General features: G+C 41.5%; 61 protein-coding genes (2 of these 61 only partly in view). 34 read left to right on the top strand and 27 right to left on the bottom strand.

Translation table 11 applies throughout. The features are described from left to right. The 8 genes from ACH3Z1_RS06095 to ACH3Z1_RS06060 form a co-directional block, all read right to left on the bottom strand. Positions 1-396, bottom strand: the 5' end (the start) of a protein-coding gene (locus ACH3Z1_RS06095; protein WP_490820974.1) for a cbb3-type cytochrome c oxidase N-terminal domain-containing protein. Its footprint begins 768 nt before the window's first position; 396 of the gene's 1,164 nt are visible here — the first part of the coding sequence; it begins with the start codon at positions 394-396; its stop codon lies beyond the left edge, outside the window. A gap of 25 nt (positions 397-421) precedes the next feature. Then, positions 422-583, bottom strand: a complete 162-nt coding sequence (locus ACH3Z1_RS06090) for a CcoQ/FixQ family Cbb3-type cytochrome c oxidase assembly chaperone (RefSeq protein ID WP_133474280.1) — start codon at positions 581-583, stop codon at positions 422-424. A gap of 11 nt (positions 584-594) precedes the next feature. Continuing rightward, on the bottom strand, positions 595-2,724 hold the full coding sequence (gene ccoN, locus ACH3Z1_RS06085) for a cytochrome-c oxidase, cbb3-type subunit I (protein ID WP_490820973.1): 2,130 nt from the start codon (positions 2,722-2,724) through the stop codon (positions 595-597). A gap of 31 nt (positions 2,725-2,755) precedes the next feature. After that, positions 2,756-2,908 carry a cbb3-type cytochrome oxidase assembly protein CcoS gene (gene ccoS / locus ACH3Z1_RS06080; protein ID WP_490820972.1) on the bottom strand — a complete coding sequence of 51 codons (153 nt, stop codon included), beginning with the start codon at positions 2,906-2,908 and terminating at the stop codon, positions 2,756-2,758. Between the two features lie 92 nt (positions 2,909-3,000). After that, positions 3,001-5,400, bottom strand: coding sequence for a heavy metal translocating P-type ATPase (locus ACH3Z1_RS06075; protein ID WP_490820971.1), 2,400 nt, complete (start codon positions 5,398-5,400; stop codon positions 3,001-3,003). Next, positions 5,397-5,918 carry a hemerythrin domain-containing protein gene (locus tag ACH3Z1_RS06070; RefSeq protein WP_490820970.1) on the bottom strand — a complete coding sequence of 174 codons (522 nt, stop codon included), beginning with the start codon at positions 5,916-5,918 and terminating at the stop codon, positions 5,397-5,399. The genes ACH3Z1_RS06075 and ACH3Z1_RS06070 overlap by 4 nt, the downstream gene beginning before the upstream one ends. 86 nt (positions 5,919-6,004) lie before the next feature. Further along, positions 6,005-6,715 carry a Crp/Fnr family transcriptional regulator gene (locus ACH3Z1_RS06065; protein WP_490820969.1) on the bottom strand — a complete coding sequence of 237 codons (711 nt, stop codon included), beginning with the start codon at positions 6,713-6,715 and terminating at the stop codon, positions 6,005-6,007. Positions 6,716-6,781: 66 nt separating this feature from the next. After that, positions 6,782-7,570 carry a glycoside hydrolase family 25 protein gene (locus ACH3Z1_RS06060; protein WP_490820968.1) on the bottom strand — a complete coding sequence of 263 codons (789 nt, stop codon included), beginning with the start codon at positions 7,568-7,570 and terminating at the stop codon, positions 6,782-6,784. Positions 7,571-7,663: 93 nt separating this feature from the next. On the opposite strand from ACH3Z1_RS06060, the gene ACH3Z1_RS06055 reads away from it, so the two are divergent. The 3 genes from ACH3Z1_RS06055 (at position 7,664) to ACH3Z1_RS06045 (ending at position 10,845) form a co-directional block, all read left to right on the top strand. Beyond that, complete coding sequence (locus ACH3Z1_RS06055) at positions 7,664-8,695, top strand: radical SAM/SPASM domain-containing protein (protein ID WP_490820967.1); 1,032 nt, start codon at positions 7,664-7,666, stop codon at positions 8,693-8,695. 141 nt (positions 8,696-8,836) lie between these two features. Further along, positions 8,837-9,292 carry a MarR family winged helix-turn-helix transcriptional regulator gene (locus tag ACH3Z1_RS06050; protein WP_490820966.1) on the top strand — a complete coding sequence of 152 codons (456 nt, stop codon included), beginning with the start codon at positions 8,837-8,839 and terminating at the stop codon, positions 9,290-9,292. Between the two features lie 77 nt (positions 9,293-9,369). Next, complete coding sequence (locus ACH3Z1_RS06045; RefSeq protein ID WP_490820965.1) at positions 9,370-10,845, top strand: glycoside hydrolase family 10-like protein; 1,476 nt, start codon at positions 9,370-9,372, stop codon at positions 10,843-10,845. Here ACH3Z1_RS06045 and ACH3Z1_RS06040 read toward each other — a convergent pair whose 3' ends face one another. Then, positions 10,846-11,346: an SRPBCC family protein gene (locus tag ACH3Z1_RS06040; protein WP_490820964.1), complete on the bottom strand. Its 501-nt coding sequence runs from the start codon at positions 11,344-11,346 to the stop codon at positions 10,846-10,848. 36 nt (positions 11,347-11,382) lie between these two features. On the opposite strand from ACH3Z1_RS06040, the gene ACH3Z1_RS06035 reads away from it, so the two are divergent. The 8 genes from ACH3Z1_RS06035 (at position 11,383) to metH (ending at position 23,031) form a co-directional block, all read left to right on the top strand. Beyond that, positions 11,383-14,568 (top strand): ATP-dependent helicase, encoded by a 3,186-nt coding sequence (locus tag ACH3Z1_RS06035; protein WP_490820963.1) that lies wholly within the window; start codon positions 11,383-11,385, stop codon positions 14,566-14,568. A gap of 60 nt (positions 14,569-14,628) precedes the next feature. After that, entirely contained in the window at positions 14,629-16,047 is a 1,419-nt protein-coding gene (locus ACH3Z1_RS06030) for an Ig-like domain-containing domain (protein WP_490820962.1), read from the top strand. Positions 16,048-16,178: 131 nt separating this feature from the next. After that, on the top strand, positions 16,179-16,793 hold the full coding sequence (gene recR / locus ACH3Z1_RS06025; protein ID WP_490820961.1) for a recombination mediator RecR: 615 nt from the start codon (positions 16,179-16,181) through the stop codon (positions 16,791-16,793). Between the two features lie 167 nt (positions 16,794-16,960). Beyond that, positions 16,961-17,566, top strand: a complete 606-nt coding sequence (locus tag ACH3Z1_RS06020) for an OB-fold protein (RefSeq protein ID WP_490820960.1) — start codon at positions 16,961-16,963, stop codon at positions 17,564-17,566. A 15-nt stretch (positions 17,567-17,581) separates the two neighbouring features. Next, on the top strand, positions 17,582-18,112 hold the full coding sequence (locus ACH3Z1_RS06015; protein WP_490820959.1) for a YceI family protein: 531 nt from the start codon (positions 17,582-17,584) through the stop codon (positions 18,110-18,112). Between the two features lie 26 nt (positions 18,113-18,138). Continuing rightward, positions 18,139-19,047 carry a DUF5777 family beta-barrel protein gene (locus tag ACH3Z1_RS06010; RefSeq protein WP_490820958.1) on the top strand — a complete coding sequence of 303 codons (909 nt, stop codon included), beginning with the start codon at positions 18,139-18,141 and terminating at the stop codon, positions 19,045-19,047. Between the two features lie 234 nt (positions 19,048-19,281). Then, positions 19,282-20,298 carry a homocysteine S-methyltransferase family protein gene (locus ACH3Z1_RS06005; protein WP_490820957.1) on the top strand — a complete coding sequence of 339 codons (1,017 nt, stop codon included), beginning with the start codon at positions 19,282-19,284 and terminating at the stop codon, positions 20,296-20,298. A 15-nt stretch (positions 20,299-20,313) separates the two neighbouring features. Beyond that, positions 20,314-23,031, top strand: a complete 2,718-nt coding sequence (gene metH / locus ACH3Z1_RS06000) for a methionine synthase (protein ID WP_490820956.1) — start codon at positions 20,314-20,316, stop codon at positions 23,029-23,031. 108 nt (positions 23,032-23,139) lie between these two features. Here the strand turns inward: metH and ACH3Z1_RS05995 are convergent, their stop codons facing one another. Then, on the bottom strand, positions 23,140-23,871 hold the full coding sequence (locus ACH3Z1_RS05995; RefSeq protein ID WP_490820955.1) for an LOG family protein: 732 nt from the start codon (positions 23,869-23,871) through the stop codon (positions 23,140-23,142). A 79-nt stretch (positions 23,872-23,950) separates the two neighbouring features. Here ACH3Z1_RS05995 and ACH3Z1_RS05990 point away from each other — a divergent pair, with 79 nt between their 5' ends. From ACH3Z1_RS05990 to ACH3Z1_RS05970, 5 genes are all read left to right on the top strand, one after another. Further along, positions 23,951-25,306 carry a hypothetical protein gene (locus tag ACH3Z1_RS05990; RefSeq protein ID WP_490820954.1) on the top strand — a complete coding sequence of 452 codons (1,356 nt, stop codon included), beginning with the start codon at positions 23,951-23,953 and terminating at the stop codon, positions 25,304-25,306. A gap of 13 nt (positions 25,307-25,319) precedes the next feature. Further along, positions 25,320-26,087, top strand: a complete 768-nt coding sequence (locus ACH3Z1_RS05985; RefSeq protein ID WP_490820953.1) for an exodeoxyribonuclease III — start codon at positions 25,320-25,322, stop codon at positions 26,085-26,087. Between the two features lie 24 nt (positions 26,088-26,111). Further along, positions 26,112-26,417: a DUF4286 family protein gene (locus tag ACH3Z1_RS05980; protein ID WP_490820952.1), complete on the top strand. Its 306-nt coding sequence runs from the start codon at positions 26,112-26,114 to the stop codon at positions 26,415-26,417. A gap of 258 nt (positions 26,418-26,675) precedes the next feature. After that, complete coding sequence (locus ACH3Z1_RS05975; RefSeq protein ID WP_295206254.1) at positions 26,676-26,984, top strand: HU family DNA-binding protein; 309 nt, start codon at positions 26,676-26,678, stop codon at positions 26,982-26,984. Between the two features lie 88 nt (positions 26,985-27,072). Next, on the top strand, positions 27,073-27,198 hold the full coding sequence (locus ACH3Z1_RS05970) for a 30S ribosomal protein THX (protein WP_294988521.1): 126 nt from the start codon (positions 27,073-27,075) through the stop codon (positions 27,196-27,198). Between the two features lie 80 nt (positions 27,199-27,278). Here the strand turns inward: ACH3Z1_RS05970 and ACH3Z1_RS05965 are convergent, their stop codons facing one another. Further along, the gene (locus tag ACH3Z1_RS05965; RefSeq protein WP_490820951.1) at positions 27,279-28,574 is read right to left on the bottom strand and encodes an aminotransferase class V-fold PLP-dependent enzyme; all 1,296 of its coding nucleotides are present in this window, start codon (positions 28,572-28,574) and stop codon (positions 27,279-27,281) included. Between the two features lie 145 nt (positions 28,575-28,719). Between ACH3Z1_RS05965 and ACH3Z1_RS05960 the strand changes: the two genes are divergently transcribed. Continuing rightward, complete coding sequence (locus ACH3Z1_RS05960) at positions 28,720-28,962, top strand: hypothetical protein (RefSeq protein ID WP_490820950.1); 243 nt, start codon at positions 28,720-28,722, stop codon at positions 28,960-28,962. A 6-nt stretch (positions 28,963-28,968) separates the two neighbouring features. Here the strand turns inward: ACH3Z1_RS05960 and ACH3Z1_RS05955 are convergent, their stop codons facing one another. Together ACH3Z1_RS05955 and ACH3Z1_RS05950 are read right to left on the bottom strand one after the other, a co-directional pair. Then, entirely contained in the window at positions 28,969-29,709 is a 741-nt protein-coding gene (locus ACH3Z1_RS05955; RefSeq protein WP_490820949.1) for an FkbM family methyltransferase, read from the bottom strand. Positions 29,710-29,741: 32 nt separating this feature from the next. Next, positions 29,742-30,647 carry a glycosyltransferase gene (locus tag ACH3Z1_RS05950; protein ID WP_490820948.1) on the bottom strand — a complete coding sequence of 302 codons (906 nt, stop codon included), beginning with the start codon at positions 30,645-30,647 and terminating at the stop codon, positions 29,742-29,744. A gap of 27 nt (positions 30,648-30,674) precedes the next feature. Here ACH3Z1_RS05950 and ACH3Z1_RS05945 point away from each other — a divergent pair, with 27 nt between their 5' ends. Continuing rightward, positions 30,675-31,568 (top strand): glycosyltransferase family 2 protein, encoded by an 894-nt coding sequence (locus ACH3Z1_RS05945; protein WP_490820947.1) that lies wholly within the window; start codon positions 30,675-30,677, stop codon positions 31,566-31,568. On the opposite strand, the gene ACH3Z1_RS05940 is transcribed toward ACH3Z1_RS05945, so the two are convergent. Both ACH3Z1_RS05940 and meaB read right to left on the bottom strand, forming a co-directional pair. Next, complete coding sequence (locus tag ACH3Z1_RS05940; protein ID WP_490820946.1) at positions 31,565-32,491, bottom strand: glycosyltransferase family 2 protein; 927 nt, start codon at positions 32,489-32,491, stop codon at positions 31,565-31,567. The two genes, ACH3Z1_RS05945 and ACH3Z1_RS05940, sit on opposite strands and share 4 nt — an antisense overlap. A gap of 9 nt (positions 32,492-32,500) precedes the next feature. Further along, positions 32,501-33,406: a methylmalonyl Co-A mutase-associated GTPase MeaB gene (meaB, locus tag ACH3Z1_RS05935; RefSeq protein WP_490820945.1), complete on the bottom strand. Its 906-nt coding sequence runs from the start codon at positions 33,404-33,406 to the stop codon at positions 32,501-32,503. A gap of 85 nt (positions 33,407-33,491) precedes the next feature. Between meaB and ACH3Z1_RS05930 the strand changes: the two genes are divergently transcribed. Further along, positions 33,492-34,688 (top strand): O-antigen ligase family protein, encoded by a 1,197-nt coding sequence (locus ACH3Z1_RS05930; protein ID WP_490820944.1) that lies wholly within the window; start codon positions 33,492-33,494, stop codon positions 34,686-34,688. A gap of 32 nt (positions 34,689-34,720) precedes the next feature. Here ACH3Z1_RS05930 and ACH3Z1_RS05925 read toward each other — a convergent pair whose 3' ends face one another. After that, positions 34,721-35,590, bottom strand: coding sequence for a glycosyltransferase family protein (locus ACH3Z1_RS05925; protein WP_490820943.1), 870 nt, complete (start codon positions 35,588-35,590; stop codon positions 34,721-34,723). A gap of 103 nt (positions 35,591-35,693) precedes the next feature. Between ACH3Z1_RS05925 and ACH3Z1_RS05920 the strand changes: the two genes are divergently transcribed. The 6 genes from ACH3Z1_RS05920 to ACH3Z1_RS05895 all read left to right on the top strand — a co-directional run bounded on the left by ACH3Z1_RS05920 (position 35,694) and on the right by ACH3Z1_RS05895 (position 41,232). Beyond that, positions 35,694-36,335 (top strand): LON peptidase substrate-binding domain-containing protein, encoded by a 642-nt coding sequence (locus ACH3Z1_RS05920; RefSeq protein WP_490820942.1) that lies wholly within the window; start codon positions 35,694-35,696, stop codon positions 36,333-36,335. 8 nt (positions 36,336-36,343) lie between these two features. Then, entirely contained in the window at positions 36,344-37,078 is a 735-nt protein-coding gene (locus tag ACH3Z1_RS05915; protein ID WP_490820941.1) for a type III pantothenate kinase, read from the top strand. Continuing rightward, positions 37,044-38,417, top strand: a complete 1,374-nt coding sequence (gene bamG / locus ACH3Z1_RS05910; RefSeq protein WP_490820940.1) for a BamG family beta-barrel-assembly machinery protein — start codon at positions 37,044-37,046, stop codon at positions 38,415-38,417. Before ACH3Z1_RS05915 ends, bamG begins: the two co-directional genes overlap by 35 nt. Continuing rightward, positions 38,410-39,000 (top strand): LPS export ABC transporter periplasmic protein LptC, encoded by a 591-nt coding sequence (gene lptC, locus ACH3Z1_RS05905; RefSeq protein ID WP_490820939.1) that lies wholly within the window; start codon positions 38,410-38,412, stop codon positions 38,998-39,000. Before bamG ends, lptC begins: the two co-directional genes overlap by 8 nt. A gap of 131 nt (positions 39,001-39,131) precedes the next feature. Then, positions 39,132-39,581: a hypothetical protein gene (locus tag ACH3Z1_RS05900; RefSeq protein ID WP_490820938.1), complete on the top strand. Its 450-nt coding sequence runs from the start codon at positions 39,132-39,134 to the stop codon at positions 39,579-39,581. A 172-nt stretch (positions 39,582-39,753) separates the two neighbouring features. Next, a complete protein-coding gene (locus tag ACH3Z1_RS05895) occupies positions 39,754-41,232 on the top strand; it encodes a Gfo/Idh/MocA family protein (protein ID WP_490820937.1) in 1,479 nt (492 codons plus the stop codon). 102 nt (positions 41,233-41,334) lie between these two features. Here the strand turns inward: ACH3Z1_RS05895 and ACH3Z1_RS05890 are convergent, their stop codons facing one another. From ACH3Z1_RS05890 to ACH3Z1_RS05870, 5 genes are all read right to left on the bottom strand, one after another. Beyond that, the gene (locus ACH3Z1_RS05890; protein ID WP_490820936.1) at positions 41,335-42,201 is read right to left on the bottom strand and encodes a sugar phosphate isomerase/epimerase family protein; all 867 of its coding nucleotides are present in this window, start codon (positions 42,199-42,201) and stop codon (positions 41,335-41,337) included. 124 nt (positions 42,202-42,325) lie between these two features. After that, on the bottom strand, positions 42,326-42,889 hold the full coding sequence (locus ACH3Z1_RS05885; protein WP_490820935.1) for a gluconate 2-dehydrogenase subunit 3 family protein: 564 nt from the start codon (positions 42,887-42,889) through the stop codon (positions 42,326-42,328). Positions 42,890-42,980: 91 nt separating this feature from the next. Further along, on the bottom strand, positions 42,981-44,660 hold the full coding sequence (locus tag ACH3Z1_RS05880; RefSeq protein ID WP_490820934.1) for a GMC oxidoreductase: 1,680 nt from the start codon (positions 44,658-44,660) through the stop codon (positions 42,981-42,983). A 110-nt stretch (positions 44,661-44,770) separates the two neighbouring features. Next, on the bottom strand, positions 44,771-45,661 hold the full coding sequence (locus tag ACH3Z1_RS05875; RefSeq protein WP_490820933.1) for a hydroxypyruvate isomerase family protein: 891 nt from the start codon (positions 45,659-45,661) through the stop codon (positions 44,771-44,773). Positions 45,662-45,715: 54 nt separating this feature from the next. Further along, positions 45,716-46,984: an MFS transporter gene (locus tag ACH3Z1_RS05870; protein WP_490820932.1), complete on the bottom strand. Its 1,269-nt coding sequence runs from the start codon at positions 46,982-46,984 to the stop codon at positions 45,716-45,718. Between the two features lie 229 nt (positions 46,985-47,213). Between ACH3Z1_RS05870 and ACH3Z1_RS05865 the strand changes: the two genes are divergently transcribed. The 9 genes from ACH3Z1_RS05865 (at position 47,214) to ACH3Z1_RS05825 (ending at position 54,184) form a co-directional block, all read left to right on the top strand. Continuing rightward, positions 47,214-48,380, top strand: coding sequence for a Gfo/Idh/MocA family protein (locus tag ACH3Z1_RS05865; RefSeq protein WP_490820931.1), 1,167 nt, complete (start codon positions 47,214-47,216; stop codon positions 48,378-48,380). A gap of 104 nt (positions 48,381-48,484) precedes the next feature. Then, positions 48,485-49,543 carry a sugar phosphate isomerase/epimerase family protein gene (locus ACH3Z1_RS05860; protein WP_490820930.1) on the top strand — a complete coding sequence of 353 codons (1,059 nt, stop codon included), beginning with the start codon at positions 48,485-48,487 and terminating at the stop codon, positions 49,541-49,543. 96 nt (positions 49,544-49,639) lie between these two features. Then, positions 49,640-50,029, top strand: coding sequence for a c-type cytochrome (locus ACH3Z1_RS05855; RefSeq protein WP_490820929.1), 390 nt, complete (start codon positions 49,640-49,642; stop codon positions 50,027-50,029). A gap of 2 nt (positions 50,030-50,031) precedes the next feature. Beyond that, positions 50,032-50,751 (top strand): 3-keto-disaccharide hydrolase, encoded by a 720-nt coding sequence (locus ACH3Z1_RS05850; protein ID WP_490820928.1) that lies wholly within the window; start codon positions 50,032-50,034, stop codon positions 50,749-50,751. 243 nt (positions 50,752-50,994) lie between these two features. Further along, complete coding sequence (locus ACH3Z1_RS05845) at positions 50,995-51,423, top strand: hypothetical protein (RefSeq protein WP_490820927.1); 429 nt, start codon at positions 50,995-50,997, stop codon at positions 51,421-51,423. Positions 51,424-51,538: 115 nt separating this feature from the next. Further along, positions 51,539-52,144 (top strand): YdeI/OmpD-associated family protein, encoded by a 606-nt coding sequence (locus tag ACH3Z1_RS05840; protein WP_490820926.1) that lies wholly within the window; start codon positions 51,539-51,541, stop codon positions 52,142-52,144. Positions 52,145-52,233: 89 nt separating this feature from the next. Beyond that, on the top strand, positions 52,234-52,683 hold the full coding sequence (locus tag ACH3Z1_RS05835) for a nucleoside deaminase (protein ID WP_490820925.1): 450 nt from the start codon (positions 52,234-52,236) through the stop codon (positions 52,681-52,683). 184 nt (positions 52,684-52,867) lie between these two features. Then, on the top strand, positions 52,868-53,467 hold the full coding sequence (locus ACH3Z1_RS05830; RefSeq protein ID WP_490820924.1) for a superoxide dismutase: 600 nt from the start codon (positions 52,868-52,870) through the stop codon (positions 53,465-53,467). Between the two features lie 111 nt (positions 53,468-53,578). Next, positions 53,579-54,184 carry a hypothetical protein gene (locus ACH3Z1_RS05825; RefSeq protein WP_490820923.1) on the top strand — a complete coding sequence of 202 codons (606 nt, stop codon included), beginning with the start codon at positions 53,579-53,581 and terminating at the stop codon, positions 54,182-54,184. Positions 54,185-54,247: 63 nt separating this feature from the next. Here the strand turns inward: ACH3Z1_RS05825 and yidD are convergent, their stop codons facing one another. The 6 genes from yidD to ACH3Z1_RS05795 form a co-directional block, all read right to left on the bottom strand. Beyond that, complete coding sequence (yidD, locus tag ACH3Z1_RS05820) at positions 54,248-54,478, bottom strand: membrane protein insertion efficiency factor YidD (protein WP_490820922.1); 231 nt, start codon at positions 54,476-54,478, stop codon at positions 54,248-54,250. A 22-nt stretch (positions 54,479-54,500) separates the two neighbouring features. After that, on the bottom strand, positions 54,501-54,893 hold the full coding sequence (rnpA, locus tag ACH3Z1_RS05815) for a ribonuclease P protein component (RefSeq protein ID WP_490820921.1): 393 nt from the start codon (positions 54,891-54,893) through the stop codon (positions 54,501-54,503). Between the two features lie 94 nt (positions 54,894-54,987). Then, positions 54,988-55,143, bottom strand: coding sequence for a 50S ribosomal protein L34 (rpmH, locus tag ACH3Z1_RS05810; RefSeq protein WP_161835648.1), 156 nt, complete (start codon positions 55,141-55,143; stop codon positions 54,988-54,990). Positions 55,144-55,306: 163 nt separating this feature from the next. After that, the gene (gene murI / locus ACH3Z1_RS05805; protein WP_490820920.1) at positions 55,307-56,137 is read right to left on the bottom strand and encodes a glutamate racemase; all 831 of its coding nucleotides are present in this window, start codon (positions 56,135-56,137) and stop codon (positions 55,307-55,309) included. 156 nt (positions 56,138-56,293) lie between these two features. Beyond that, positions 56,294-56,911, bottom strand: a complete 618-nt coding sequence (locus ACH3Z1_RS05800) for an OmpH/Skp family outer membrane protein (protein WP_490820919.1) — start codon at positions 56,909-56,911, stop codon at positions 56,294-56,296. A 42-nt stretch (positions 56,912-56,953) separates the two neighbouring features. Further along, on the bottom strand, positions 56,954-57,076 hold the final stretch of the coding sequence (locus tag ACH3Z1_RS05795) for an OmpH/Skp family outer membrane protein (protein ID WP_490820918.1). Its footprint extends 393 nt past the window's final position; 123 of the gene's 516 nt are visible here — the last part of the coding sequence; its start codon lies beyond the right edge, outside the window; it ends in the stop codon at positions 56,954-56,956.

Below are 57,076 nucleotides of genomic sequence, written 5' to 3'. Positions count from 1 at the left end.
ACCCACCACAGTAATCAGTGAATAAAATGCAGTGGGTGATAGTCCACTGATTGTTTGATCCACTGCTGCAGCTATCGGCTCGTCTGCTGCAAATACTGCTGAACTGAACAGTAAAAAAGCAATTACGCTGAGTATTTTCTGTTGTGTGGCAGCTATTTTTTTTGCCCGGAATTCTTTCATCTTCATTTCTGCCGCTCCTAATACCACATGTGCCAGTAAAGCAATAGCCAGTAATAAAGCTGCAATAACCACCACCAATACTTGTGCAAGCGGGTTGGCCATGGCAGAGGGTTTGGGTGGACCTTCGGCCCATACGCTAGATGGAACCAGTGTACAAAAAAGGCCGATCATCCATACACTCATGTATTTGATCCGTTGAAAATTACGCTGTTGCATTGCGATTCGTTTATTAGTCAGAAGGTTAGTTGTCTAAGGGTAAATGACTGATTTCTTCTATCATCTTTTTATCTGCTTTCCAGGCCCAGAGGGTCATCAGCAGAAAGAAAGTAAAGAAGATGGAAAAAGAACTGAGCGCATAGATATCTACACCAATAATCTTTTCCAGGTAGTTAATGAATTTCATGTCTGTTGCTTTTATTGTTTTTGGGCTATTGGTTGTGACCCTTTAATATCTACCCCAATTCTTTGCAGATAGGCAATCATTGCAATGATTTCCTTATTAGCAGAGGTTTCTATTTTATCAGCTTTCAGGTTTTTACTGATTTTTTCTGCCTGTGTCATCAGTTCTTTGTTGGCTATCTGATCGTATCCTTTTTCATAAGGCACACCAAGTGTCTGCATGGCTCTTATTCTTGAAGCGGTTGTAGCCGTATCAATGGCATCATCCAATAACCATGGATAGGATGGCATGATAGAACCCGGACTCATACTCTGTGGTTCGAGCATATGGTTGTAATGCCAGCTATCGGGATATTTTCCACCAATACGTGCCAGGTCGGGCCCTGTACGTTTACTGCCCCACTGGAATGGATGATCGTAAACAAACTCTCCGGCTTTGCTATACTCTCCATAACGGGCCACTTCATCGCGGAAAGGGCGGATCATTTGTGAGTGACAGGTATAACAGCCTTCACGTATATAAATATCACGACCATGTAATTCAAGTGGCGTATAAGGTTTTACTGCCGCGATGGTAGGTACATTGCTCTTCACCAGGAATGTAGGAACGATTTCAAGTATACCACCAATGGCTACTGCAACCAGGCTAAGTACCAGCATCTGGATAGGTCTTGCTTCAATCCAGCGGTGCCAGTATTGCTTACCATGTGTAACAATTTTTGCTGGCAATGGCGGTGCTTCGGCAGCTTCATTGGCTACCAGTTTACCGGCTTTTACTGTTTTCACAATATTATACACCATGATGAATACACCTACGAGGTATAACAGACCACCAATACTTCTAGCCACATATAATGGGATGATATGGGTAACTGTTTCCAGGAACTGGAACTTGAGTGTGCCATCTTCGGTAAACTGTTTCCACATCATGGCCTGTGTAAAACCAGCCCAGTACATGGGAATGGCATAAAGTACAATACCAATGGTACCAATCCAGAAATGTGTGCTCGCCAGTTTGGTTGAATACAGCGGGGTATTGAAAATTTTAGGAATGATCCAATAGAGAATGCCGAAAGTGAGGAATCCATTCCAGCCCAATGCACCTACGTGAACGTGTGCAATGGTCCAGTCGGTAAAGTGAGAAATTGCATTTACATTTTTCAAACTCAACAGTGGTCCTTCGAAAGTAGCCATACCATAACAGGTGATGGCCACTACCATAAATTTCAGGATAGGATCTTCACGCACTTTATCCCATGCACCTCTCAGTGTAAACAAACCGTTTAGCATACCACCCCATGATGGTGCAATCAACATCACACTAAATACCACACCGAGACTCTGTGCCCAGTCGGGTAAAGCCGTATATAATAAGTGGTGCGGACCTGCCCATATATAAATAAAGATCAGCGCCCAGAAGTGAATAATCGACAGTCGATAACTATATACTGGTCTGTTAGCAGCTTTCGGAAGAAAATAATACATGATACCCAGGTAAGGTGTGGTAAGAAAGAATGCCACGGCATTGTGACCATACCACCATTGTACCAGTGCATCTTGCACACCTGCATACCAGCTATAACTTTTAAGGAAAGTAACAGGTATTTCAAATGAATTTACAATATGCAGCATCGCCACTGTAACCCAGGTAGCGATATAAAACCAGATGGCTACATATAAATGGCTTTCTCTGCGTTTGAGGATTGTACCAAACATATTGATACCAAATACCACCCAGATCAATGTAATGGCGATATCGATGGGCCATTCCAGTTCTGCATACTCTTTACCGGTGGTATAACCCGCCAGCAGTGTTACTGCTGCCGCCACAATGATCAACTGCCATCCCCAGAAATGTATTTTACTGAGTGTATCACTAAACGTACGTGCCTTACACAAACGTTGTAGTGAATAATATACCCCCATGAAAATACCATTACCCACAAAAGCAAAAATCACCGCATTGGTATGCAGTGGTCTTACCCTTCCGAATGTAGTGATAGGCAGATTAAAGTTAGCCGCCGGTAAATAAATCTGAACAGCAGCAAGCAACCCTACCAGCATACCTACCACACCCCATAATATGGTGGCGTATGCAAAAAGCTTTACCGTTTTGTTGTCGTAATAAAATTGTTCTGATTGCATGAATGGTCGTTTTATAGAAGAGAGTTAGTAACTATTTTTTATTGGGCTGTTGATCGAAAAGCATCCGAACAGAAGGAGATTCCTCATCATCATATTGCCCCGTTTTCACACTCCAGATAAAAGCACCCAGGAATAAACCTGCCACACTGATACTTGTGATTAAAAGAAGAATGATTACACTCATAGCTGTTGAATAAACACTGTAAAAGTATTTTCAGTGTATGGGGTAGCCTATGATATTACTCAAGGGAACACATGATTTTAGTCATGTTTTGGTCAGATGAGTTGTAAACGTCTGGAAGCGAGGTTACTCAACCCAAATGTGATCAGCAGGATGCTGATGCTGCTGCAAGGCATTAATATGGCAGCGATCATGGGTGATAATGTACCCTGAATGGCAAAATATAACCCGGTAATATTGTAGAGTATAGATATAACAAATGCAGCCATTACAATGGTGCGGTTGAATTTGCACATCCTGATTAACTGGTACAACTGTGGCAGGCTTCCTGCTTCAATGATGGCATCGCTGGCCGGTGTAAAATTGTTACTGTTGTCTGTAATGGCCACCCCCACATCAGCCTGTTTCAAAGCACCGGAGTCATTTAATCCATCGCCAATCATCATCACTTTTTTCCCTTCCTGCTGCATCGACTTCAGTACTTCCAGTTTGTCTTCCGGTTGCTGATTAAAATACAGTTCCGAACGCTGGCCCAATAATTTTCGCAGATAAGGCAATTCGCCATCGTTATCGCCACTTACCACTGCAACATGAAAACGTGATTGCAGTTGTCGTAATAACATAGGGACCGATTGCCGGTAATGATTTCTGAAGCGGAATCTGCCGAGTAATTTTCCTTCTACCGACAGGTACACTACCGAAGCCTCATCGTTTTGTGTTTTACCGATGATGAAAAGAGCTGAGCCCAATGCTATCAGGTCGCCATCCACCATCCCCTCAATTCCTTTTCCCGGGAACTCTTCAAAAGCCAGAAAAGGATCTTTTAATGGCTGCCCGGCCCAGGCAGCAATACCTTTGCTTAAAGGATGTGTTGATTGTGCCGCCAGTGTAGCTATTTTTTTTCGGATCTGCGGCGTAATGGGTTTTCCATCGTACACCACTTCCATTTCTGTACCCGCAGTGAGTGTTCCTGTTTTATCGAAAACAATGGTATCGATATCGGCCAGTTTTTCAATGACAGTAGCATGACGCAGGTAAAAATGATTTCGTGAAAGGATACGCAGAATATTTCCGTTGGTGAATGTATTACTCAATAACAAGGCACAAGGGCAAGCAATAATGAGTACCGCCGTAATAGCATTCCAGCTCCTGCTTTCATCCTGCCAAAACCAGTATGCACCGGCTGCAATAGCCACAGCAAACACTACCCAGGTAAACCAGCGGCTCAATCCGTGAACAAAAGAATTCTCATTGTTTGTTTCACTCTTGAATACATCTTTATTCCATAGCCTGGTAAGATAACTTTGTGCAACTTCCTTAATCACCAACACTTCAATATTTCCTCCTACCTGTTTACCGCCAGCGTATACAATTTCTCCCATTTCTTTGGCCACGGGTAAACTTTCCCCGGTAACAAAACTATAATCGATCAATGCGCGGCCACGTGTTATAATACCATCAGCAGGAATCAGTTCCTGGTGGTGAATGAGCAGGGTGTCATTCAATCGTATATCGGGCAAGGTTACAGTAGATGATAATTCATCCTGAATTCTGGTTACCGCAACAGGAAAATATGAGGTATAATCACGATCAAAATTTAGTTGCCGGTGTGTTCTGTCCTGTAATACACGGCCAGCGAGCATAAAAAAAACGATCCCCGTCATCGAATCAAAATAACCACTACCTGTACCGGTAAAAACTTCATACAGGCTGCGCGCAAATGTTACCCAGATGGCCAATACAATTGGTGCATCGATATTCAGGAATTTTTGTTTGAGTGCATTCCAGGCGCTGGTATAAAATTCTCCTGCACTGTAAAAGAAGACCGGTAAACTCAAAACAAGGTTTAGGTAACGGAAAAAAATAAGTAACTGACCTTCTTTGTCATCAATACCCAGGTACTCAGGAAAACTCATGAGCATGATATTCGCAAAACAAAAACCTGCCACGCCCAGCCGGAATATTTTTTTTCGGTCTGTTACAGGTTTTTTCTTACCCAGATCATGATAACTGATATAGGGCTCATAACCTATTCCTGTCAACAGTTCAGCCAGTTGGCGCAGACCCATGACACGATGATCAAAAACAATATCAGCTTCCTTTCTTTCAAAATTTACTTTACAACTAACAACGCCATCATTGAGTTTATGTAACTGCTCCAGCAGCCATAAACAACTGCTGCAATGCATTTGCGGGAGATAAAAACTAACATGTGTATGTTCGTCATCTTTAAAACTGATGAGCGACTGCTGTATAGAGACATCTTCGAGGAAAGCAAACTTGTCTGAACGGACAATTATTTTTTGCGACTGTCCCGGGCTCTGGTTGAGGTCGTAATAAGTACACATGCCATGTTCATTCAGTATTTCATAGACCATTTTACAGCCTTCACAACAAAAATGTTTGTCATGTGCCTGGATATCTGTATCCCTGCAGGTTTCACCGCAATGATAGCAGGCTATTTCAGTTGATGGTACCGACATGTTTTTATTCATGTTGTTTTTGTTGTAAGATGCTGATTCAACAAAGGGTATAATGTGCTCTGTTCAAAATGAATCCATCTCAGCACATATGTTTCCAACAGGAACATTTCATTGATACAGGTTTTGAGCGTATCGGGCCAGCCTGGATGTGTTACATAATGGTGCATCAACTGCCTAAGTTTCTGCAATAACTCAATTAGTACCTGGTGTGTATGCAGCATGGCATCCACCACTTTGGGTTGAAGTAAAATTTTCTCTCCCCCCATTTGCTGCTGTAGATATGGAAAAAGAATACCGGTTTCTTTTCTGAACGAATGGGTTAGCTCATCTTCAATTTTCTGAAAGACCAATTGTACAATTTCGGAAACTGATTCGGGTAATTCTGCAATGGATGCATGCTGGTTCAGGTACACACGTATCCTGACACAGGAATCGAGGATCGGTGTATGGTAAGTAGAAGGAATGGTTCTGCAGATTTCTCCGATTGAACCCGAACCCGGAAATAGATGGCCACCTGCCTGCAACAACATGATACGAGTAATTTGATTGCAAGGTAGCGTGGTACTAAAGGCTCAACTATGATGATACTCAACCGCAAACATGATTTTTATCATGTTTAATCCTGGAGATTGGCAGTTCGCAGCAGTAATTTATGCTGGAGGATTTTTATTTTTTTGCCGTCGAGTTCCACCATACCATCTTTTTTGAAATCAGACAGCAAACGGATGGTAGATTCTGTAGCAGTACCCACTAGATTGGCAATTTCTTCTCTAGACAAACGAACATTCAACGTAATACCATCTTCTTCAAAACCATAGGTTTCTTTGATAAAAAGTAATGTTTCTGCAAGACGTTCCCTGATAGGTTTTTGTGCCAGATGGGTAAGCTTTACTTCTGCCTTATGCAACTCATCACTCAGCAATTTCATCATCTCAAAGGCAAGACCTGTATCATTCTTCAAAACGGTTACAAATATGTCTTTGGGAATAAAGCAAACTTTTGTGTCTTCCAACGCTACAGCAGAAGCTCCATATCTGTCGCCACTTAACAGTGCCCTGTAACCTAGTACATCACCGGCTTTCAGCAGTCGAATGATCTGCTCTTTCCCATCATCTCCCTGGTGCGATAGTTTTACTTTTCCTTCATTGATACAGTAAACGCCGAAAGGATAAGCACCTTCATTAAAAAGAAGTTGCCCCTTTTTAAATGTGTTACATATTTTTTGTTCATTGATGGCATTGACATACTCTTCCCTTGCTTTACAAAAAACAGAGTTGAATCGCTGCGCACAGGACTGACAGGTAGAGTAGTCGTGTTGAGATTGCATCTAAAGGTTTGAGGTACAAAATTAAGTTATTTGACCACTGATAATCATTAAAAGATACTAAACTGGTTAAGGAAGCAACATTTGTTTAAATTTCAGTGAATCCCCATTGAACACATTACAATCTACTTTTGATCTGATACCATTGATACTTCCTTGTTCGCTATGTTGCCAGAATTGCCATGAACGATTGATTCTGGGTTTATCCGGTTGAAAATAATGTGCTACCCAGAGAGGATACTGTTTAAATTCATCGCCAAGATGACGTTCATAAAAATCGGCATAGGTATAAATAATAGGTTTTACCCGGTAATATGATTCAACTTCTCTTAACCATTCTTTTAATCGCTCCCGCATCAAAGCCGGCTTCACTCCATATAACTTTTCGATATCTACCACCGGTGGCAGGTCCCCCTTTTTGAGCGTTACCTGTTGAATAAATTGCAATGCCTGTTTTTTCCCGCTTTTTGTTGCCAGAAAAAAATGATAAGCGCCTCTTACCATGCCCGCTTCTTTTGCATCGTTCCAGTTTTTTCGAAAGCGTTTATCAGTGTCATTTAATCCCTCCGTAGCTTTCATAAACACAAAGCCCATCCTTGTTTTTTCTTCTTTCATGCCATACACAGATGGCCAGTGAACAGGTCCCTGGTGTACACTTACATCAATGCCATGAATGGTATAACCAAGAGGAAGCTGTATGCCAAATGCCTCATACTTTACAGACGAGATCGTATCTTCCTGCTGTTCTTGCCACTTGTTCAGTAAAGTGAAATAAAGAATCAGCGCAAAGCCACCCACCAGCAATATCAACCATAATTTCTGCTCCCTGCTTAACCGTTTAGATCTCTTTCTTGACATATCTCTACAAAAATCGGGGAAAACAGTATTGTAACTTCCAATACAACATAGTTTTAGCAGCTTTTCCATCCTGCTTTTTACTAATTTTACACAATGGGTTATTTTAACTGGAACGACAGTGTCAATTTTCTGGGTAAACTCACGGCAAGAAGGGTATGGAATGCTTTAAAAGTATATGGGAGCTATCAGATCAGCCGCTTGCGTAAAAAGCCTGTTCAATGGGGGTTTCCAATCTCCATTTCCTTTGAACCCACCACATCTTGCAATTTACGTTGCCCTGAATGTCCGAGTGGACTTCGAGCTTTCACAAGACCTACAGGCATGTTGCAAAAAGATTTCTTCAGGGAAACCATTGATGATATTCATAAAGACCTGTTATACCTCATTTTTTATTTTCAGGGCGAACCCTACCTGAATCCCGATTTTCTGGAGATGGTGAAATATGCACACGACAAGGGTATTTATACTGCCACCTCCACCAACGCACACTACCTAACAGATGAAAAAGCAAAAAAAACAGTAGAAAGCGGGTTAGACAGGTTGATTATTTCCATTGATGGAACCACACAGGATGTTTACCAGCAATACCGTGTGGGTGGCAAGCTCGACAAAGTACTGGAAGGTGCCCGCAATATTGTAAAATGGAAAAAAGAACTAAAGAGCAAAACACCATTTATCTTTTTTCAGTTTTTAGTGGTAAAACCCAATGAACACCAGATTGAAGAGGTAAAAAAACTGGGTGCTGAAATTGGCGTTGACCAGGTTCGTTTTAAAACGGCACAAGTGTACGATTATGAAAATGACCCGCATAACCTGATTCCCGAAAGCAATAAATACAGCCGGTATAAAAAAGACCGCAATGGAAAGATGCAGGTGAAGAGTGGTTTAACCAATCGATGCTGGAAACTGTGGCATGCCAATGTAATCACTTGGGATGGACTGGTTGTACCCTGCTGTTTCGACAAAGATGCCATGCACCAGCTCGGCAACCTGAAGAACCAAAGTTTCAGGCAGATATGGACTAATGAGAATTACCGGCAATTCAGAAAAGAACTCATGACCAGTCGAAAAAATATTGATATCTGCGCAAATTGCAGTGAGGGATTGAGTGTGTGGCAGGATTAACAGCTATGAGGTGTGAATGGTGAATGGTCAATGATGAATGATATTTTTCAATATTGACCATTCACCATTGATCATTCGCCCCCCCACAATTCACCCAATAGTTTTCATTTCCCTTCTCACATTTTTCCTACATTTACAACTATGGGTATTGAAAAAGATATACAACAACAGCGTTTCAGGAATGAATACCAGAAGGCTTCTGTGAATATCATTTATTCTGCCAACTGGTTGAATGAAAAAATCAAAACCATGCTTGATCCGGATGATATTACACCCCAGCAGTATAATATTCTCCGTATCCTCAGAGGTTGCCAGCAACCGATGAGTACCTTACAGATCCGCTCACGCATGCTTGATAAAATGAGCGATACCAGTCGGATTGTTGAACGATTATTAAAAAAGGGATTGGTAGAAAAAAAAGTGTGTTCAGCCGATAAGCGCCTGGTAGACGTGAGCATTTCCAAAAAAGGATTAGCCCTACTCGAAAAACTTGATAAGAAAAGTGCAGAAATAGACCAGCTAATACAGGGACTTTCTGAAACTGAAGCCGCCACCTTAAACAAGTTGCTCGATAAAATGCGTGAAGAGACTACCTAATTGTTAATTTCTGTAGCGGTTTTCCCAATTCTTCCACATCAATGCCTTTACCATACCTGCTGGTTTATCTTTGAGGTATGAAAGTATTGCTCCCATTTTGTCTTGTACTGGTTCTGTCTGTTATTACTTCTTCTGCCCAGCATTCACCCAATTATGAGTTCCGTGCCGCCTGGGTAGCAACAGTAGAAAATATTGACTGGCCCAGCAAAAGAACGCTTTCGGTAGCAGAGCAGCAGGCCGAATTTATTCGCATGGCTGAGATGCATCGTCGCAATGGCATGAATGCACTGATTGTCCAGATACGCCCGTCAGCAGATGCTTTCTACCCTTCTACACTTGAACCCTGGAGCGAATACCTCACAGGTAAACAGGGACTTCCCCCTACACCCTATTACGATCCGCTCGAGTTTATGATCAGCGAAACGCATAAACGTGGTATGGAATTTCATGCATGGCTTAATCCTTATCGTGCCGTATTCAATATTCTTCGTTCATCCGTGGCCCCCAATCATATTACCAAACAACACCCGGAATGGTTTGTCACTTATGGCGACAAAAAGTATTTCAATCCCGGATTAACAGACGTGCGTAAACATGTGGCCGATGTGGTAAAAGATATTGTAATGAGGTACAGGATAGATGCCATTCATATGGACGACTATTTTTATCCTTACAAAATCCCCGGTCGCGATTTTCCCGACCAGGCAACTTTTTTACAGCTTGGAAAAGGAATGGCAAAAGATGAATGGAGAAGAAGCAACTGCGACAGTATCATCGTATTGCTCCAGCAAACCATCAGAAAAGCAAACCCAAAAGTAAAATTTGGTATCAGTCCTTTTGGCGTATGGCGTAATAAGAGCCAGGACCCTATGGGCAGTGAAACCCGCTCAGGACCTACAAACTACGATGAATTGTATGCCGACGTATTACTTTGGTTACAGAAAGGATGGATAGATTATATAGCACCGCAACTCTACTGGGAAAGAGGACATCCGCTGGCCAGCTACGATATTTTATTACGCTGGTGGAATGACCATAGTTATGGAAGACATTTATACATTGGACATGGCATTTACAGGGCCGGATCGAATACTGCCTGGAAGAACAGGAACGAAATACCTGAACAGATAAAGGCATTGAGAAGCTATGAGAATACACAAGGCAGTATTTATTACAACAGCAGTGTATTCAACAAAAATCCCAATGGTTGGAACGACAGTTTACAACAGAATTATTATCGTTATCCCGCATTGGTACCACCTATGTTCTGGCTCGACAACAGCATTCCTCCGCAGCCGTTGGTAGAAAAAACCAATGAACATACTTTCAGATTGGTGTATAAAGGTGAGGAAAGGATTAAGGGTTTTGCTGTGTTCATGAATGAAGGAAAAGCTGATCCGGATTTTGGCAACAGCCAGTTGATTGAATTTATTGTAGGCGATAAAACTGCTATGGTTGATCTCAATAAACATCCGGAAGCCAAAGGGAAAAAAATACTCGTAGCCTCAGTAGATGCAGACAATAACGTGAGCCCGCTGAGACTGTTATACTGATTAACCGAATTTGATTTTTTTATCCTGCTCAAACGGCCATTTGCCAAAACGTTGTTCAACAGCAGTAAAACGGAATGCAAAAATCTGTTCAAGCTGTCGGCGAACCATCAGTGTATTTGCTATATCCCCTAATATCCAGAGCGGTAATTTATAATGCACAATATCTGTCATTTCAACCCCTCCTTCAATGGCTTTGAAATGATGCTGGTGGTGCCAGAGGCTGTATGGGCCAAAACGCTGTTCATCCACAAAAAACTGCTGATCGGATACATGTGTAATCTCCGTCATCCAGTACAACGGGATACCCAGCAACGGGCTTACTTTATATTCAATTATCTGTCCCTGGTACATACGACTGCCATGGTGTTTACTGATGATATTAAAACCAAGGTTGGTTGGTGTAATTTCTTTCAGGTTTTCGGGGCTGCTGAAAAAGTCCCATGCATCGGCCAATGAAATGGGTATTCGCTGAACAGTTTGTAAAGAATAGACTTTCGACATGGTGCAGTTTTAGCTAATAACAGCATATCAACTAAAATGTTCGACATCCTGCTGTTCTGCTGTTTCCTCTATCTTTATTCCATGATTACCCGTGAACAACAACTGGCGCAATTCAAAAAGATATATGAAGGGCTCAACGAACAGCAACAAAAAGCAGTTGATACACTCGAAGGTCCTGTTATGGTTATTGCCGGTCCGGGTACCGGCAAAACCCAAATTTTGGGAGCGAGGATTGGTAAACTGAGACTGGAGACAGATACACAGCCCGAAAATATTCTTTGTCTTACCTATACCGATGCCGGTGTTGTGGCCATGCGCAAAAGGTTATTGGGTTTTATTGGTCCAGATGCCTACAAAGTAAATATCTGCACTTTCCATGCATTTTGTAATGATGTGATACAGGATAATCTTTCCCTGTTTGAAAAAACATCCATGGATCCCATTTCGGATCTTGAAAGAATAGCGCTGATGAAAGAGCTGATCGATGGTTTCCCCAAAAACCATCCCCTTAAAAGATACAGAGGTGATGTGTATTATGAAATCAATAACCTGCAGCAGTTGTTCAGCACCATGAAAAGAGAAGGATGGACCGCTGAACACATCAGATCACGAATTGATATTTACCTGACAGAATTACCTACCCGCCCAGATTTTATTTACCAACGAACAAGTGGCCCCAATAAAAAAGGAGACCCTAAACAAAACAAGATTGCAGAAGAAACAGAGAAAATGGAAAAACTGCGTGCTGCAGTAGATGAATTTTCCCGTTTTCAGCAGATGATGCGTCAAAGAAATCGCTACGATTTTGATGATATGATTAATTGGGTACTCGACGCATTCAACAATAATAAAAACCTGTTGGCCCGTTACCAGGAACAGTATCAGTATATTTTAGTAGATGAGTTCCAGGATACCAGTGGTACACAAAATGAATTGATTAAACTACTCATCAATTACTGGGAAACACCCAATGTATTCGTCGTAGGTGATGATGACCAGAGTATCTATCGCTTCCAGGGTGCCAATGTGGAGAATATGGAAGCATTTGCCCAACAGTTCAGCCAGTCACTATATACTGTTATTCTAACCAATAATTACCGTTCAACTCAACCCATACTTAATGTTGCTAAAACGTTGATTGAAAGAAACAATGAGCGGTTGGTAAAAAAACTGGATGGCTTAAATAAAGAATTGATTGCCGCAAATCCTCAACTCAATCAGTTAAAAGATTTGCCACAGGTTATTGAATATGAAAATCCCCGACAGGAAATGATTCATATAACCTTGCAGGTAGAATCTTTGATTAAACAGGGTGTACAACCCGGGCATATCAGTATTATTTACCGGGAGAATAAATACGGAGAGGAACTGGCACGTTATTTTCAGCAGAAAAAAATTCCTGTTTATAGCAAGCGTAACGTGAATATTCTCCAGGAGCCACTGGGTAAACAGCTTGTAGAAGTATTGAGGTACCTGGCTGCCGAACATGATATTCCCTTTGGTGGCGATGAAATGTTGTTTGAAATATTGCATTACAACTGGTTTTCCATCCCTCCTATTGAAATCGCCAAACTGACCGCTGAAGTAGCCGACAGAAGATTTGGTGATAAAAAAACTTCACTCCGTCAACTCATCGCTGAAAAACTACAGGGACCATTACCGGATTTATTTAGCCAGGAAATTCCGGGGCTTAAAAAAGCGCAATCTGCAATAGAGCAACTCATAAAAGATGTGCCCAATGTTACTCTTCAGCAATTATTCGAAAACATGATTCGTGAAGCAGGTGTTTTAACATACATCATGCAGAATCCGGATAAACACTGGCTTCTACAATTGCTGACCGGTTTGTTCGATTTCATCAAAGAAGAAACACACCGCAATCCATTACTCAGTCTGCAGCAGCTCATCAATATTTTTGATCTGATGGAAAAAGAAGGTCTGGCGCTGCCACTGGTAAGAGTGGGCGGTACCGATCAGGCCGTAAATCTTTTGACCGCACATGGTTCAAAAGGACTGGAATACGAATATGTATTTGTCGCCGGTTGTAATTCAGTCAACTGGGAAAAGAAAAGAAAACCCGGTGGTGGTTACAGTATGCCCGACACCATTTTTTCTTCCCAGCCTGCTCACAATGAAGAAGAGGAGTTACGAAGATTGTTTTATGTAGCCATCACAAGGGCTGCCAGACAGTTATCTGTTTCTTATGCCAGTAAAAATAAAGATGGGAAAGAAATTGAGCCGTCCATGTTTGTCGCAGAAATAAGAGAAGAACACCAGCTACCTTATTCAGCCATCAGTCTTGATGAAAACACCATTGCCGAATTCAGTATTCTTTCACTTGAAAAAGAACAAAGGCCCGAGATTGAAAGAATTGAAGCTGATTTCATTACACAGATACTCGACAAATTTGTGATGAATGTTACAGCATTAAACAATTACCTGAAGTGTCCATTACAGTTTTATTTCAATAATCTTGTTCGTGTTCCATCGGGTAAATCGGAAGCCACTGAGTTTGGTTCTGCAGTTCACCATGCGTTACAATCACTATTCCAGAAAATGCAGCAGCGTGAACAGGTTTTCCCGGATACACAGGAATTTATGGCTGATTTTAAATGGTATATGAACCGTCATCGTGAAAACTTTACCAAAGAACAGTTTGCACGCAGGGTGGAACAGGGTGAGCAAGTACTAGTGGAATACTATCATCGCTATATCAATGAATGGAACAAAATTGTGGCCATCGAAACCAATATCCGCAATGTAATCATCAAAGGCATTCCATTAAAAGGCAAACTGGATAAACTGGAGTTTGATGGCAGACAGGTGAACGTAGTAGACTATAAAACCGGTGATGCAGAGAAGGGGATCAAAAAATTAAACCCGCCCAATGACAAGGAACCCAATGGTGGCGATTACTGGAGACAGGCCGTTTTCTATAAAATACTGGTTGATCACTACCCGTCAAAAAGCTGGCAGGCTGTAAGTGCTGAATTCGATTTTATTGAACCGGATAAAAAGAAAGGATACTTAAAAGAAAAAAGGGTAATTACTGAAAGTGATATCACTACAGTTACCCATCAGATAGAAACCGTTTGGAGCAAGATACAGGCCAGGGAATTTTATACCGGTTGCGGCAAAGAAGACTGTCGTTGGTGCCGGTTTGTAAAAACCAATGAAATGGCAGTTGCATTACACGAACCTGATGAAGAAGAACATGATTAACAGGATTTTTAAGAAGAACAGCTATTCACTCCGCGGAAAGCCTGTAAGTTTGCAGCATTCATGAAAGCAAAGCAGCAGTTTATAGTATACATTCAGTTACTGGTGATACTTGTATCGGTGATCACACTGGCAAGCTCCTGTGCCAATATTGTTCCACCCAGTGGTGGTGACAGAGACAGTTTACCTCCCCGACTGGTAATGGCTTTACCAAAGGATTCTGCTGTAAATGTAAAAACGAAAAACATCACCCTTACTTTCGATGAGTTTGTAACATTAGACAATGCCATCGAAAATATTATCTATTCGCCCGTACTCAAAACAATGCCATCGGCCGATTATAAATTACGTAATGTTACCATACGCTTCCGCGATTCACTGGAACCCAATACCACATATTCCATCGATTTTGGTAATTCTATACAAGATGTAAACGAAAATAATATTGCACGGAATTTCCGTTATGTCTTCTCCACCGGACCAAGCATAGACGATAATAGTTACTCAGGAAAAGTAATGGTTGCCGAAACGGGCAAAGTGGACAGTACACTATGGGTGGTGCTTCACCGCGACTTATCTGATTCGTCGATTCAAAAACTTCAACCACGATTTTATACGAGGCTGAATGGCAAAGGAGAATTTAGTTTTAAGAATCTTCCTGCCGGTGCTTTTGCTGCGTATGTGGTGAATAAGGGTAGTTACAATAAAATATTCGATAGCACCGAATTGTTTGCATTCAGGAATGGACCTTTAGCTATCAACGGAAATGCAACAGGCGATACATTGTATGCCTTCATACAATCTCCCAAGCCTGTAAAAACAAGCAATGATGCTGGTGCAGCACTACCACCATCCATGCGCGACGACAGGCGTTTACGCTATTTGCCTGTTCTGGATAATGGTCAGCAGGACCTCTTGAGTAACCTGCCTTTATTCTTTAACCGTAAATTATTTGCTGTTGATACCACGAAAATACAGTTACTCGATACTAACTACAGGGCCATCAATGGTTACACTGTTCAGCTTGATACAAGCCGCAAAAAAATAATCATTGATTACCCCTGGAAAGAAAATACTGTTTACAAACTGATTCTGCAGAAAGAAGCATTGGCAGACAGCAATGCGGTTACCTTACCAAAGACAGATACATTAACCATTACTTCCCGTAAAGAAACAGAATACGGAACCATTCGTTTTCGATTTACCAACCTTGATACTTCCAGACATCCCATTATTCAACTGGTAAAGAATGATGAAATTACTGGCTCCTTTCCCATCAGCATCAATGATTTTACCATCAAAAGATTCAAGCCCGGCGCTTATGATGTGAGAATATTGTACGACAGCAATAAAAACGGTAAATGGGATACCGGTCATTTCTCTTCGGGTAAAAAACAACAACCCGAACGCGTAGTCAGCATCTCCCGAACACTCAGTATACGTGCCAACTGGGATAATGAGGTTACGATTGCTTTGCAGTAGGAAGATAGCTATTAGCTACTAGCCATTAGCTTCGAGCTACTGTTCAAATTATTTATTCGCAGGTCATCCCTCGCAGCCAGAAGCTAGCGGCTAGTAGCTAAAAACTCCCTCCGTATTGCTACCTTTGCCCCATGCAGCTTCCCTCCTCCTTACTTGAAAATGCAGTGTCGCAGTTTGCCAAATTACCTGGTATTGGCAAGAAAACAGCTTTACGACTGGTTTTGCATTTACTCAAACAGGATGTGAATGAGGTGCAGCATTTTGGTGAAACCATTGCAAGAATGCGGAGGGATATTAAATTCTGTCAACGTTGTCACAATATCAGTGATGGCGATATCTGTTCCATCTGTGCCAACTCGATGCGTAACCAGAAACTCATTTGTGTAGTAGAGAATATCAGAGATGTGATCGCCATTGAAAGTACGCAGCAATTCAATGGCGCCTATCATGTACTCGGAGGCATCATTTCTCCGCTCGATGGTATTGGTCCGGATCAGTTGAGTATTGAATCATTGGTGTTAAGAATAGAAAAAGAAGAAACTGAAGAGCTGGTATTTGCCCTCAATCCCAATATACAGGGCGATACTACCATTTACTATATCCAGAAAAAACTATCCCACCTCTCCTGCCGGGTAACCACTATTGCCAGGGGCATTGCTTTTGGCGGAGAGCTGGAATATGCCGATGAAATGACCCTTGCAAGGAGTATTGCCAACCGTTTGCCCGTTCAGCAGTACGTGAAATAACAGAATTTTAAAGATTAAGCAACCTTTGAAGCACTTATCCGTAATTGTTGGTATGCGGGGAATGTTTAAATTGCAGTTTAAACATTGAATATGACCCTGTCCATTTACTACCTTTATAAAGTGTAAGACAAGGACGAGGTTTTATTCATCCATCTAAAAGAAATACTATGGAATTTGAATTTGCGGGTATTATTGCTGGATTGATTTGCACAGGCATCATTTGGGTAATCATTTTGATCTTGGCATTAATACAGGTGTTCAGGCGAACAGACCTTGAGAGTAATACAAAAGTCCTGTGGCTGATTGCTATTTTGCTCTTTCCATTTTTGGGTTTACTGGTGTATATACTGGCTAATTTTTCCAAAGCGAAAAATCTTTTATGGCTGGGCTTGATTGGTATTATACTTTCGGCTGCTCTCACAATGTATTTTGTGTATGCAAGAGAACACAGAGATGTAAGCAGTGAGAAAGGAATTCAGGTAACTGCGCAGCAGTTATTTGAAGCATTTGCAACAGATGAAGCAAAGGCCAATACTTTATATCTTGATAAAGCCATTGAAATTACCGGGGAAGTAGTAAACGTATCAACAAACCAGGAAGGTAATATTGTCGTAGATTTTAAAACCAATGATCCGTTTTTTGTGATCAATTGCACATTTAAAAGCAATCCTGGCGCTTTAAAAGCCGGAGAGAGCATAACTTTTAAAGGCATTTGTACAGGTTATATACCTGATGCAAATGTGGTAATTAATGAAGGCGTATTAGTAAAATAAGAAAGGATAATAACTATGAAGCAGATTAAGATTTTAGCAGTCCTCGCAACATTTTTATTCGTTGGATACCAGGCAGAGGCGCAAAAAATATTCGGCACACGTAATGGAAGAATCACATTCGAATCTCCAACAGATGGTGATGTAAAAGCCGTAAACAATGAAGTAACCAGCAGGATAGCCGATAATGGCCAGCTTACTTTCAGCTTGTTAATGAAAGGTTTTAAATTCAAACTGGCAGAAATGCAGGAACATTTCAACGACCAGTATGCCGAAAGCACGAAATTTCCACGTGCCGATTTCAAAGGAAATATTGTGAACCTGAAAGAGGTGAATTTTACAAAAGACGGTAGCTATAAAGTGAGTATAAAAGGCGATCTCACCATGCATGGTGTAACAAAAAATGTAACCGTTAATGGCATCGTAGAGATTAAAGCAGGTAAACCGGTTGCTCGTGGTTCATTTACGATTAACCTCAAAGACTATAAGATCGACGCTTCATCTGTAACCGAAAAAGTGGATGTTGAGGTAAGCTGCCAGTACCAGTAATCATTTCATCAATATAAAACACCTGTATGAAGACCCTGTTAAAAAGGTCAGTGGCATTATTTTGCCTGACCTGTACCACTATTTTTTCTACCGCACAGCAAGTAGACCTGTTTAAAATGCAGGACAGCGCCAGTGCCGTAGAAGATAAAAACAAATCCGAACGCACATTAAACACATTCTATTCTACCAGACTGGTGACCACACAAACCGTTGAAATTACCGGTAAGGGAAGCATGGATTTCCGCATCAACCACCGCTTCGCACCATTAAACCAGGGGTTTTACAACCTTTTCGGATTGGATTTTGTATCTGCCCGTATTGGCTTCGATTTTGGTTTATCAGATAACCTGATGATTGGTATCGGCAGAACAGGAACCAACAAAGAAGGCGACGCCTTTTTAAAATACCGTGTATTACGCCAGCAGGCTGGTGAAAAAAATGTACCGGTGACCATTTCATTACTCGGAGCCATGGCTTATCGCGGTGTTCGCTATGCTGATCCAACACTGAATGTAAAAACAAAAGACAGGATGTATTATACGGCGCAGGTAATGATTGCCCGTAAATTTAATGAACATACTTCTTTACAGGTATCTCCCACTTATACCCGCTATAACAGGAAAATCTTTCTAACCGGAGGTTCACAGGATCTCTTCTCTATTGGTTTTCTGGCCAGACAAAAAATCAGCAAACGGGTAAGTATCAATGCTGAGTACTTCGTTCAAACACAACGTTTTGATGGAACTTACAACCCCTTGTCCATCGGTGTTGATATTCAAACCGGAGGACATGTGTTCCAGCTCCATTTTACCAACTCCATTGGCATGAATGAACATACATTTATTCATGAAACCTTTGGTTCATGGGGTAAAGGTGATATCAGGTATGGCTTCAATATTTCCCGCATTTTTACCTTAGGCGGCAAGAAAAAATAAAAGACTATTTTATGATAAAAAACCCCGGCAGCATTGCCGGGGTTTTTTATTGGTTTTTATCTATCTTTGCGTTCTGCACAGGCGGATTTGTTTATTGTTCGGCCTGGCATCCCGGTTATATCGGGACAAAATCGAACTAATAAACGTACAAGAGACATCTCAACTATTCTCACTACGTTTTTAGTCCGGTAACAACCTGTAATTGACAACTTGTATTGTCTAAATGAAAGTAGTATGAGCATTCGCAAAGAACTGGAAAAAAGGATTTTGGTGATCGACGGGGCCATGGGTACCATGATCCAGCGACACAAACTTACCGAAGAGGATTATCGTGGCGCAAGATTTAAGGACTGGCATTGCGATGTAAAGGGTAATAATGATCTTTTATGCATTACACAACCCGATATCATCAAAGGTATTCATAAACAATACCTGGCTGCTGGTGCCGATATTATTGAAACCAATACTTTCAGCAGCACTACTATTGCCATGGCCGATTATGACATGCAGACGCTTGCATATGAACTGAATGTAGCTGCTGCCAAATGTGCCAAAGATGCCGTCACAGAATTCATGGCTGAAAACCCTGGTACCAATCCAAAATATGTAGCGGGAGCCATCGGACCACTCAATAAAACACTCAGTCTTTCACCCGATGTAAATAACCCTGGTTTCAGGGCCGTTACTTTCGATGAAGTGGTAACAGCCTATAAAGAACAGATCAAAGGTTTGGTAGATGGGGGTGTGGATATACTGCTGATTGAAACCATTTTTGATACCCTCAATGCCAAGGGAGCCATTTTTGCTGCCAAACAATTTTTTCGCGAAACAGGTACACCAGAATTACCCATTATGATCAGCGGTACTATTACCGATGCATCGGGCAGAACATTGAGCGGTCAAACACTCGAAGCTTTTTATACTTCTGTCATGCACGCAGATCCTTTAAGCGTAGGACTGAACTGTGCTTTGGGAGCCGCTGAAATGCGTGCGCATATTGAGGAACTGAGTCAGATTGCCTCCTGTTATACTTCTGCTTATCCCAATGCCGGATTACCAAACGCCATGGGTGAATATGATGAAGCACCACATGAGACTGCTCATTTCATTGAAGAATGGGCCCAGCAGGGGTTCGTAAATATTGTAGGTGGCTGTTGCGGAACAACACCCGACCATATTAAACATATTGCCGATCACGTTAAAACAATTACACCAAGATCACTTCCTGTTGTAGAAACTTCATTGGCTTAATTCAAGACTTATTACATGAGCGATACCGTCACTATCAAGCCTTATCTCAGGTTATCCGGACTGGAACCATTGGTTGTTCGACCCGAAACCAATTTTGTAAATGTGGGTGAACGTACCAACGTAACGGGCTCCAAAAAATTTGCCCGCCTTATCCGCGAAAATAAATACGAGGAAGCATTATCCGTAGCTCGTCAACAAGTTGAAAGTGGAGCCCAGGTACTTGATGTAAACATGGACGACGCCCTGCTCGATGGCGTTAAAGCCATGACCACTTTCCTCAACCTGCTACAGAGTGAACCAGATATTGCACGTATTCCGATCATGATCGATAGTTCAAAATTCGAGATCATTGAAGCTGGATTAAAATGTGTACAGGGTAAATGCATTGTAAACTCTATCTCTATGAAAGAAGGAGAAGAGAAATTTATCGAACAGGCATTTATCTGTAAGGCTTTTGGTGCTGCCGTTATCGTAATGGCTTTTGATGAAGTAGGACAGGCGGATACCAAAGAAAGAAAAATTGAAATCTGCCATCGTGCTTATAAAATTCTCACAGAAAAAGTAGGATTCCCACCACAGGATATCATTTTTGATCCCAACATCTTTGCTGTAGCCACTGGTATTGAAGAGCATAATAATTATGCAGTAGATTTTATTGAAGCAACAAGGGAAATCAAAAGATTAATGCCGCTTACCAAAGTAAGTGGTGGCGTGTCGAATGTATCTTTCTCTTTCCGTGGTAATGATCATGTAAGAGAAGCCATTCACTCTGTATTTTTATTACATGCTATTAAAGCGGGTATGGACATGGGCATTGTAAATGCCGGTCAGCTCGTCGTGTATGATGAAATAGAACCCACCTTGCGTGACCTTTGTGAAGATGTGTTGCTGAATAAAAATAATGACAACAACGAAGCAACAGAGAAGCTGATTGCTTTTGCAGAAACCGTTAAGGCCAAAGGTAAAGTAGAAGTAAAAGATGAAGCATGGCGCAATGAGCCTGTTGAAAAAAGGCTTTCACATTCACTCATCAATGGTATTACTGATTATATTGAAGCCGATACAGAAGAAGCCCGCTTAAAATACCCCAAGCCACTCGATGTAATTGAGGGCCCATTAATGGATGGAATGAATATTGTTGGTGACCTGTTCGGTGCTGGTAAAATGTTTCTTCCCCAGGTGGTAAAGAGTGCGCGTGTTATGAAGAAAAGTGTTGCTGTGCTCACACCATATATTGAAGCCGAAAAAGAACAAAAAAGACTGGCACATCTCGCAGCCGGTACAGCTAATACAGAAACAGCAGGTGCTGCAAAAATTTTACTGGCTACCGTAAAAGGTGATGTGCACGATATTGGAAAGAACATTGTAGGTGTAGTATTGGGTTGTAATGGTTATGACATAGTGGATTTAGGTGTAATGGTACCTGCCGACAAAATTTTAGATGCTGCACAAAAAGAAAATGCAGCTATCATTGGTCTGAGCGGACTCATCACGCCCTCTCTTGATGAAATGGTTCATATTGCCAAAGAAATGAAGCGTAGGAATATGACGCAGCCATTGCTAATTGGCGGCGCTACTACATCACGTATGCATACAGCCGTTAAAATTGCTCCTGAATATCAAAATGGCGTGGTACATGTGCTCGATGCTTCCAGGAGTGTTACTGTTGCCGGCTCTTTATTAAGCAAAGAACAAAAACAACCTTTCCTGCAATCAACCCTGGAAGAATATATAAAACTCAAAGAAGGGTTTGACAACAAGAAAAGTATCAAACAATACCTTTCTTACCAGGAGGCTTTACAACACAAAGCGAATATTGATTGGGCAAATTTCAATGCCACCACTCCACAGTTCACCGGCACCAAAGTATTTGCTGATGTTGACCTGAATGAACTCAGACCATTTATTGACTGGAAACCATTTTTCATTGCATGGGAAATGCATGGCAATTTCCCTGAAATATTGAGTGATACAATAGTTGGCAAAGAAGCTACCAAGCTTTACCACGATGCCAACGCGTTGCTTGATAAAATCATAACCGAAAAATGGCTCACAGCCAAAGGAACTATCGGCTTCTGGGAAGCTGCCAGCCATGATGATGATGTAACAGTGAAACATGAAGGTGTTACCACTACTTTATCATTCCTGCGTCAACAGATCAAAAAAGCACCGGGACAACCTAATTTGTCATTAGCCGATTTTATTGCACCCGAAACAAGTGGTAAAAAAGATTATATAGGTTCTTTTGCTGTAACCATACATGGTATCGATACCCATATCAAGAACTTTGAAGCGAATCATGATGATTATAACAAAATCATGTTACAGGCTTTAGCCGACAGACTCGCAGAAGCTTTTGCCGAATACCTGCACTTGAAAACAAGAAAAGAATACTGGGGATATGATCAAAGCGAAAACCTTAGCAATGAAGAGTTGATCAAAGAAAAATATATGGGCATTCGTCCAGCGCCCGGTTATCCGGCATGCCCCGATCATACAGAAAAATATAAACTCTTTGCACTCTTACAGGCCACAGAAACCATTGGTATTGAACTTACCGAGAGTCTGGCCATGTACCCTGCCTCTTCTGTCTGCGGCTGGTATTTTTCACATCCACAAAGCCAATACTATGGTGTGGGAAAAATACAGCGAGACCAGTTAGAAGATTATGCCAGCAGAAAAAATATGCCCCTGCCAGAAGCTGAAAGATGGCTGAGTCCGGTGTTGGAGTAAAAAATAAGGAATAAGAAATATGAAATAAGGAATCAGAAAGTAAGGCAGTATTTCACTTTCTGATTCCTTATTTCATATTTCTTATTCCTCTGTTCCTTTCCCTGTTCCCTACCTTTTCTCAAACAACCACCACAACCTCTTCCTTGGTTTTACCGTATAATTTTTACGGACATAGGTCTGTATATAATCCATGGCCTCATCGATATCATCGGTCAGGAAGATCAGCTTTTTATCTTCTGGTGAAATGGTTCCATGTTGGGCCATTTCATCAATACTGTTTAAAAGTGGCTGGAAATAATCTTTCCCATACAGTACAATCGGAAAATCGTTGATGACTTTGGTTTGGGCCAGCGTAAGTGTTTCAAAAAACTCATCCATGGTGCCAAATCCACCCGGTAAAATCACAAATGCATAAGAATATTTTACCAGCAACACTTTCCTGATAAAGAAATAATCAAAAGTGATCCATTTGTGCATATATGGATTCGGGTATTGTTCAAAAGGAAGTTTAATATTACAACCCACCGACTGACCTCCGTTTTCAAAAGCACCTTTATTAGCCGCCTCCATAATGCCCGGGCCACCACCGGTCATGGTAGTAAAACCCAGAGCTGCAATTCGTTTCCCAAAGTCTACAGCCGCTTTGTAATAGCGATGGTCTTCCTTAAATCTTGCAGAACCAAATACCGTGATGCAAGGTCCCACAAAATGCAGGGTTCTGAAGCCTTTGATGAATTGCCGGAAAATCTGCCAGGCAAAAGCCAGTTCATTGATCCTCGGTTTGGGTCCATCTAAATACACTGATTCCTTTGCAGGAATGAATCTTTCTGTTTTCTCCATTTCGTCCTATATTGATAAAAATTCAAATTAGCACAAAATTTGCTGTCATAATGAATAGTCAACCATAGTTAACAGTTTTATGAGAAAAATCAACCTGCTCATTGTATTCCTTGCCTGTTCTTTTTTTGCAAATGCACAAAGAAATATTATACTGGAACAGGTACGCACTTTCTCCATGCTTGGCCCTGTTATGCATTATTTTTCATTACCCGATGCCCGATCGGTATTTCTCAAACAGTTGAACGAGCAATTACTATCGAAAAAAAATGCACGCATCAACGATACCAGCTTACGCATTGTTACACTTGATAATTTGAAACAGTTTAACAACACGAACGCACCATTCACCGAGGCCGATACCAGTACACATCATTTGTACATCGACCTGTATGAATACGAACCCAATACATTTTACTATAATCAGCCACAATATCTCCAGGATTCGCTTTTATTCAGACGAACAAAATCTGTTTTTCAATTGGCTGTATTATTTGTGAATCATCAAAAAACTATTATTTCAAATGATGTGCTTACCATTTGTATAAGTCCGGGCAGCAGTAATGGCTTTGGAATTATACCTACCACCCTGGCAGTAACCCCAAAAGGGTTTACGGATATACTCAATCTGGGCATTGGCCGTTTGTTGGATGAGCAGAACAATACCGATATGATTGAGATTAAAGCTCCACCTGCTTTTTATGCAGACAATTTTATTTTACCGGAAATCAGCAAACACCCGGTTTTACAAACAAAATCACAAAAAGATATTTTTGCCTATCAACGAAATGGCGAATCGGAAATGATCAGACTGGGTGATACTTTTTATGAAGAGCTGATCGCAAAAGGGAAAAAGAAAAATATTCCAGATAATTCTGAAATAGCAAATGCCATCAATGCTACAGGCAACCAAAATAGTTCTGATTTTGTTCAGCTAAGACAGGAATGCCGGGATGTTCTTCGTGATAAAAATTATAGTTTAAAACTGGTCACTGAAATAAATCCCAATTTCAGTTTTATTTCTCAGGCCGACGTTTTCACTCAGTTCCTGCCGGGGCTCATACATGTGTTATTAAAAGACAATGATACAGTTGCACGTTTTACCATCCGTAAAAATATAGGCATACCGGATAAGAAAATTTTTTTAAACAAAGTGAGCAATGGCTACGACAGTAGTTCGACGGTAACCATTGCGGGTTCATCTGTGCCCAGGAATGTTCTTTTTGAGTACGAGATAAATGGTTTAATCGGGGAAGAACCTTTTGTTATTCGTTGCGCCGACAGAAACAGTTTAAAAGAGATTCGTTTGAATGATAAAGAAGTTGCGATAGCTAAAGGCATTTATTTACCCGAACGAATTGCAGTTTTTGATGCATCTTTAGATACAGAAAAGCTGAACCAGTTACTGATGATTGCTTTTTCCAAATTTTTACAATAACAAACAATATACCATGCGTATCATATCCTATAATGTTAACGGTATTCGTGCCGCGATGAAAAAGGGATTTACCGACTGGCTTTCCACCAATCCTGCCGATATTATTTGTCTACAGGAAACCAAAGCCACTAAAGATGATGCAGATGTGGCGGCCATTGAAAAACTCGGATACGACACTTTCTGGTTTTCTGCACAGAAAAAAGGATATAGTGGTGTGGCTATTTTTACCAGAATCAAACCCGATAATGTTTTATACGGAAATGGTATTGAACAAAGCGATTTTGAAGGCAGGGTAATACGTGCCGATTTTGGGGATATTACACTGATCAACGCCTATTTTCCATCGGGTACAAGTGGCGATGAAAGACAGACTTATAAATACCAGTGGCTGGATGAATTTTTCGACTACGTACAACAGCTTCGTAAAACACGGAAAAAACTGATCGTCACGGGCGATTACAATATCGCACATACCGAAATAGATATTCACGACCCTAAAGGCAATAAAAAATCGTCGGGTTTTTTACCGGAAGAAAGGGCATGGATGGACAAGTTTCTGTCCAATAAATGGACCGATACATTCAGGCACTTGAACCCTGAGGCTAAGGGAGCATATTCCTGGTGGAGCCAGCGATTCCCGTCGGTAAGATTACAGAATAAAGGCTGGCGTATTGATTATATCAGTATTACGGACACCCTGAACGACCGCCTTAAAGCTGCTGAAATCTATCCTGATATTAAACACAGCGATCATTGTCCTATTTATATGCAGTTATCCTGATTATGCCTAATAAATTTTACAAACATGTATATCTATAATGTTACCATTCAGCTTGCATGGTCTATTCATGACAATTGGGTGGAGTGGATGAAAACCAAGCATATACCTGAAGTAATGCAAACTGGCTGTTTTTCTGATTTCAGGTTTGTAAGGGTTTTGGAAGTAGATGAAACCGATGGGCCTACTTATGCTACGCAATACATGGCGGCAAACAGGGAGGATTATGATCGTTATATCAGCCAGTTTGCTGCAGCACTCCGGCAAGATGCATTTAATCAGTGGGGCGATCGGTTTGCTGGTTTTCGCTCACTCATGCAGGTTGTGAATTGAGTGTGGATAGTTTTGCAAATTCATTTTGGTAATGACAAAACTTCGCTATATTGCTCTGAAACCCGCTACGGGATTGATTTCCAGCGAATATCTTCTGAAAGTGTTGATAATAAAGGGTTTTAGCGAATTACACCGTTGAAACATCGTCCTTTCATTTTATCGCAATCCGCTGAAATCCTTTACGGGGCAGGGTTTTATGAGTTCACAAAATCAAGGTAAAGTTTGAAAAATATTTTGCTGTTTGCCAAAAGCGAATAAATTTGTTTCTCTTATTTAAACACATCTAAAAACACATCTATGAACAAAGCCGAATTAATCGCACAACTCGCAGAAGATGCAGGTATTACAAAAACGCAAGCTAACGCTGCGCTGGATTCTTTTGTTGATACTGTAACCAAAACCCTGAAAAAAGGCGACAAAGTTACCCTGGTAGGTTTCGGTACTTTCTCTGTATCTAAGCGTGCTGCTCGTACAGGTCGTAATCCTCAGACTGGCGAGACTATCAAAATCAAAGCTAAAAAAGTTGCCCGCTTCAAAGCTGGTAAAGAACTGAGCGCTAAGATCTAATCTGGGCGTAAAAAAGAATTGAACCCCGCTTTCGCGGGGTTTTTCTATTTTTGCCCCTCACTATTGTTCATTTAAAAATAACTGTACCATGGGTAGAGGCGATAAAAAAACCGCAAAAGGTAAAAGATTCAAGGGTTCATTTGGCAAAAGCCGCCCCGCTAACGCGAAAGCAACTGCTGTAAAAGCAAAGAAAGCTGCTGCGAAAGCATCATAGTCATGTCAGATGTCGGATCTCAGATGTAGGAAGTATAAACAAATCCGACATCTGAGATCTGACATCCTACATTGACTCGCCTACATTTTCTTCTTCGAGATTTCCTCCAGCGCAAATACCAGCTTATCCAAATCCTGGAGTTTGGTGTATACATGTGGTGTTACACGTACACAACTGATATTTTCCCATACAATTCCTACCGTATGTATTTTATAGGTATTGAATAATGCCTGGTCGAGTTGTGCGGGTGTCAGTCCATCGACCGATACACCACAAATAGCACAGGCATATTCGGGTTTGAAAGATGTATGAATTTTTACACCGGGTATTTCTTTCGCTTTGCCTGCCCAATAATTTTTAAGATACCGTATACGCTCCTCTTTTCGGCTGGCGCCGATGGCATTGTGAAAATTCAATGCTTCACCTATCCCCTGTTCTATCGGAAAGCTTCTGGTACCAATGGTTTCAAACTTTCTGATATCATTACTCCTGGGTTTATCATTACATACCAACGGCCATATTTTTTCAATTTTTTCTTTTTTGATCCATAACATGCCGCTTCCGATTGGGGCGCTTAAAAATTTGTGCAGGCTGGTACCAAAATAATCACATTCGAGATCAGGAATTTTAAAATCGAGCAGGCCAAAAGAGTGCGCCCCATCGACAATCACTTCAATACCTCTTTTGTGAGCCATCTGGGCGATCTTTTTCACCGGTAATATTTGTCCAATCCAGTTGATGATATGCGTGAGGTGTAAAATTTTCGTTTTCGGGGTAATGGCTTTTTCAAATGCTGCTACAATCGTATCATCGTTTTCTATGGGAAAATCGAAACTGATCTGTGTATATACAATACCTTCCCTTAATGCTCTTTGGCGCCAGGCCTGTATCATATTCGGATAATCCTGTTTGGTGCCAATCACTTCATCCCCGGCTTTCAGGTCTAAACCAAAGATCACCGTATTCAGCGCTTCGGTTGCATTTCTGTTTACTGCGATTTCCTCGGGTGAACAGCCAGCCAATGTAGCGAGTTTATACCTCAGTGGTTCACGGCCCTGGTCGAGAATACGCCACATATAATAGGAAGGACCTTCATTCGACATCCTGTTAAATCGTTCCACAGCTTCCTGAACAATCCTGGGCGCCGGACTCACACCCCCATTGTTGAGGTTAATCAAGCTCGGGTTAACCGTATAACCCTGTTGAATGACGCTCCAGTAATCTTCATCTGTGGCTATCTGATCAGGTGAAAGGGATGCTACCCTGTTATGCGCTGCTTCCCATTCAGCGGCATGCGCCTGTTGAAAAAGACTGTTTGCGGAAAATGCCCCTGCCAGCAATCCCATCCGCTGAAGAAACTGTCTGCGTTGTTGCATAAATAGAAGTTGAACAAGAAAGATAAGGAAAACAGAGGAACAGAGAAATAAGGAATGAGAAAGTGAAATATTCCCTTCCTGATTCCTTATTGCATGTTTCTTATTTCTCTGTTTTATACTCCTATCTTTGCATAAATTTCCGGGTATGAAGCAGGTATGCAAAATGATGATTTGTGCGGTTGTTTTACTGCTGATAAGCCAGTTGGCAGATGCTCAGTGTTCTATTTGTACAAAAACGGCTTCACAACTCGGCGAAGGGCCTGCCAAAGCATTGAATTCTGCCATCATTTACCTCGCAGGCGCACCACTGGCCATTATGGGTTATATTGGATGGAGGTGGTGGAAAAAGGAGAAGGAAGTAACCACTCACGAAAAAGAAACAAAGTAGTTATTCTCAAAGCAAGTCTTGATTAATAAAAATCAGGTTCTCATGTTGCATAGCAAAAGAGAAATGATACTTGGTAATGGCTTTAAAAATGGCATTACCAGCACCCTTTCGCATATGATCATGCACTTCTACGAAAATGGCTTTTGTCCTGGGTAACCAATATTCATACCCTTCTTCAAATACTTCTTTTTCGGAACCTTCAATATCCAGTTTTAAAATATCGATGGTTGACCAACCCTGTTCTTTCATGACCGATTCGATAGATACGGCTGGTATGGCTTCTGGATTTTCAGGGTAACTTTCTTCGACCATAAATGCATTATCATGATCACCTTTATTGATAATGACCAAGTGTGCATTTTTATTCCAGATACCGGCACATATTTTTTTAACCTGAGGGAACGTGGCTGTATTCTTTTCTACCATTGCAAAATTATTTTTGCTGGGCTCTATCGCTACAATTGAAGCGTTTGGGTAACGATGTGCAAAATAAGCAGCGGCTAGTCCTATATTAGCTCCGCCATCAAGTATGGTTTGTGGATGGAATGGCAAACTGATATTATACTGATCATCCAGGAATACCTGTTTGAATGTATACTTATCAGAAAAATTTTTTCTTAAATGAAAAGTAGTCTTATAACGGCCCGAATAAAAGCTGCCATATTTTTTAAACAGCAGGTGTATGTAAAACTTTAGTCCATCTGCAAGACCAAAAGCTTTGATCAGTGGTTTAAATCGGGATGCCATTCGATGTTGTTCAGTGATTAACAAAATAAACGCTATCTGCCGAAAGCAAAAAGAAAACTATGTTTCAGTTGTGATATAAAAGGCAGTTTTCTTTTTTTATACGAAAACAATATACTTCGGTGTTTCATCAGAAAAAAGAATAATCTCATGCTCCAGCCACGCTGTAACAACTGCTTCCAGTAATACTCCAGTTGCTGAAAAAATTTTACGTCACTCTGTTTCATGCCTTTCACAGTTGAAAACACTTCAAGGTGTTTTACGAGCATTTCTCTGAACTGTTTACGCAATGCTTTTTCAGATAATGACTGAATGGTTACGTTTTGATCGTGTGCGCGTTGGTAAACCAGTATTTCGGGCACAAATTGTACCGACCCGTTACACATGGCTACCATGGCCAGCCACCAGTCGTAATATACATTGACCGGTATTGGCAATGCTTTTGCCAGCAGCGACTTCCTGATAAGCATGGCATGCCCGCTGATGGTATTGAACATGGCTATGCATTTCGGATCATCCCCTTCCAGCTTTCGGTTTTTTTTATTCGGAACCGGGTTGGTTGGAATTTGCCCGGTAAAACGTACAGAATCACAATAAATCAACGGTACTTCTTCACGCCACTGCAGCAGCAGTTTTTCCAGTTTCTCCGGATGCCAGTAGTCATCCTGATCAGCAATAGCAATAATAGCAGCTTTAGTCAATAATAGCCCCTTTTCAAAATTGGCTGAAAAACCGAGGTTAACAGGGTTGCGATATAACCTGATACGTTCGTCTTTTTTTGCAAGTGCTTCAATTATGGCACAGGTATGATCGGAGGATGCATCGTCTACTACAATAAGCTCCTGTATGGGGTAGGTTTGTGCCAGTACAGACTGCACCTGCTCTTTAATAAAACGAGCCCCGTTATAACTACATAAAACAACTGAAATAGGCAGTGTCATGAACTCTTTTTATTTTTATCGCATCGCATGGCTGTAAATATAGAAAAACATAAGGGCAACACTCATCCTGACGCGGTATTTTCTATCATGATACCCAGTTGGAATAATTTAGCTTATTTACAATTGTGTATCAATAGTATCCGCAAACATTCTGCTTTTCTGCACGAAATCATTGTACATATCAATGAGGGGAGAGATGGTTCGCTGGAGTGGGTAAAATCGCAGCCAGATATCAGTTATTCTTACAGTACTGAAAATATTGGTGTTTGCTATGCCCTCAATAGTTGCAGAACACTGGCACAAACCGACTACTTGCTATATATGAATGACGATATGTATGTTTGTCCTGACTGGGATATGCCAATATTGAATGAAATAAAAAAAATTGGGCATAACTATTTTTTCCTCTCGTCTACTGCTATTGAAATAAAAGCACAGAGTAGTTGCTCTATTGAAAAAAGTTTTGGCAATTCGATTGATGCATTCAAGGAAGAAAAATTAATCAATGAATTTTCCACCATTCCGTTTCATGACTGGCAGGGTGCAACATGGCCTCCCAATGTGGTGCATAAAGATATCTGGGATCTGGCAGGTGGTTACAGTATTGAATTTAGTCCGGGCATGTATTCTGATCCCGATTTTTCCATGAAACTCTGGCAACTGGGTGTACGCTTATTCAAAGGGCTGGAGCAAAGCCGTGTTTATCATTTCGGATCTGTTTCAGTCAAAAGAGTAAAACGCAATAAGGGGTATTATACTTTTATTGGAAAATGGGGTATGACTTCAGGTACTTTATCAAAATACTATTTAAGAAGAGGAGATAAATTCGATGGCCCACTTGTTCAGCAGGATATCCCTTTAACAGTCCGCTTAAAAAATGTTTTCAAACGTTGCTGGAATGCGCTGGTACAGCACGGTTAAGCGTCTATCTTAAAGAACATTTTCACACAAAACAGTATCCGCATAAATGCCGATTTCTTTTTGTAAGCAAGGATAATATTTCTGTATTGAAGAAAAGTGATCATTCGTTTCCATCGGCTGGCGAGGTCATTTTTTTGATAGGTAACAGCAAGTATTTCGAATACCTGTTTTTGTTCTTTTAGCGTGGTCGGGCATTTTTCATATAGTAACTGCATTCTTTGTCTGGCTATTTTTATTCTTTCCTCAACAGATGGTTTTTGTTTTCTGGTTCCCTGTGTATTGGCACCGATGGCATTGGCTGTATGCTGCCTGTACTGAACCAGAGCCTCATTTACATAAGCAATGCCACCATTACAAGCCGCCACAAAACCAAGCCAGAAATCGTGTGTTACAATACCGGGGAAAGGTTTACAGTTTTCAACAAGCTCTTTTCTGAACAGCATGGTATGACCGGGCGCCCATGCGCCAATGGTATACATAAGACAGTTGCTGTACGTAAGCTGGTTTTTTATATCAGACATTTTCTTACCGGTTGAAGTTCCATTCTCATCAACTAGTATTGAATCGCTGTACACAGCAATACTGTTGCCCATATTTTTACATAAGGTTTCCAGTTTATGAGTCATCCAAATATCATCCTGGTCACTTAAAGCAATAAGTGAACAGGTTGCATGCAACATTCCTTTTTCAAAACTCCTGATATACCCGGTATTCTGTTCATTGATCAGCAATCGAATACGTGTATCATTTGCCATGTACGATTTCAGTATGGCGACTGTATTATCCGTCGAAGCATCGTCTACCACTATTATTTCGATGGGCTGGATGGTTTGCGCCAAAATACTTTCCAGTTGTGTTTCCAGGTATCGTTCGCCATTGTATGTGGCAATCACTACTGAAATATCAGGCTGAGCTAATAACATACAGCAGTGTTAAGGATTAATATAGGTTTGAACAAAACCAAAAAGATTAAAGTCTTTTTCTTTGCGCAATAGCGCAATTTTTTCCTTAAGTGTTTGCTTATTAAGGTCCTTCATTCTTTTTTGCTGAATCAGTTTCCAGGCTCTTTCTGTGAGCAGCCAGTCTTTCCTGTCTGAATGATGAATATTTGTATGATGCTGCTCAATGGCATTTGTCAATTCGGTTAATCCTGTTTTGGTTGTTGCTACTGTTTTAATAACCGGTATTTCTATTGCCGAATGTTGAAAAGCAGGGGCTAACATCATCCGTAAATTTTTTACAAATAAATCTGCTTCTGGTCTGTCGCTTTTGTTCACAACGAAGATATCTGCAATCTCCATCAGGCCTGCTTTCATGGTCTGCACTTCATCACCTGCTTCGGGTACTACTACTACCACTGTTGTGTCTGCAAGACCTGCTATTTCAATTTCACTTTGTCCAACCCCAACTGTTTCCACGATAATATGATCAAACCCAGCAGCCTGCATTACCGCTGTAATATCGATGATATGGGGATGTAAGCCCCCCAATGCACCACGGGTAGCCAGTGAACGGATAAATACATTGGGGTGATTGTACCATTCACTCATTCGTATCCTGTCACCCAGTACCGCCCCAAGATTGAACGGAGAAGATGGGTCTACGCAAAGCACGCCAATTTTTTTTCCCTTTGATACCCATTCGGCAATCAGCGCATCTACCAATGTGCTTTTACCTGCCCCTGGAGGGCCGGTAATACCCGTTACCGATGCATGCCCTGCTGGCAACTGTGACAGGAAATTCTCAAAGCCAGGCACTTCATTTTCAACGCATGAAATACTGCGAGCCAGTGCTCTTTGATCCTGTTTCTGTATACCTGTTAATAATTGCTGCCACATAATGCGATGCTAGGCGTAAATTTAATTCTTGTTCTTACAAAAGAAAGTAATTGAAGCGAGAGAATGACAGATTAACCATGATATCATGAAAAAAGTATGGTTCATTTCGGGTTTGTTTATTATTTCACTTGCAGGATTGCTGTGGAGCAGGGCTATTTTATCAATGTCGATGGGTGGATGGCTTATTTTTTCTCTTTTTCATTTTCGTAGCTGGGTTAATGGCTGGCGAAATAATCCTTTATTATTGTGGGGATTGGCACCCGTTATGCTAGGGTTGCTCGGTGTATGGCAGTCGCCGTGTGAAGGTGTGGGGTGGGATCATCTACTTACTTTGGCCACGTACCCGGTTGTAGCATTGAGCGTAGTAAGTATTGCATCAATAGACACTCGTTTATTCCGCACACTGAGTTATTGCTGGATCATTGCGGCATTAGTTTCCCTGTTATACCCATTGGGTTGGTACATATTGAATAGTACTGCTGCACATGAAAAATACAGCAGCGGTCAAACGCTTCCGGTTTTTATGGATAATGACCATGTTCGGTTTTCTATTTTTTTGTGCGCAGCAGCTTTACTTGCCTGGCTGAACAGACATTCACATAAATGGTTATTACCTGCCTGTATTTTTTTACTGATCAGCATTATCTTTTTAGCTGCCCGTACAGGCTGGATGATTGTTTTAGTGATGGGCTTTATTTTATCCATTTATACCGCCTTTAGTCAACAGGGTCTAAAAAAAGGGATTTTTATGATCGCCTGCTTACTTGTTATTTGTTTTATGGCCTGGTTTCTTTTCCCGACCGTACAACATAAAATAGGTTATAGCTTGTACGACTGGCATCAATACACGCCGGGAAAATATGATCCCACTCTATCAGACAATGCGCGATATGCCATCAATAAAGCCGCCTGGCATGCCATTCAATCAGGTGATCAGAATATTGGATGGGCCAATGTTCCAACAATACTTCAGGATCATTTCAAACAATTATTCCCGGCGTATACAACTGGTTTTGGCTGGCCATTCAATCAATGGTTATTCTGGTGGATGGGAAGCGGCTGGTGGGGTATGTTATTATATACCATCTGGTTATTATTCCCTGCCTACCTGGGTTTACGTCAAAAAAATATAGCAGCCGTTTGCTGGACCTTTGCTATTGCAGTTTCCTGCTTAGTAGAAACCAATCTTGGATATCAGTATGGGGTTTGGTTGCACTGCTGGATTGTAATTTGGCCCTTCCTTCGTCAGGGTGACAAACTATTATCCACTGTCAGGACTTGATATGTATAATCGTCACCCTGACGAAGGAAGGGTCAAATTATCTTATAGTTCCTGAAATCAAACAACCTTATTCCAGTACTTTTTTCGAAATAGTACAGTAGCTTATCTTTTAAGGAGAATTTCTTTTTTGTGATGTCCAGTTCTGTTTTCCAGTTTTGCCGGGCTATACGTTCATGCATGACAGCAGGATGGGTTCCGGTAAATTTTTGTAATGAATCAAATTCATCATAGTTCCAGAAATCAGGCGCTTTCATCATTTCTTCCAATGCCTGATCAGAATGCCAGAATTTGCTAAAGTTTTTCATTTTTTTCATCATCTGCTCCGGGCTTTTTACCCAACCATAGTGGTAAACATATGCATCTACAGGTTTTACTTTTAGTTGCTTTTTTCCTACCCTGAAACCCTGTGCGTCTTTATAAGAGGAGATTTTTTTATCGTTCCTGATGATCCTCACTTCATGATCATACCATTTGCGACTGTCGCCTATATAATCATAAGTGCCATAAAAATGAAGGTATTTGAATACAAGCCCCTGCACCCTTTTATCGTCTTTATACTGTAAACAGGCATCTCTGATGGTTTGGTGATATTGTTCATGAACGGCTTCATCACCCTGGATATAAAATGCCCAGTCGCTTTCAGGATCAATCAATTGAAAAGCTTTATTGGTTTCCACTGCCAGTACCGATCCGCCCGTTCTCAGGGAAGAGTCCCATACAGAATGATGAATTTTAATCTTGGGATCATTGATTGATTGCATTAACCCAAGCGTATCGTCATCAGAATCACCTATGAGTATAATCATTTCATCCACCACCGGAAGTATCGACCTGATGGCTTCAACGATGGGGTAATCGTTGATCACCGCATTTTTGATGATGGTAAACCCTGATATTTTCATCAGACAAAGTAAACATGAAAAAGCATAACAGGCAACCATTCCACTTTTCTATTGTTAATTTGTTCTCTGCTTTTATTTACTTCGTAGTTGTATTGTTATTTCTATGACCAATTTTATTCCGGTTTTTCCGTTAGGTATCGCAGTCTTCCCGGGTGAACATGTTAACCTGCACATTTTCGAACCCCGGTATAAACAACTCATCAATGATTCTTATGTTGCTAAGAAAGCATTAGGCATTCCCATTGTTTTAAACAATGCCGTTGCAGAGCTGGGCACCCTGGTACAGGTTACAGAGATTGTAGCTGTGCACCCAGATGGCAAAATGGATATCCGTATCCGCGGTGAAAAAATTTTCCGGGTACTTGAACTGGTAACATCCATCCCGGATAAATTATACAGTGGCGCCATTGTTCATTATCCTGATAACGATGAAAGGCAGCAACCACTGCTCCTACTGAAAGTTATTACAGGTATCCGCGAATTACACCAGCTCATTGGCGTTTCCAAAGATTTTAAAAAACCAGATCATAGTCTTTGCAGTTACGACCTGGCACATCATGCGGGACTTTCTTTAGAGGAAGAATATGAATTCCTGGGTCTGATGCATGAATTGCAAAGGCTCGAATACCTGAAAAGGCATCTTGCCAAAATACTTCCCGTTGCATCGGGTATAGAATCGCTGAAAGAAAAGATTCAACTGAATGGTCATTTCAGGGAACTGAAAGGCTTTAACTTTAATGTATAACCACAAGTATGCAAACCAGCTTATGTTTTGATTTTGGTAATACCCGTATGAAATGTGCCGTTTTTTCGGGACGCAACCTAAAAGAGGTAGTGGTACTGGATGATGACAGTGATGCCACGATTACGGATCTGCTCAATCAATATCAACCCGATAAATCGATTCTGTCTTCTGTGATCAGTCATAACCCGGACATGGAAGTGCTTCTGGCCAAAAAAACCATGTTCCATAAGCTGAGCCATACCAGCAAATTGCCTTTTACCACACCGGTAGGCAAGCCTGAAACCATTGGTGCCGACCGACTGGCCATTTGTGCAGCTTCGGTTGACCTGTTTCCCAACCAGCATAATCTGGCGATTGGCCTGGGTACCTGTATTACCTACAATTACATCAATAAGGCACATGAATTCCTGGGCGGTAGTATTTCTCCGGGTATGACTATGCGCTTCAGGGCTATGCATGAACAAACGGCTTTATTGCCCATGGTGGAACCCGATCATTACTTTCCACTAATCGGTTACGACACCAAAACCAACCTCCAAAGCGGGGTAATCATGGGAATGGCTAAGGAAATTGATGGAATTATCGACGCTTACGCCTTGAAATTCAATAACTTTAACGTGCTATTAACCGGGGGTGATATGGCTTTTTTTGTGCCACATCTAAAAAACAGGATATTTGCCGACCCTTACTTAATATTTAAAGGCCTGTATGCGATCTGTGAGTACAACACTAGTCAGACTTAGTCTGTGTTTTCTGGTTACCGGATTTACCCTGCTTAATGCTAACGCACAGGAAAATTCTCCATTTACCCGTTATGGCTTGGGCGATTTTTTTAATGGTAGTCATGCCATCAGTCGTGCCATGGGTGGTTTAGGTGTTGCCTATTCCGATGGAACCAATAATAATGTGGGACAGGCCATCAATTTCATGAATCCTGCCACTTATAGCAATTTCTTTATGGTATCGTATGATTTGGGGCTTACAATCGATACCAGAAACTTAAGAAGTGAAAATCCTTCCGGTAAATTCAGGTCCAATTATTTCTACCCTTCATATCTCGGCGTTGGTGTTCCTCTCAACAAGACAAAAGGATTGGGTATGGCATTTGGACTAAGACCATTAAGCCGCATCAGCTATTCGGTAGTAAACCGTGAAAGAGTGGCGGGTGATAGCCTTGCTACGATTTATGAAGGTTCGGGTGGATTGAATCAGGCTTATGTGGGGATTGGAAAAAAATGGAAAAACCTCAGTGTGGGTTTTAATACCGGCTACAATTTTGGCAGAAGAGAAATCGCGACTAAAAAGATTTTTATCAACGATTCTACTTTTTACTACCAGTCTAATTCATCTACCATTACTAATTTTAATGGCCTTTTCTTCAACCCAGGTTTTCAATATGAATTTTCTGTAGGCAAAAAAATAAATGAACAAACCAAAACAACCAGCAACTATCTGGTACGTTTGGGAGGTTCTGCCACACTTTCACAAAGCCTGTCTGCATCACAGGATCAGAAAAGAGAAACCTATACTGAGTCGCAAGCGGGTGATATTACTATTGACAGCGTATCATTTGTAAATGATATAAAAGGCAATATACAGATGCCTTCTACTTATGCTGCAGGTATTACTTTTCATAAAACAGCAAGCAATAACCGGGGTACTTTTGAAATGTGGTCAATTGGCGCAGAGTATACCGCTACACAATGGAGTAAGTATCGCTTTTATAACCAGGCAGACCAGGTGGTTAACAGTTGGCAGTTGAAAGTTGGCGCACAGCTTTGTCCTGACCCATTAACCGGACGCAGCTATTGGAGTAATGTAAACTATCGTGTTGGGGCTTTTATTGGAAAAGATTATGTAGATGTGGATGGCAATGGTTTAAAAAATGTAGGTTTCTCCATTGGTGCAGGTTTACCTATTAGAAAATGGAACAACTATGATCGCCAGTTTACTATTTTGAATACCGCATTACAGTTTGGCAAAAGAGGTTCTGGCGTAAACAATATCACAGAAAGTTATGTGCAGTTTACACTGGGTATCAGTTTAACGGATGTTTGGTTCCAAAAACGCAGGTATGATTAAACCTTCTTTACCCATAAAAAATATATTGGCAGCCTGTTTAGTGGGCTGCTTTTTTATGTGGGGTTGTGAGAATGATGTAAATGATGTAAAAGAACTTGGCAGAAGGGCACCGGGTATTGAAGAGGGAAAAAGTATTGAGAGTTATATCAGCCAGAATGGTCGCATAACCGCCAAACTCACGGCTCCTTTGCTCTTACGCTATCAGGGCGACAGCCTGCGTAAGGCAGAATTTCCCAACACACTTCATGTTGATTTTTTTGATTCTTCCATGCGCGTTGAGAGTCAGTTATTTGCTAAATATGGCCGTTATCTTCAAAATGAGAGTAAGGTTTTTTTGAGAGACAGTGTGATCATTTTCAATACCAAGGGTGATACTTTATATAGTAATGAACTGATCTGGGACCAGTCTTTAGGACAATTCTACACCAATACCCCAGTTACACTGGTTCAAAACTATCCTTATAAACAAAAAGGGCGTTATGCCAAGGGTTTGCGCTCTAACCAGGACCTTACAGATATCACTTTCTTTGATATCCTTCCCGGCAGTTTTGCCATCCTGCCAGATAGCACCTTAAACCAGTAAAAGACTTATCAAAAAAAATAATATTTAAAGGCAACGATTTTCATTCTGCAGGTGTCAGCACACCAACCCCCTCACTGTTTACGCGAAACAGGTATTCTTCTTCTATATATGCCCATAAAACCAATATTTTTATGCATATAAGCAAGCAATTTATCTATGTAGCAGTTGCCATGATAGGCTTTACAGCCTGTACAATTGCCAAACAGTCGGCACATGTTATCGTTAACAATGAAAGTAATGAACAGATTTCCATGCAATTGGTCATCAGCGACCAGGAAAATGGGAAAACAAAAGAAGAGATCCGCTATTCATTAAAACCAGGGTTACAGCATGTGCCTGTTCGTAGGTTTCCCAAAGGTTCTTATGCTATTCAAGTAAATGCCAATAATGGTACCATCTGTAAAAAGTATCCACTTGCGTTGGACACCGATCGATGGATCATGGTTACTTATATGCAGGATGACTCACTCAGGTTGCAGAAAAAATATGGTTACATAGATACCAGTGAACTCAAAAAAATCAATGGCAAATATGCAGGTCTTAATCTGTATGTAGAGAACAGGAGGCCACCGAATTTGTAATATCCCTGATCAACTTAAGCCGCAGATTCGCAGATTCATTAACCTAATCTGCGAATCTGCGGCTTTATCACTCTATCTATGGCCTGTCAACTAAATTTTACGCCCTTCAATCGAAATAATTAAATAAATTCATAGCTCCATTGCTTATCCAACCAATAACCAACTGATTGCTATGAAAAAGAAAGACCTGAACAAGAAACAGGAAACAAATTTCAACGACGATTCCAGAAGAAAATTTCTCCGGAACAGTATGACGGCCCTTGCAGGGTTTTATATTGTACCCCGCCATGTATTGGGCCGCGGTTATGTTGCACCAAGTGATAAACTTCGTGTTGCAGGTATAGGTGCAGGCGGAAAAGGCGAAAGTGATTTGTATAGTTTCTTCATGAGTGGTAAAGCCGATATTGCCTTTTTATGTGATGTTGATTCTCGTCAGTCAGCCAAAAGCCGTGAGCGTTATCCCAAGGCAAAAGTGTATGAAGATTACCGCGAAATGCTGGATAAGGAACATAAGAATATTGATGCCGTATCTGTATCTACACCCGATCATATGCATGCCGTTCAGGCCATGGCTGCTATGCAATTGGGCAAACACGTATATGTCCAAAAACCACTTTCACACGATATTTATGAGGCCCGTGTAATGACAGAAGCAGCCCATCGTTATAAAGTAGTTACGCAGATGGGTAACCAGGGTGCTTCCGGTGATGGTGTACGCCAACTGGTCGACTGGTACAATGCCGGTCTGATTGGAGATGTTCATACCGTTTATTGTTACACCGATCGCCCGGTTTGGCCTCAAGGTATTCAATGGTCAAAAAATGCATTACCGGTTCCGAAAGAATTAAACTGGGATTTATGGCTGGGTACCGCCCCTTATAAAGATTATGTAGACAATCTTGTTCCTTTTAACTGGCGTGGCTGGTGGGATTATGGTACCGGTGCCCTCGGCGATATGGCTTGTCATATAATGGCACCTGCATTTGCCGTATTGGGTCTTGGTTATCCTGCTTCTGCTGAATGCAGCGTTGCCAAGCGTTACGAAAGAAACTGGAATGCCGTTTATGCACCGGAATGTGGTCCACTGGCTTCACATATCATCCTCAAGTTTAAAGGACAGAATGGTAAACCCGATCTTACCATGCATTGGATGGATGGAGGTATTCAACCAGAACGTCCGGAAGAACTGGGTCCGAATGAAATGATGGGCGATGGTGGTAATGGAACCATTTTCATTGGTACAAAAGGAAAGATGATGTGTGGTACTTATGGTGCCATTCCAAACCTGTTACCAACCAGTCGTACCAAAACAACACAGGTTCCACAAAGCATTAAACGTGTTCCGAATGGCGATAATGGTCACTATGCCGCATGGGTAGAAGCTGCTATTGCCGGTTATGGTTCCGAAGCAGCTAAAACACTCAGCTCTAATTTCGATGTGGCAGGCCCGCTTACAGAAAGTGTACTGATGGGTAACCTCGCCATCCGTAGCTATGATTTACAGAAGAAAATGGATGGTGGACGTATTACTTACCCCGGTAGAAATATCAGGCTGGTATGGGATGGCCCGAACATGAAAATCACCAATTTCGACGAAGCCAACCAGTTTGTAAAACGCCAGTACAGAGAAGGCTGGAGCCTGGGCGTGTGAGAACAGAAAAATAATGAACAGCAGAATGTCGAATGATAAAGTATAAGAATCCTTACTTCATCATTCGACATTCTGCTGTTCGATATTCAATATTGCCTTCGGCTAGATCTGAAACTTCCCCATATACCCTGCATTCGCCTGTGCACTTTCCATGGGATTGGTGCCGGTAAACGCTTCCTGTTCTATGATAAAGTTTTTCAACCCGTATTTAGAGCCTTCACCTAAAATTGATTTGAAATCAATAGAACCTTTACCAATCTGGCATGATTCATTGCCTTTTGCTGTTTTGGTAAGGTCTTTTACATGACATAACCTGAAACGGTTCGGATATTTTTTAAACCATGCTTTCGGATCTTCACCAGCTGCCACTACCCAGTAAATATCCATTTCAAAATCTACCAGGTTTTTATCTGTTCCTTCCATCATTACAACCTGTGGTACCTGTCCATCCAGTACTTTGAATGAATAATCGTGGTTATGATAGGCAAAACGTATTCCGTTCTTTTTGGCTATTTCTCCCGACTTATTGAATTCATCATTGAATCTTTTGAAATCATCGATCGATTTTTGGGGTCCTTTCCATGGGCAGATCAGGTACGACATACCTATCTCGGCTGCTTCTGCCGACTTGCGTTCAAACTCAACGGTATTGTTGCAGTGTGATGATATGATTTTCATCCCCAGGTCGTCCATCAGTTTTTTGAACTCGGTATTTTTCATACCCCAGAAAAAACCTTTGGGGCCTTCAAAGCTTTCTATTTGTTTATAACCATAGGAAGCTAGTTTGGTAAGCGTATCTTTTGCATCTGCAAACATGGCTTCTTTCACCGTCCATAACTGTATACCAAATGAACCAATTGGCTTATACGCCAGCTCATCCAGAACAGATGATTTACCGGCTAAAGGAAGTGACAATGCCGCTGCAGCAAATCCAGTATTCCGAAGAAAATCTCTACGATTGATTGACATGGTTAATGAGATTAAAGATTTAAAAAGAAAAATTCAAAAGTAAAAAGTCAAAATTCAAAAAATATACCGGGCTGGTAAATGACCCGCCCTTATTTTGAATTTTGACTTTTACATTTTTACTTTATTACCCCCAGGCTTTATCACCTTTATTATAAGGGATACAACCTTCGTATTTTCCTGGCACAGCTACATAACGCAGCGCTTTGGTAGCTCCTACTTCTGATGTAAAGAAGCCGAACAAGGTAAGTTCTTTGAACATCCTGAAATAATGGTTAGGGTCTTCCGCTTTTTTATTCTTCTGGTATTCCTTCGCTTCTTTGTCTATATCGACCAACAAAGCATGTCTTTGTTCCGGAGTACTTTCAAGGAAGTTCTTATTGTTTTTCTTTTTACTTGCCTCATCCAGTTTTTTGAAACCTTCTTTGAAGATTACCTGGTCTTTGGCTTCGTAACAATCCTTTACATATACCGACATAAATTCACCCACTTTGGCTTCTTTGGCACCGGGTGTGCTGGTGGCTGGTAAAATGGTTTCTCCTACTTCATTCAGGAAACTGACTTCCTCAGGAGAAAAACTGATACCACTATCTGTACCACTGGTTTTACAACCTGTAAGAAAAGCGGTAGAACCGATGATTGTTCCCCCAAGCAGCAATGCCACGCTGGAAAGGGCTTCTCTTCTATTCATGGTGATGTGTTTTGAGTGTTCGTGAATGGTGAATGTTGAATGGTGAATCGTGGTTCTTATTGACCATTCACCATTGACTATTCACCTTCTCTTATAAATTTTGTTTTTTCAATTCAGTCACAGCATGGTCTGCTGCGCGGGCAGTAAAGGCCATGTAAGTAAGTGATGGGTTTACGCAAGCTGATGAAGTCATAAATGCGCCATCGGTAATGTACACGTTGGGTGCATCCCAAACCTGGTTGAACTTATTCACCACTGATGTTTTTGGATCATGACCCATACGTGCTGTACCCATTTCATGAATACCACGACCGAGGAAGCCATTACCCTCATACCCATTTACATCTTTTACACCTGCGTTGGTGAGTATTTCAATGGCGTCCTTCTGCATGTCTTTTCTCATTTTGATTTCGTTCTCTTTCAGTTCGCAATCAAACGACAATACAGGCAGCCCCCATTTATCTTTTACATTTTTATCAAGGGTGATTTTGTTGTTGTGATCTGGCAATACTTCACCAAAACCCATCATACCAAAGGTCCACCCACCTGGTTCTGTGAGCGCATCTTTAAAATCAGCTCCAATACTCAATTCTGCCACATCACGTCCCCATCCCTGGCGTGAGGCACTTCCCTGGTAACCAAAACCGCGTAAATAATCTCGCTTATCGCCATTGATATTCTGGAAACGTGGTATGTAGATACCATTGGCACGGCGACCGAAATAGTATTTATCTTCATAACCTTCCACACGGCCTCCTGCACCTACGCCTAAATGGTGATCCATGATATTATGACCCAGTTCTCCGCTGCTGCTACCCAAACCATCGGGCCATACATCGGTTGCAGAGTTCATCAGTATCCATGAAGTATTCAAAGCAGAAGCATTCAGGAATACAATCTTGGCATTGTAAGTATATGTTTTGTTGGTTTCCGCGTCGATGATTTCTACACCGGTTGCACGTTTTTTATCCTTATCGTACAGTACCCTTGTTACAATAGACCATGGACGTAAGGTGAGGTTACCCGTTTTCATAGCCGCAGGTAAAGTGGAAGACTGTGTACTGAAATAAGCACCAAACGGACATCCCAGCCAGCATTTGTTCCGGTACTGGCAATTGGTACGCCCTTCATGTTCCTGTGTAAGGTTGGCTACACGACCAATAATCATGTGGCGCTGGTTCTTATAGTATTCTTTGATGCGTTTTGCCAGATCTTTCTCCACGCAGTTAAGCTCCATCGGTGGCAGAAAATCGCTGTCTGGCAGATGTGGTAATCCTTCTTTACTACCACTGATACCCGCAAATCTTTCAACATACGTGTACCATTTTTCAATGTCTTTATAACGTACCGGCCAGTCAACAGCAACACCATCTTTTGCATTGGCTTCAAAATCAAGATCACTCCAGCGGTAGCTTTGTCTGCCCCACATCAATGAACGACCGCCTACATGATAACCACGGAACCAGTCGAAACGTTTTACTTCCGTGTAAGGGCTTTCTTTTTCATTTACCCAATAATCAAGGTTGGTTTCATTGAGGGGATAATCGCGTTTCAGCACCGGATAATCGTTGATCATCTGTTGGGTTCTTCTGCCGCGATGGGGATAATCCCATGCTTCTTTGTTGGCGTTCACATAGTCTTTAATGTGTTCAATGTTTCGCCCACGTTCGAGCAGGAGCACTTTAAGCCCCTTTTCGGTAAGCTCTTTGGCGGCCCATCCGCCACTGATTCCCGAGCCTACAACGATTGCATCATAATTTTGATCGGCCATGGTCTGTTTGTTTATGATTGTTTGTGGTTTGAATGTTTAGCTGCTTATGGTTCATAGCTAGTTGCTAATATCTTATAACAATAAGCTATTAGCAACTAGCTATTAGCTTCTTACACATCACATATCTGAATCGCTTTCCGAAGCGACGCTAATTTGTCAGTACCTATCGGAATAAATTCTTGTGCTACATATTGTTTAAATCCAGTTTCTACAATGGCTTTCATAATGGCAGGATAATAGAGTTCCTGCGACTCGTCTATTTCATGACGACCCGGAACACCTGCTGTATGATAATGCCCGAAATACTGGTGATCTTTTTTAATGGTTCTGATGATATCTCCCTCATTGATCTGCATATGGTATATATCGTACAACAGTTTGAAATTGGGTGAACCCAGTCTTTTACACAGTTCAACACCCCAGGCAGAACTATCGCACATATAGTCTTTATGATCTACTTTACTGTTAAAGAGTTCCATCTGAATCACCACCCCTTTTTTTTCTGCCAGCGACATGATCTGTTTCAGTCCTTCCACACAGTTTTTTAAACCGGCTTCTTCGTCCATACCATTCCTGTTACCACTAAAACAGATAAGATTGGTATAACCTGCTTTTGATACCAGCTCTATATGATCCGTATAATTTTTTATAAGCGTTGAATGGTATTGCGGGTCGTTCCAGCCTTTAACCAGACCGATTTCCGCACCATTACACATGGTAGAAATAAGGTTATGCTTTTTTAATGTACCCCAGTCTTTAGGACCCACCAGGTCTATTCCCACCAAACCCATTTGTTTCACAATACCACAAAGTTCATCTAGGGGTATATAGTCGTAACACCAGCGACAAACGGAATGATTGATATTTCCCTTTAATGCCATAGGAGATGTGTTGGTTGATTGATCAGGTGTAAAAGAGGAGATACCGGTTCCGGTAGCCAGTAGTGCCGATCCTGCCAACAATTGTTTGATCGTTTTTCTTCTGTTTGAATCTGTTGCCATATTGATGGGTTCGCAGGTTTTAAATGTAAGCATTAATGTTTAACCAACGTTTGCCTAAGCAGCATTTGCTTTGTTTTTATTACGCATATATAATAACAGTGCAGCAAAAGCTACGGACAATATGATGGGTATAATCATGGTTGTATTCAGTATTTCCGGGCCAGCCAGTTTTTTTGCTTCTCCCAGTACAGTAGCCATTTCTGTTCCTGCTGCGGCATTGGAATAATCGGCAAGATTAGCGCCTGCGGGAAGTTTTGTTACCAGAAGGCTGTCATAATAATCACTCATGAAAATCATATAAACAGAAACAGCAAACATACCCGCACCACCCATCAGGTTTAGTCCAACCGCACCTGTTTTTGGCAGGTTTTCTGATACAAAGCCCAGCATCGTAGGCCAGAAATAACAAACACCCATACCAAATACAATGGCCCCAACAAAAAGCATGTTACCGGTGGTATGCCCCATCAGGTATAAACCCACTGCAGATAAAATAGCAGATATCAACAACACGCCTGCCGGAGAAAAACGATGTACCACAGGTTCTGCAAATGCACGACCCAAGACCATGATACCTGTTTCTATAGTCAGTAAGAGGATGGCATTATCAGAAACATTTTTGAGCAGTACATCAATCCACTGACCAGTAAAGAGTTCTGTAATAGCCGTACCAAACATGAGTATAATCATAAAAATAAACAAAGGATTCAGCAGCGATTTATACATGTCTGCTGTTGATACCCCACTTGCTACTCTCTCTGTAACCGGAAAGCTGAGTTTACTGAACAGGTATCCATAGATGATAGTAGGGATAAGCATTAATCCAACCTGAACCTGCCAGCCAATACCCGCTTTATCAAGGAAATAAACAATCAGTGTACCAATTACAATTCCGCCGGGGAACCATAAATGGAAATGGTTGAGTTTGGTTGTTTTATTATCAGAATAGATCGTAGCTACCAATGGATTACAAGCTGCTTCCACTGTTCCATTAGCGATACCTACACAAAGGGTTGATATAAAAAGCGTCCAGTAACCACCTGCAAAAATGGTGAGTGCAATACCGGCTAAATGAAAAAGGAAGGCAATGATGAGTAGTTTTTTCATTCCAATCACATCCACCACAAAACCACCAATCACTACAGCAAGCGGGAAACCCCAGAAAGCGGTAGCGGCAATGGTTCCTAACTGAGCGGCATTTAATTCAAATTCTACACCGAGACGTCCTAAAATACCTGCACGAATACCAAATGAGAGAGAAGTGACCAATAATGCCAGGCAACTGGCAACAAACAATTGTTTGCGTTGGGGAGTGGCTTGCATATCGTTTTAAGTTGTTGGTTGAAATAAGCCATTAAATGTAATTTTTTATTTTTAAACAACCTTCGAAAAAATTCCCATACAACAGGTGTAAATCTGTCAATACGAACAGTTGTTCATTTTATCATTTCAGGTTTTCAAGCATCAAAATTTCTCTGGCTTCCATTTTTTTAATAACCTTACATCCCTGAAATCATTTCAGTAATAACCTGAACCAATAAAATAAAATCACATGAACCGAAAACTCAGGATGGGTATGGTGGGTGGGGGTAAAGATGCATTCATCGGCGCCATTCACCGACTGGCAGCCAATATGGATGGTTTGATTGAAGTATGTTGTGGCGCATTGAGCATTAACCCCGATATCGCAAAAGACTCAGGCCGCTCACTGTTTCTTCCCGAAGACAGGATTTACCTGAACTATGAAGAAATGATTACAAAGGAAAGCCAGTTACCCGCCGATAAGCGTATGGATTTTGTAACCATCGTTACCCCCAATTTTGCGCACTTTGCACCGGCCATGATGGCTCTGGATCATGGGTTTCATGTGGTCATAGAAAAACCAATTGCTTTTACCCTCGATGAAGCCCGACAGCTTCACCAGAAAGTTCAGGAAACAGGATTAACCCTTTGTTTAACGCATACCTATTCGGGATACCCGATGGTTAAACAGGCCCGTGCCATGGTGGCAGCAGGTGTATTGGGTAAGATCAGGAAAGTATGGGTGGAATATCCGCAGGGATGGCTGAGCAAATTATCTGAAAGAGAAGGTAATGCACAGGCCGCCTGGAGAACAGACCCCAAAAAATCGGGTAAAGCCGGTGCCATGGGCGATATCGGAACACATGCCGCTCATTTGGCAGAATATATTACCGGAGCAGAAATCACCCATTTATGTGCCGATCTGAATGCCCTCGTTGAAGGCAGGTTACTCGATGACGATGGTAATGTATTACTCCGCATGAGTAATGGGGCACGTGGTGTACTGATGGCATCACAGGTAGCAGCAGGTGAGGAAAATGCACTCAAGATTCGTGTATATGGAGAAAAAGGCGGGTTAGAATGGGCGCAACATGAACCCAATACTTTACTGGTAAAATGGCTCGATCAGCCAACACAGATTTTACGTGCCGGTGGTAATTACGGCGACAGACTTAGTTCTTTTGCCACACATAATTGCAGAACACCGGGCGGACACCCCGAAGGATACCTGGAAGCATTTGCCAATATCTACCGCAATTTCGCTTTAACATTATCTGCCCGCATCGACGGTACTACACCAACTGCAGAAATGCTCGACTTCCCCGATACCAATGACGGTTTGAGGGGAATGGCATTTATTGATAATGTGGTAGCTTCTGCAGCATCAGATGTAAAGTGGACGGAATATAAAATATAAGTGAGTAGTGAGTAGTCAGCAGTGAGTAAGGCAGAATGTAACTCACTATTGACTACTCACTACTCACTATTTGATTACTCACGAATCATAAAAATTTTTGCAACATGACCACCATCAAAGGTCCCGGTATTTTTCTTGCACAATTCATGGGAGATGCTGCGCCATTTAATTCGTTGGAAAGTATTTGTAAATGGGCTGCCTCACTGGGGTTTACCGGTGTTCAAATACCAACATGGGATGCCCGTTGTATTGATCTGAAAAAAGCGGCGGAAAGTAAAACCTACGCCGATGAAATAAAAGGCATCGTAGAAGCCGCAGGTTTACAAATCACTGAACTGTCTACACATTTGCAGGGACAGCTTGTAGCAGTACATCCAGCCTATGATGTAATGTTTGATGGATTTGCCCCAGAAAATGTAAGAGGCAATGCCAAAGCCCGCACAGCATGGGCCGTTCAGCAATTAGCATATGCAGCTAAAGCATCCGCCAATCTCGGATTGAATGCACACGCCACATTCAGTGGTGCATTGTTATGGCATACCGTGTATCCATGGCCGCAAAGACCGGCCGGACTGGTAGAAACAGGTTTCACAGAACTCGCCAACAGGTGGAAACCGATATTGGATGTGTTTGATGCCAATGGTGTAGACCTTTGTTATGAAATACATCCCGGTGAAGACCTGCATGATGGTATCAGTTATGAAATGTTTCTGGAGAAAGTCAACAACCATCCGCGTGCCTGTTTATTATTCGATCCATCGCATTTTGTTTTGCAGTGCCTCGATTACCTCAGTTATATTGACCATTACCACGAACGTATCCGCATGTTTCATGTAAAAGATGCTGAGTTTAATCCAAGTGGCAAACAGGGTGTTTATGGAGGTTATCAAAGCTGGATCAACCGTGCAGGACGTTTCCGTTCACTGGGCGACGGGCAGGTTGATTTTGGTGCCATCTTCAGTAAACTCGCAGCGTATAATTACAAAGGCTGGGCGGTGATGGAATGGGAATGTGCCATTAAACATCCGGAAGTAGGTGCAGCAGAAGGTGCACCATTTATTAAAAAACATATCATCAAAGTCACCGACAAAGCATTTGATGATTTCGCCGGAACCGGTTCAGATGAAAATTTCAATCGTCGTATTCTGGGAATCAATGAATAACTTAGCGTCATTCGTGAATGGTGAATCGTGAATAATTTATTTGACATTCACGATTCACCATTCACGAATCATCCAAACCACCAAAACAATAAAACCGTGAAAAAGTACCTAGTATCCCTTTCCCTGCTGGCCCTGATGGCAGCATGCGGAGGTAGTGAAGAAAAAAAAGACACCGCAGCAGCACCCGCTGCAACTACTGCATCTGATGACCTCAGCAGCAATCCTGATTATACAAAAGGATTGGAGTTGATTGGCAAATCAGACTGTCTCACCTGTCATAAAGTAGGTGACAAACTCATTGGACCATCTTATAAAGAAGTAGCAGAAAAATATGAGAATACAGAAGAGAATGTAACAATGCTGGCAGGAAAGATTATCAAAGGTGGACAGGGTGTTTGGGGTTCTATTCCTATGACTGCACACCCTGCTATTACAGAAGATGATGCCAAAGCCATGGTAAAATATATTTTCCTTTTAAAGAAATAAAGATGTTGCAAAACTGGTTAACCTCAGCACTTTTAGGTGTACTTGTATTGAGTAATACTGTACCGGAAACAAGTTCAACGGTATCCATTAAAAATACGCCGCAAAAACGTGGCTGGATTGCTTTGTTTGATGGTAAAACAACCAAAGGTTGGACGACCTATGGCAAAGACACATTGGGCAGTTGCTGGAAAGTAGAAGACGGTACCTTACACCTGGATGCATCTGATAAAACAGGTCGTGGTGATATTATTCATGAGCTGGAACTCGAAAATTTTCACCTGAAGCTGGATTGGAAAATCGCGAAAAATGGTAACAGTGGTGTTATTTTCTGGGCACAGAATGATCCATCCAAATACAAATATGTTTGGTATACCGGTCCTGAAATGCAGGTATTGGATAATGATGGTCATGCAGATGCAAAAATTAATAAACATCGGGCTGGCAATTTGTATGACCTGGTAGCCAGCAAAGAAGGTCTTACCAAACCTGTTGGCGAATGGAATACCGCTGAGATCATCAGCAATCGTGGTAAACTGGAGTTTAAACTCAATGGAGCATCCATTCTTGCCACTACTTATGGTGATGAGCAATGGAACCAACTGATTGCCGGAAGTAAATTCAAATCAATGCCCGCATTCGGTAAAAACTTCAAAGGTCATATTGCCTTACAGGATCACGGTGATCATGTCTGGTACAGGAATATTGTGGTGAAGAAACTGTAGTGCGGAGGAAAGCTTCAGGTTACAAGCTGCAAGCCACAAGAATCAGGGATTTAGATTTTTACTAAGCCGCTTCTTTCACGAAGCGGCTTTATATTTTAGTGCATTCGCCTGTTGCTACATAATCGGGTTGACAGATAAAATACCCAGGCGGGTGTTGTAAGAATTTGAGAATAATGATATATTTATACACCCTTCCCCCCATAAAACTGAATCTCACATTTTATTCATGTTAAACAATGATTTATGAATGCTTATGCAAATAAATCAGGGGCTCAAACACCAAAAACAGCATCTACGCAGGAAGAGTCTGAAAAAAAGAACCAGGCCATAGCTGCTACAGATAATCGACAAACAGCCAAACAACAAAACAAGTTGCAAGGCTTAGCCAATCGTAGTGCACAAGTGGCTCAATTACATGCTTATCAATTAATGACGCGCCGCGTTGTGCAGAAAAAAGGCATCAACTATGAAGCAGGTACAGGAGAAGACTGGCATGTACACAAAGATCATGTAAAGTATGATGGTGATAATAGTTCCAGAATCAATTTTGCTGGCAGATCAAAAACACAGATTAAAAAAGCCATGCAGGAATACCATGATACCTTAGGTCATAGCAAGGAGCGTCAAACCACTTTTATCGCTTGCAGAAGATGGATCAGTAAATATTTATAACATCCCCACCGGATTAAAATCCGGCGCAGGGTTTAATAAAAGCCCTTTTCACTTTTCTCTTTTCACTTTTCATGTCTCTCCTTTCACGTCTCATATTTTCTCTCTACATTAGCCCATGCCCACCACCGATCCACGCATAGATGCATACATTAATAAAGCTGAGGTTTTTGCCAGACCCATACTGCTGCACATTCGCAAACTGGTTCACAAAGCCTGCCCGGATATTACTGAAACCATGAAATGGAGTTTCCCGCATTTTGAATACAAGGGTGTGGTTTGCAGTATGGCATCTTTCAAACAACATTGTGCTTTCGGTTTTTGGAAAGCATCTATCATGAAGGATCCCAATAAAATTTTACAGATAAAAGACAGGGGTGCCATGGGTCATTTTGATCGGATTACCAGTATTAAAGATCTTCCTTCAGATAAAATCATGATGGCCTATATAAAAGAAGCCGTGGCACTCAACGAAGCCGGCATCAAATTACCATCCAAACCCAAGGCTGATCCTAAAACACTGGATATTCCGGCTTATATTACCACCGCACTGAAGAAAAATAAAAAAGCAAAAAGCGTTTTCGAAGCCTTTCCTTACTCGCATAAAAAAGAATATGTGGAATGGATTACCGAAGCCAAAACAGAACCCACACGGGCAAAACGCATCGCCAGCATGTTAGAATGGCTGGAAGAAGGAAAAGACAGGAACTGGAAATACAGGTAGATGGCAGATGTCTGATCGCAGATGTGGGATTTTATGTTTGATTTGCTGATCTTTGATTTTTCTATCTCATTTTTTGATTTTTGACTTCTATGCTCCCCGAAACACACGAATATTACATGCAACAGGCATTGAAAGAAGCGCAACTGGCTTTTGATGCAGATGAAGTGCCTGTAGGAGCTGTTGTGGTGATGAATAATAAGATTATTTCCCGCGGACATAACCAGGTTGAATTATTAAACGATTCCACTGCACATGCAGAAATACTTGCACTAACTTCTGCCTACAGTAGCCTAGGAGCCAAATACCTGCCCGATGCCACACTTTATGTAACACTTGAACCCTGTTTAATGTGTTGCGGCGCTTTATACTGGGGCAAAATTGGTTGTATTGTATTCGGTGCAAGTGATGAAAAGAATGGCTTCAGAAAACATATCAGGGAAAAACAATCTCCTTTTCACCCCAAAACAGAGATCATCAGCGGCATTTTACAGGATGAATGTGCCTGGCTGATGAAGAATTTTTTTCAGCAGAAACGCTGAGTGGTAAGCTGCAAGCCGCAAGCTACAAGCTTCAAGCAATGGGTTATTTCAACTTGTAGCTTGTAGCTTGCGGCTTGCAGCTTACGTCCCTGTACTTTCTTTCGATTTAAGAAACAATTCATCTCCATTCAACCGAAGCGTAGTAAATTTGTTGACTACACTTTAATCATTTAAAAATATACTTATGGCATTTACATTAGCACCCTTACCCTATGCACATGATGCATTAGAACCACATATTGATACTACTACCATGCAGATTCACCATGGTAAACACCACCAGGCTTATGTAGATAACCTGAACAAAGCCATTGCAGGAACAGAACACGAAGGCAAAAACCTCGAACAACTGGTTGCTGCAGCAGGGTCTATCAGTCCGGCTGTTCGTAACAACGGTGGCGGCCACTGGAACCACACATTTTTCTGGGAAAGCCTGGCACCCAATGCAGGTGGCGCTCCAACCGGAGCATTGGCCGATGCCATTAACAGCGCCTTTGGTTCTTTTGATGTATTCAAAGAAAAATTTGCCAATGCAGGCATGACCCGTTTCGGTAGTGGCTGGGCTTGGTTGATTGTAAAAGATGGCAAACTGGAAGTTAGTTCCACCCCTAACCAGGATAACCCTTTAATGGATGTAGCCGATGTAAAAGGAACACCAATACTGGGTGCCGATGTTTGGGAACATGCATACTACCTCAAATACCAAAATCGCCGTGCAGATTACCTGGCCGCTTTCTGGAATGTGGTAAACTGGAATAAAGTAGCGGAACGTTTTGGCGCATAAACCGCAAGCTATAAGCAACAAGCGACAAGCTGCAAGCCACAAGTGAAAACATCCTTTCTTGTAGCTTGCAGCTTGTCGCTTGTTGCTTATATTTACTTATAAACCTTACTTATGAAACTCATTCTCTCTTGTTTAACCACTATTCTCCTGCTCGCATCCTGCTCTTCAGATCAGAAGAGAGTGGTGGTATTTAGTAAAGGTTCTGTTGAGGTAAATACCGATACCAAAACCATTAAAGCATCTGATGGTACAGGACATGAAGACAAAACCGTTAATTTTTCAGGAAAGAATGTAGAGCTCACACTCAATACGCCTTCAGGTGAAGCAAAAGTTACGCTTACCGAAAGTGGTTACTATATCGTGAATGTAAAAAACGATACCATCATCGGTAGCCAGGTAAATTACACCGACCCACAACTCAGCAACCAGGTAATTACCCAGGAAGCCTTACGCTTTAAGATCGATTCATTACACAATCTGGTGAACAATAAAAATGTAGGTAAGGCTAATCGTAATTTTTATATCCTGCCCAATTCAGCGGCTCATATCACCGATAATTTCGATGCCATCATTGTAGGCCCATTTCATAAGATGCGTTCTGCAGAAAGTAAAAACGGAAAAGCTCCTGAAGTATATCGTTTCTACAGCATCAAAGAAATCCGCGAAACCATTGACAGACTGGAAGGGATGACGGGAGGGAAGAAAACAGAAGAATAAGGAACAGAGGAATGTCGAATGTCCAACTACTTCTTAATTGGACATTCGACATTCCTCTGTTTCTCATGGTACCGGATCATATCCATGCCCGCCGCCTGGTCTGCATTTACTGATGCGTTTGATGGCCAGCCATCCTCCCCTGAATAATCCATGTTTTTGTAAAGCTGTTACTGCATACTCCGAACAGGTAGGTGTGAACCTGCATTTGGGACCCATCGCCGGTGAAATCACGTATTGATAAAAACGAATCAACAGTATGAATGGGAAGCTGAGTATTTGTAACAGGAATTTCATGTATACTGAATAGTGAGTAGTGTTATATGGCAGGTGGGAATTTGGTTTGAAGTTTTGCCAGACAGTCTTTCATTTTTTCTCTTATCACCTCAAATGCCGGCATTTCTTTGTCAATGTAAAGAAAGAAAACAGCTATCTGTTTTTGCTGCTCCGTAAGATGCTGGAAAAGGTTTTGTTTTTCTAACCGGTAAGCTTCTCTTAATAATCTTTTGATCCTGTTTCGCTGAACAGCTTTCTTGAAATGTCTGGCACTTACACCTACACCCGCTTTTACACTTTCTTTTTGTGAAGCATCTGTTTCTATAAAAAATACCTTCACAGGAAATACCGAAAAACTTTTTCCGGAAGCAAAAATGGCTTCAAGTTGTGTTCTGCTTTTGAGCTTTTCCTTTTTGTTGTAACTAAATGGTTTCATGAACAGACACTAAACTAAAAAAGTCCCGCGTAAAGCGGGACTTTATATTTTTCTTCATCCTCGTTACGCCAATGGCGGGCGAGGTGGAAATGGTTTATTTTAATCCTTTCTCGCTGGAAACAGTCAGTTTCTTGCGACCTTTCGCTCTGCGGCTGGCCAATACTTTACGACCGTTGGCAGTTTGCATACGCTTGCGGAAACCGTGAACGGTTTTACGGCGGCGTTTATGCGGTTGAAATGTACGTTTCATAATTACGTTTTTTTAGCTAACCCAATAATCTTGTTTCATTTCATTACGGCAGTCACCATACTGCTGTCTGTGAAAGGACGGCAAAACTAAGGAAAAGCAACGAAAAATATCGAAAAAAACCGTTTTGATTTTTTAAATGATTGATTATCAGCATAAAAATGGCTTATACGGAAAGTTCTACATGTTCAGAAGACACCGGTTCCCCAAAAAATATACTGGCATGATTATCAAAATCTGTCACAGCATCCGTGGTATAAAACCTGCGTTGACCCTGTTGACTGATCATATCTGCTATGGCTGGATGTCGTTCAAGGTAATCTTTCAGACTCCGGGCAACAATGTCTCCCTGCGATAAGATGGTGGTTCCTGCCGGTGCAAATGTTTTGATTTTATCCATCAGCAACGGATAATGGGTGCAGGCCAGCAAAAGCGTATCGATGTCTGCAGAACGGTTGAACAACTGCTGCAGGTGCTGGCGGATAAAATAATCTGCTCCCGGTTTATCGTATTCGTTGTTTTCGACCAATGGCACCCACATGGGACATGCTTCCTGGTATACTTTAAGAGAAGGATAGAATTTGGCTATTTCGATGGGGTAGCTTTCGCTCAATACTGTTCCTGCAGTACCTAACACTCCTACCGAGCCGGTTTTACTATACTCACCAATTACTTCAGTGGTAGGTCTTATTACACCCAATACCCTTTTTTTCGGATCAATACCCGGAAGGTCGTTTTGCTGGATGGTTCTCAGGGCTTTGGCAGATGCAGTATTACAGGCCAATATAACCAGCTCGCAGCCTTGTTCAAAAAACCATTTTACGCACTGCAGGGTGTATTGGTAAACTGTATCAAAGGAACGTGGCCCATAGGGTGCACGCGCATTATCTCCGAGATAGAGATAATCGTATTGAGGCAATGTCTTTACAATTTCTTTTAAAACCGTAAGTCCGCCATAACCGCTGTCAAAAACCCCGATGGGTTTTGTTGTTATCATTCACCAAAGTTAATGCATCTATTGCGTGGGTTTTTCAAGTTCTGCTTTCGGTTTTTAGTTTCATTTAATGCATTTTTCTGGTTTTATTTATCCGTATCATAACAAAAAAGTCCCGCTAGTTAGCGGGACTTGTATATCATTTTCTGTGTTGCCGAATTAATTCTTTTTAGGTGCTGGTGTTGCGGGTTTTGTTCCCGTACCAGGTATTGTACCTCCTGCTGCTTTCCAGGCATCTATCCATTGCTGTGGCAATTCCATTTTAAGCTTGATTGCCGTACGGATGGTCAGGTTATCGAGGATGCTCAGGGTTGGATCAACATATGGCGAGATCGCTTCTGCTTTTAAAACAAGTGTGTATTTGTTTTCTGCAACAACCTGTTGTAAGGCAGCCATCATCTGCTGGCGATAAGGCATCAACAAACGATCCATTTTATCCTGCTGCATTTCCTGGGAATATTGCTGCCAGTTAGCAATCTTATAATATAATTTGTTCAGCTCGCTGATGGCCATTTCCCTTGCTTTAGCAGGCATGGTGGCAGAATCTTTTTTGAAGAGACTGTCTCTGCGCTGGTATTCAACCACAGAATATTGGTATTCTACATTCAATGAATCTCTTACGTAAGAATTCATCAGCGTATCAACCTTTTCGATACCGGGAAAAAGACTCAACAGGGTTTGCTCATCGAAATAACCGATCTTAACCTGAGATTGAGCATTGTTGGAGAACAGTAAGCTGGCCGCTACAGTCACACACACAAGTAATAATTTCTTCATTGTAGAGAGGGTTTGTGAAAATTTGGTTTTAGTTCTTGTTCTTTATTTAATCCCCAGTTCTTTCAGGATATCATCGCTTTTATCCAGTTTGGGGTCGGCAAATATAACGGTAATTCCTTCACTTTTATCGAGTACAAAATCGTAAGAACGGGCCAGGGCCATTTT

This window comes from Sediminibacterium sp. FW305-C-49, assembly GCF_058231085.1.
This window is presented reverse-complemented; position numbering and strand designations above follow the sequence as displayed.

Coding starts and splice junctions, on each gene's coding strand:
- ACH3Z1_RS06055 (WP_490820967.1), top strand. CDS start 7,664: ATGGGTTATTTTAACTGGAACGACAGTGTCAATTTTCTGGGTAAACTC.
- ACH3Z1_RS06065 (WP_490820969.1), bottom strand. CDS start 6,715: ATGCAATCTCAACACGACTACTCTACCTGTCAGTCCTGTGCGCAGCGA.
- ACH3Z1_RS06090 (WP_133474280.1), bottom strand. CDS start 583: ATGAAATTCATTAACTACCTGGAAAAGATTATTGGTGTAGATATCTAT.
- ACH3Z1_RS05985 (WP_490820953.1), top strand. CDS start 25,320: ATGCGTATCATATCCTATAATGTTAACGGTATTCGTGCCGCGATGAAA.
- ACH3Z1_RS05960 (WP_490820950.1), top strand. CDS start 28,720: ATGAAGCAGGTATGCAAAATGATGATTTGTGCGGTTGTTTTACTGCTG.
- ACH3Z1_RS05845 (WP_490820927.1), top strand. CDS start 50,995: ATGAATGCTTATGCAAATAAATCAGGGGCTCAAACACCAAAAACAGCA.
- ACH3Z1_RS05965 (WP_490820951.1), bottom strand. CDS start 28,574: ATGCAACAACGCAGACAGTTTCTTCAGCGGATGGGATTGCTGGCAGGG.
- ACH3Z1_RS06040 (WP_490820964.1), bottom strand. CDS start 11,346: ATGTCGAAAGTCTATTCTTTACAAACTGTTCAGCGAATACCCATTTCA.
- ACH3Z1_RS05925 (WP_490820943.1), bottom strand. CDS start 35,590: ATGAAAATATCAGGGTTTACCATCATCAAAAATGCGGTGATCAACGAT.
- ACH3Z1_RS05895 (WP_490820937.1), top strand. CDS start 39,754: ATGAAAAAGAAAGACCTGAACAAGAAACAGGAAACAAATTTCAACGAC.
- ACH3Z1_RS06045 (WP_490820965.1), top strand. CDS start 9,370: ATGAAAGTATTGCTCCCATTTTGTCTTGTACTGGTTCTGTCTGTTATT.
- ACH3Z1_RS06030 (WP_490820962.1), top strand. CDS start 14,629: ATGAAAGCAAAGCAGCAGTTTATAGTATACATTCAGTTACTGGTGATA.
- ACH3Z1_RS05980 (WP_490820952.1), top strand. CDS start 26,112: ATGTATATCTATAATGTTACCATTCAGCTTGCATGGTCTATTCATGAC.
- ACH3Z1_RS05995 (WP_490820955.1), bottom strand. CDS start 23,871: ATGGAGAAAACAGAAAGATTCATTCCTGCAAAGGAATCAGTGTATTTA.
- ACH3Z1_RS06060 (WP_490820968.1), bottom strand. CDS start 7,570: ATGTCAAGAAAGAGATCTAAACGGTTAAGCAGGGAGCAGAAATTATGG.
- ACH3Z1_RS05870 (WP_490820932.1), bottom strand. CDS start 46,984: ATGCAAGCCACTCCCCAACGCAAACAATTGTTTGTTGCCAGTTGCCTG.
- ACH3Z1_RS05915 (WP_490820941.1), top strand. CDS start 36,344: ATGCAAACCAGCTTATGTTTTGATTTTGGTAATACCCGTATGAAATGT.
- meaB (WP_490820945.1), bottom strand. CDS start 33,406: ATGTGGCAGCAATTATTAACAGGTATACAGAAACAGGATCAAAGAGCA.
- ACH3Z1_RS05970 (WP_294988521.1), top strand. CDS start 27,073: ATGGGTAGAGGCGATAAAAAAACCGCAAAAGGTAAAAGATTCAAGGGT.
- murI (WP_490820920.1), bottom strand. CDS start 56,137: ATGATAACAACAAAACCCATCGGGGTTTTTGACAGCGGTTATGGCGGA.
- ACH3Z1_RS05950 (WP_490820948.1), bottom strand. CDS start 30,647: ATGACACTGCCTATTTCAGTTGTTTTATGTAGTTATAACGGGGCTCGT.
- ACH3Z1_RS05850 (WP_490820928.1), top strand. CDS start 50,032: ATGTTGCAAAACTGGTTAACCTCAGCACTTTTAGGTGTACTTGTATTG.
- ACH3Z1_RS05885 (WP_490820935.1), bottom strand. CDS start 42,889: ATGAATAGAAGAGAAGCCCTTTCCAGCGTGGCATTGCTGCTTGGGGGA.
- ACH3Z1_RS05955 (WP_490820949.1), bottom strand. CDS start 29,709: ATGGCATCCCGATTTAAACCACTGATCAAAGCTTTTGGTCTTGCAGAT.
- ACH3Z1_RS05900 (WP_490820938.1), top strand. CDS start 39,132: ATGCATATAAGCAAGCAATTTATCTATGTAGCAGTTGCCATGATAGGC.
- yidD (WP_490820922.1), bottom strand. CDS start 54,478: ATGAAATTCCTGTTACAAATACTCAGCTTCCCATTCATACTGTTGATT.
- ACH3Z1_RS06010 (WP_490820958.1), top strand. CDS start 18,139: ATGAAGACCCTGTTAAAAAGGTCAGTGGCATTATTTTGCCTGACCTGT.
- ACH3Z1_RS05930 (WP_490820944.1), top strand. CDS start 33,492: ATGAAAAAAGTATGGTTCATTTCGGGTTTGTTTATTATTTCACTTGCA.
- ACH3Z1_RS05865 (WP_490820931.1), top strand. CDS start 47,214: ATGAACCGAAAACTCAGGATGGGTATGGTGGGTGGGGGTAAAGATGCA.
- ACH3Z1_RS05825 (WP_490820923.1), top strand. CDS start 53,579: ATGAAACTCATTCTCTCTTGTTTAACCACTATTCTCCTGCTCGCATCC.
- ccoS (WP_490820972.1), bottom strand. CDS start 2,908: ATGAGTGTAATCATTCTTCTTTTAATCACAAGTATCAGTGTGGCAGGT.
- ACH3Z1_RS05880 (WP_490820934.1), bottom strand. CDS start 44,660: ATGGCCGATCAAAATTATGATGCAATCGTTGTAGGCTCGGGAATCAGT.
- ccoN (WP_490820973.1), bottom strand. CDS start 2,724: ATGCAATCAGAACAATTTTATTACGACAACAAAACGGTAAAGCTTTTT.
- ACH3Z1_RS06070 (WP_490820970.1), bottom strand. CDS start 5,918: ATGTTGTTGCAGGCAGGTGGCCATCTATTTCCGGGTTCGGGTTCAATC.
- ACH3Z1_RS06050 (WP_490820966.1), top strand. CDS start 8,837: ATGGGTATTGAAAAAGATATACAACAACAGCGTTTCAGGAATGAATAC.
- ACH3Z1_RS06015 (WP_490820959.1), top strand. CDS start 17,582: ATGAAGCAGATTAAGATTTTAGCAGTCCTCGCAACATTTTTATTCGTT.
- ACH3Z1_RS05940 (WP_490820946.1), bottom strand. CDS start 32,491: ATGTTATTAGCTCAGCCTGATATTTCAGTAGTGATTGCCACATACAAT.
- metH (WP_490820956.1), top strand. CDS start 20,314: ATGAGCGATACCGTCACTATCAAGCCTTATCTCAGGTTATCCGGACTG.
- ACH3Z1_RS05830 (WP_490820924.1), top strand. CDS start 52,868: ATGGCATTTACATTAGCACCCTTACCCTATGCACATGATGCATTAGAA.
- ACH3Z1_RS06035 (WP_490820963.1), top strand. CDS start 11,383: ATGTTCGACATCCTGCTGTTCTGCTGTTTCCTCTATCTTTATTCCATG.
- ACH3Z1_RS06075 (WP_490820971.1), bottom strand. CDS start 5,400: ATGAATAAAAACATGTCGGTACCATCAACTGAAATAGCCTGCTATCAT.
- ACH3Z1_RS05800 (WP_490820919.1), bottom strand. CDS start 56,911: ATGAAGAAATTATTACTTGTGTGTGTGACTGTAGCGGCCAGCTTACTG.
- ACH3Z1_RS06020 (WP_490820960.1), top strand. CDS start 16,961: ATGGAATTTGAATTTGCGGGTATTATTGCTGGATTGATTTGCACAGGC.
- ACH3Z1_RS05875 (WP_490820933.1), bottom strand. CDS start 45,661: ATGGCAACAGATTCAAACAGAAGAAAAACGATCAAACAATTGTTGGCA.
- ACH3Z1_RS05890 (WP_490820936.1), bottom strand. CDS start 42,201: ATGTCAATCAATCGTAGAGATTTTCTTCGGAATACTGGATTTGCTGCA.
- ACH3Z1_RS05840 (WP_490820926.1), top strand. CDS start 51,539: ATGCCCACCACCGATCCACGCATAGATGCATACATTAATAAAGCTGAG.
- rpmH (WP_161835648.1), bottom strand. CDS start 55,143: ATGAAACGTACATTTCAACCGCATAAACGCCGCCGTAAAACCGTTCAC.
- rnpA (WP_490820921.1), bottom strand. CDS start 54,893: ATGAAACCATTTAGTTACAACAAAAAGGAAAAGCTCAAAAGCAGAACA.
- recR (WP_490820961.1), top strand. CDS start 16,179: ATGCAGCTTCCCTCCTCCTTACTTGAAAATGCAGTGTCGCAGTTTGCC.
- bamG (WP_490820940.1), top strand. CDS start 37,044: ATGCGATCTGTGAGTACAACACTAGTCAGACTTAGTCTGTGTTTTCTG.
- ACH3Z1_RS05920 (WP_490820942.1), top strand. CDS start 35,694: ATGACCAATTTTATTCCGGTTTTTCCGTTAGGTATCGCAGTCTTCCCG.
- ACH3Z1_RS05945 (WP_490820947.1), top strand. CDS start 30,675: ATGGCTGTAAATATAGAAAAACATAAGGGCAACACTCATCCTGACGCG.
- ACH3Z1_RS05860 (WP_490820930.1), top strand. CDS start 48,485: ATGACCACCATCAAAGGTCCCGGTATTTTTCTTGCACAATTCATGGGA.
- ACH3Z1_RS05990 (WP_490820954.1), top strand. CDS start 23,951: ATGAGAAAAATCAACCTGCTCATTGTATTCCTTGCCTGTTCTTTTTTT.
- ACH3Z1_RS05835 (WP_490820925.1), top strand. CDS start 52,234: ATGCTCCCCGAAACACACGAATATTACATGCAACAGGCATTGAAAGAA.
- lptC (WP_490820939.1), top strand. CDS start 38,410: ATGATTAAACCTTCTTTACCCATAAAAAATATATTGGCAGCCTGTTTA.
- ACH3Z1_RS06005 (WP_490820957.1), top strand. CDS start 19,282: ATGAGCATTCGCAAAGAACTGGAAAAAAGGATTTTGGTGATCGACGGG.